This is a genomic window from Psychrobacter immobilis, assembly GCF_904846175.1.
Classification (GTDB): domain Bacteria; phylum Pseudomonadota; class Gammaproteobacteria; order Pseudomonadales; family Moraxellaceae; genus Psychrobacter; species Psychrobacter immobilis_E.
Genome location: NZ_CAJGZM010000005.1, coordinates 57,672 through 115,342, shown reverse-complemented (window position 1 = coordinate 115,342; position 57,671 = coordinate 57,672). Strand labels below are relative to the sequence as shown.

Sequence of the window (57,671 nt, the reverse complement as noted above, 5' to 3'; positions counted from 1 at the left end):
AAGTACAGCTCGATGATGATTTTTATTATGATGTGACGACCAATGCGGTCAAAATCAGTCCAGAAGAGCTGCGTCTCCTCTATGTGGCTTGTACGCGTGCGCAAAGTAATTTGGACATTCACAATATCAAAGATTTGATATCAGGATTGCAGACCGGTAAAAAGGTCGTTTTTGGTAATACTTAATAACCTTTCATCATCTTCTCAATACCCGACTATTCCACTTTATGTAATGAATAATTAGCCATGAATAACATCCAGCCGTCTAACACTTCATCTTTATCTCAAGCACTGCAAGAACGCCAAAACACCGTACAGCAATTATTTGCCAAGCCTGTTCGTCTTCTTGCGCCAATGGAAGGCTTAACCGATCCATTAATGCGCCAAATCCTAACCCAAATTGCGGCAGACTTGGGGCGTCCTTATGATTGGTCAGTGAGTGAATTTATTCGCGTGACTCAGCATGTGTTGCCAGCGCATGTGTTTTATAAATATGTGCCAGAACTGCATCACGATGCTAAGACGGCCTCTGGTACGCCGATTCACATTCAACTACTCGGTAGTGAAGCGCAATTAATGGCAGAAAATGCCGCCTATGCTTGTGAGCTTGGTGCACCTGCGATTGATATTAACTTTGGTTGCCCTGCCAAAACGGTCAATAGCCATCGCGGTGGTTCCGTATTGCTTGATGAGCCTGAAGTGATGTACGACATTATCAGTGCCGTACGCCAAGCCATGCCTGCTCATATACCTGTATCAGCGAAGATTCGCTTGGGCTATACCGATAGCAGTCGCATGGATGATATCAAAGCTGCGATTGCGGCGAGTGGCGCAGATTGGCTGACCATTCATGCACGCACCAAGACCCAAGGCTATAAACCGCCCGCTTATTGGGACAAAATTCAGAATTTTAATACGTTGCACATTCCAGTCATTGCCAATGGTGAGATTTGGAATAGTGAGCAGGCGCAAAACTGTATGGCGCAATCAGGTACGACGCATCTGATGCTAGGACGTGGTGCAGTCACTCGTCCCGATTTGATTGCTCAGGTTGACGCCAATAATAACGATACAGAAATGCTGAAAGCCTTAGCGTGGCAAGATTTAATTACCCATCAGATTAAATTTTTAGAAGGTGCGGCGAAAAGCGATGTGGTTTTAGTGGGTCGTTATAAGCAGTGGCTAGCGATGCTGACCAAAGGCTATAGCGAGGCGAAAATAGTATGGGACGATATCAAACGAGAAAAAAACAAAGCAGTGATTATCAAGGCGCTACAAGCAAGCGTTTATTAATGAATCACTACTTTATTGATGACACGCTCTATTGCAAAAACAGCTCGTTTTAAAATAGCCCTCTTAGGCTAATTGGCTTACATACTGACCCGAATCGCTAAATAAAATAACATCAATGAGCAAGCCATCGATAGCACCCAAAGAATAGAGCGAAAGGTTGCTAAATTAGTAATATAAGCCACGCAAAACCCAATACGAATCAGCACATAAAGCCAAGCGATGGTATTAATAATTAATTGCGGTACAAAAAACAGCATCGCAACCAACACTGCCGCCAAAAATATGGGCAAGGTCTCATAGCTGTTTTGCTGGGCTGCATTAGCACGTGCTGCTGCTCCCGTTGTCCCTTGTAAAAAATCACGCGGATGGGCATTGTCAGCTAAATTAAAGCCGCCAATTGCTTTTGCCGTTAGCGCCATCGCCAGTGGCAGCAAACTTGCCACCACCATTGCCCAAATACCTGACGCTGCGCTATCGGGAATCAACCCAAAGAATAGACTCATTAGTATAATCTTCCCTATCCTGCTATGACTTCAAAATCGTGAGTCACATTGACGCCGCCCTGTACTAGCATGCGACTTGCTGAGCAGTATTTTTCTGCAGACAGTTTGATTGCCTTTTCCACTTGGCTTTCTTTGACATCTTGTCCTGTCACCACAAAATGCATATGAATGTCAGTATAAACGGCTGGCACGGTTTCGGCGCGCTGAGCGGTCAGCTCACAGCGTACGTCTGTCACTTCTTGGCGCGACTTTTGTAAAATTGCTACCACGTCATAGCTTGCACACCCTCCAAGCCCCAATAGAATCAGCTCCATTGGGCTTGCGCCTCTTTCTTTATCGGCATCGATTTGGACATTATGTCCTGATGGTGACACACCCATAAAGGCTTTGTTTTCTTGCCACGTGACGCTTGCTTTTGACTCTGACATCTTAAATATTCCTTGTTTTAATTGGTACGATTTTGAATTCGCACGCTTCTTAATTCACATGATTTTTGATTTGTATACTGACGGTTTTTTATTTTTTGAAAAATAATATCTTTTAGAAAAATAACTTCTTTTGCTAGTGTAGCATAAGCCAAAACTAGATTTATAACGCCTTGCTGTTATTGAACTTTCATCAAACGCTTTAGCGTCTGTTTTTTATAAAACACTATTTCGCACCGAATCTGATTGTTAAGTATTTATCTTGATAGCATTATTCAAACTTATAATTTTTATAAAATCTAGCAAAAATGACTTACAAAAGTCTGCCTATAAACCACTGATTTTAAAGCATTAATCTTGTGAAACATTTTATAGCAAAATACTGTTACACATTTGGGTTGTTTCTTGGTTTAATAACGGTAATGAATCTTATTTTGTCATGGCACCGATAACAATCACCCTATAATAACTATGATTGCTGTCATTGTACCTTGTCGAAATAAGCTATTTTTAAACATTTTAAAAGGGTTTAGTCATGATAGATGCAGACGGCTTTCGCGCCAATGTCGGCATCATCTTGGCAAATACACAAGGGCAGGTTCTGTGGGCAAAACGTATTGGTCACAACGCTTGGCAGTTCCCTCAAGGCGGCATCGACCGCGGGGAGACGCCGATGGATGCGATGTATCGCGAGCTCTGGGAAGAGGTCGGTTTACATCCGCGTCATGTGGATCTACTGGCGGTCACGCAAGATTGGTTGCGCTACCGCCTGCCGAAACGCTATGTGCGTCATGGGCAGTATCCTTTGTGTATTGGGCAAAAACAAAAATGGTTTTTGCTGCGCTTAGATGAGCCGAATACTCAACATATCCGCTTTGATGAAGGTAAACCAGAATTTGACCATTGGCAATGGGTCAGCTATTGGTATCCACTCGGACAAGTGATTCACTTTAAGCGCGGGGTATACCGTCGCGCCTTGCAAGAATTAGTGCGCGAATTACCGCTTAAACAAGAACTGATTATTCCAGAACAAAACAACCACTTGTTGGTGGAATAAATAGTTAGAGTTATTTTCTAATAGCAAATATAAAAGAGCCTGTATCTAGTGATACAGGCTCTTTTATATTTATAAGCACTCAACTTATGGCTTGATAGCGATTTTTAAGACGCCATCACGCTGATGCATAAATAAATCATATGCTTCTACAATATCGTCTAGCGCATAAGTATGTGTCACCATCTCTGATAGATCCACACGACCTGACTCAATGACATTCATTAAACGGCGCATACGCTCTTTACCGCCCGGACATAGAGCCGTTCGAATAGTATGGTCACCAAGACCTGAGGCAAAGTGAGCCATCGGAATGGTTAAATCTTCAGAATAAACACCGAGGCTCGATAGTGTGCCGCCTGGTTTTAATACTTTCAGCGCCTGCTCAAAGGTAGTTTTTAAACCAAGTGCTTCGATACTGCTATCGACACCACGCCCACCAGTGATTTTCATGATTTCATCAACCACATCAACTTCTGTGAAATTAAGCGTAATGTCCGCTCCTAATTTCTTCGCCATCGCTAGACGCTGATTGTTACCATCAACAGCGATAATCAGTGATGCACCTTTGAGTCTTGCCCCAGCAGTAGCACATAAGCCAATAGGACCTTGTGCAAAGATAGCGACAACATCACCGATCTGAATATTAGCATTTTCTGCACCCTTGAAGCCTGTCGACATAATGTCAGGACACATCAGCACTTGCTCATCAGTCAGTCCATCTGGCACTGGACATAGATTGGCCTGTGCATCAGGCACTAGCACATATTCTGCTTGCGTACCATCAATGTGATTACCAAAGCGCCAGCCGCCGGTCGCTTTATAACCATGACAAGAGCATTTGCCATCAGCATCAAGATAGCCGCCATCTTGTGAGGGAAAGCCATCTTGGCTAGCAATAAGAGGTAAATGTTGGACAAATCGCGCCAGCGATGACTCGTTGTCCTTCTTTATAACCCATCACTGCACTACCTAGCTTCTCAATAATACCTACCGGTTCATGCCCAATCGTCAACCCTTTTGCAACAGCATACTCACCTTTAAAAATATGAATATCGGTACCACAAATCGTCGTGGTGGTAATTTTTAGTAAAGCATCGTTCGGGCCGACATCAGGAATTTTCTTATCAACAATTTCAATTTTACCTGGCTCAACGAATATTAATGATTTCATCATAGTCATATCGTACTCCTTGTTAAACTGACCTCTGATTAGAGGATAGTAGGCATTCTTAATGGCGCTTAAATGACCTATATATCCAGTGTATGTCATCAGAGTCACTATTAACAGTTAAATCCCTAACTATATTAGGGATTTAACTGTTAATAGTGACTCTGTAATGAGACTTAAATAATAACTAGAAAAGCCTAGCCATAAGTCAGAGTAAAACGACAATAGATAAATTACTGATATTCTCGACTCTGTAGTTGAGCACAGAAGATAGGGTCGTCATCGATAGGACTTGCAGATTGATTTAAAGTCAAAATGCTTTGGGTTCGAGTACCGTATGTCGGGACGGTAGCATCCATGCTAAACAAAGCAATAGGCTCAATATAAATAGAAGATAGTGCTCGCTCAATCTGCTTAGCGACACCCGTTTCGGGCAGTTTATTTTCTGGCGCTGGCGTTTTATCGGACAGCACGGCAAAGGCAGCTTCTTGCCAATATTCAGGAGCGCTATTTTCAGCAATCAACGGTATGACTTCTTGTCTTAAACGGCCACGTAACTTCTCAGTCTTAAACCACTCTTCCTCAGGCTGACCGTTCGAGAATACATGCAGCCCCAAGTGTAAAGCGGTTGGCGCATGACCACGGTTATTAACGATGACGGCCTGCGTTGCATCACCAATAATAAGATTAAAGCCTGCATAATCTTGTAAGCTGATTTGTCGCGCAAAGTCCATCGGGCTTAAACTACTGATCAAGAAATCCGTGACCAATTCACCACGCGAGCGTTCATCGTTACCTGCCTGCACGCCATCACGAAAGTTCAATACCGCCGCCCAACGTCCGTTCTGCTCGTAAAAATCGCCATGTTGCTCTTGATGTATGCCAAGCCACGTACCGCCACTTTGTTTATCGCGTCCTGCATAAATAGACTTATCCGCCCATTGATTTAGCGGCTCTGTCGGACGCTGCAAGAACTCATCTCTATTGGACAATAAAACCAAAGGCAGCTCATCAAATAACTGCCAAGCAATGGCGACGATACACATAGTTTTCCTTTTATATGATTATTATATAAGCACTTCAATATAAAATAGAGTCGTTCAAAATAGCGTTCTGCCAGGATATATTTTCCTCGCTTGCTGTGCGCTTCGCACTCGAGAGGCTTCACAAAATCTATCCTAGCAGCACTGTATTATTTTTAAGTTAAATGTATTCCATAGTTCTAATTTAGCATTAATTGGTGCTTAATTTTTTATCCGCAGGGTAGCTGATTTGATACGTCGATTGCACGACTTGCGCTTGTTTACTCGGCAAATCAAACTCCCAAGCGACCATACCTTTGTTATCATTCCAGTCTTTTTGGCTAATAGCTGGGGTGTGCGCCGCAGTGACTTTAATACTGTCATCACTGCTAACTGGCTCAGCGCTTAACACTTGCAAGCGCACGTTACGATTGTGCTGATTGGTAAATTGATAAGCTTGGGTGATGGTTTTGGTTTGTTGACGGTTAAATACGCCTTTATCACCTTTTTTATCTTCATCAGTCAGCTGTTTCACAAGTAGGCTCGGATCAACACCAAAACCCATGCCCTGCTCTTTTAGGCTCTGGTAATCATAGCGCGACTGCCCGACATAGTTATCATCACGATATAGCTGTAATGAGCCATCAGCCCAAGCAGGCGTCAAAAACGGCGCGGATGCATACCAATAAGCGGCGATCTCGGCACTTGGGGTGCTGCGTAGCCAAAGCTTACTGGTGCCAGACTGCTCATCGATAATAGTGCGTACGCGCCTGCCATCACTAGGAATACTGACACGCTGCGGCAGGCGGTACTCAGTAATACCATTTTTATTTTGACTGCTCACCGTAAAGCTCGGTAGCGGTGGCATACTTTCTCCCGATGCACCGCCGCCATAACTGTCTCTCGCAGAAACGACTATTGGAGCTGCCTCCATCATAGGCGATGCATAACGGCTTAACTTAGCTTGCTCCTCTTCATACAATGACAAACGCTCGACTCTGGGCAGCTGACTGGTGGTAGTTTGATTGGGATTAACGGTGCTTAAAATAACGGGTACATTGTTCCAATTCTCTCCCGTTTGTTGGGCGATGATGGCAGAGGCGGTGATATTAAGCTGCTTGCTGTCTGTATTTAAGCGCGCTTGATAAGTCGGCTCCCAACTGGCACCGCGCACCTGATAATGCAGTTTAACGGTGCTTGGTGTGCGACTGGCGGTGCGTACACTGACTTGGGTCACACTATTCTGTTTTGAGGTAGTACTGCCCGCTAGCAACTGATTCAGCGCATCTTTCGCTTGCGCCTCTCGCTGCTGTAGCTCGACAATCCTTTTATTAATACTGGCCGCTTGCGTTTCTAAATCACGGGCATTATTGGCAAGGGTGGCAGTCGTATTGATTTGCGTGACCTTGGTCAAATTTTGCAAATAAGCTTTGGTTAAACGTGCGGCTTCTAACTCAGCGCTTATGTCAGCTAAGTTACTCTGCTGGCTTTTTACTGTAGCGTCGCCTTGATATTGGCATTGTGCCGCTTGCTCAGCGCTTAACGTTTCGATACTGACTTCGCCAACATTCACGTTACCAACAGCTTGAACGCTGATACTATCTGGTTCGATGGTTGGCGATAAGCAAGAAAAAACCAGTGTCTGCTCACCGCTACCGCTGATTGGTAAGGTACGCGTTACGCTAGCTAAGCCTTGGTAAATGGTGATATTTTCAATATTACTCATCGCCGCTTGTGCGCCTATAGGAACCCACAGCGTTACGCCTGATGCCACTATGCCTAGCAAAGATAATGTCGATAAATATGGCTGCATGAGGCTTCCTTAGAGATTGAGTCGTTTTTTTCATCTTATCGGTTTTTTTAGCGCTTTGCTATCCATTCAATTAAGCATTCACTGATCATAGTATTCCCAAGGGATGAATTTTGCTATTATGAGCTACATTCCATTATCAATAATATGATGCTCTTATGATGATTCACCCTCAGTATAATCCTGTAGCGCTATCTTTGGGACCAGTAGAAGTGCACTGGTATGGCTTAATGTACCTACTGGCCTTTGCCGCCGCTTATGGTCTGGCTTGGTATCGCAGCACCAAACGTGACAATTGGACCACCGATATGGTCTCTGACTTGGTCTTTTATGGCGCACTTGGTGTCATTTTAGGCGGTCGTATCGGCTATGTGCTGTTTTATCAGTTCGGCGAACTAATGCAAAACCCCGCGTATTTGTTACGAGTTTGGGAAGGCGGCATGTCTTTCCACGGTGGTTTTATCGGCGTCATGTTAGGCATGTGGTTCTTTGCGCGTAAATATAAGAAGACCACTTTTCAAGTGTTCGATTTTATCGTGCCCTGCGTGCCAACTGGCTTATTATTCGGTCGTATCGGTAACTATATCAATGGTGAATTGTGGGGGCGCGTCTCAGATGGTGGCTATAACTGGTTGACCTATTTCCCGCAAGCCGCTGCCTTTGATACGCAACAACTGCAAACCAATCCTGAGCTACAAGAGTTAATACTTGAGGTAAATGGGCAGTATTTACTACCGCGCCACCCATCACAGCTATACGAAGCCTTTGCCGAAGGTCTGCTGCTATTTATCTTTTTATGGTGGTATTCATCAAAACCGCGCCCACGTATGGCAGCATCTGCGGTGTTCTTATTAGGCTACGGTATCAGCCGCTTTATCATCGAGTTCTTCCGTCAGCCAGATGCCGACCAAGGATTTATCTTATTAGGCTGGATGACTAAAGGGCAGCTCTTAAGCGCACCGATGATTATCGCTGGCTTAATCATGCTGATTTATGCTTATAAGCGCGGTATTTATGATTGGGGTAAGCAATCAGCTTATTAGCCCTTACTTAGCATCAATGTCTTTATTAACAGCGATATAAAGAATTATATTAAAGATACGTTTTAACAGCGTAAAAGAGCAATTTTATGAGCAGTAATTATTATACCAGTAAAAATGAGCAAGCCTATTTAGACTTGCTACAACACGTCCTTAGTCATGGCAGCGAAAAAGGCGATCGTACCGGAACCGGTACACTGAGCCACTTTGGCGCGCAGCTACGTTTTGACTTAGCAGATGGATTTCCATTATTAACCACCAAAAAAGTCCATTTTAAATCTATCGTCTATGAGCTATTTTGGTTTTTAAGTGGCAGCACTCACGTTGATTATCTGCAAGAAAATGGTGTGCGCATCTGGAACGAGTGGTCGACTGCTGAACAAACGGCGCGCTTTAATCGTCCTGCTGGTGATTTAGGGCCAGTTTATGGTCATCAATGGCGCAATTATGGCGCTACTAAAGATGAAAACGGTATCTACAATAACGATGGTATCGATCAAATTACCCAAGTTATTGAGCAAATTAAGACCAATCCTAATTCGCGTCGTTTAATCGTTTCTGGTTGGAATCCCGCTGAAGCGGAGCAAGTTGCTTTGCCACCTTGTCATACCTTATTTCAGTTTTTTGTGGCCGACAATAAACTGTCATGCCAGCTCTATCAGCGCTCAGCGGATTTATTCCTATTATCCCCCTATAATAGGAATTCACAGTATGGAGCAATGAAACATATATAATAGTATCCATACTTCAGCTTTTAGATCGATGTGGCAGATATTATGGATATTAAAGTTTGTACCGATATAGAACTAGATTTATCAGAGTCTTGTTTAATCAGTAAGACTCTAAACTTATCTTTGGATCAAATAGTTAAGGTTAATGGAGTCGGTGTATTTGATGACAATGGTAAGATCCTTCCTATTATCTCTGAGTACTTATCGTATCATTCTAATCATGAAAAAATATCCTATAAATCAGCCGCTACATACGGTAAAAACCTAACTTATTTCTTGAACTACATTCGTACTCGCCCAGAATACGATAATAATGAGTCTGATGAGGTGTTCATTACAGTTCCAGGATATGTGATTCAAGAGTACCTAACGTTCTTAATTAGTGAGGATAATAAAAGCTCATCTACTGTTAGGAACCGCGATGCTACGATACGTGCTTTCATTGAATACCTTTGTAGCCCTACAGAAGATCGTGAACCGCTTAGAGAAGACAACCCATATAGTAATGGGTATCTGTCAAAAGTACCGAAGAGAACACAAATTAACTCGTGTAGTCTTGATGACCTTTTCATTTTGATCGAATCTACTAATTCAGAACGAGAAAGAGTTTTACTGCAATTTCTATATGACTCTGGCTTACGTCGTTCAGAGCTACCTCGAGTTACTCTCCAGGACTTTCAAGATACTAGTAGATTTAATTCTGAAAGCTTTATTTCCTCCAATACCGATCAGCCTATTCATGCCAACTATGTACCTTTAAAAGTAAAAGGAAGTAAAGGTCGTGGTAATCAGATTAAACCACGCTGGACTCTAATTAGCTCAGCAACTATCAAACGTGTGCAAAAATATCACGCATCTCCCTTGTATAAAAAATATGCTCGTAAATATTTAAAACCATCTGAAACACCAGCGTTCTTTAATGCCAAAGGCACTCCCTATACTCCAAGCTCGATCAATAAGCTACTTGAACGTGTCAGTAAACGCGCAATCAAGCACGGTCGACTCAATCTAATGATCTCACCACATAAGCTACGGCATGGCTACGCTTATGCGATATTACAGTCAAATGATTTAGGAGCCGATTATTTAGATCGACTCGTTATTGTCCAAAAAAATCTAGGACACAACCAAATTAATACTACTCATATGTATACAGACATTCCTCATGACATCTATAACAGTATGTGTGACGAGAATGGTGACTTACTAACTAGAGCTGAGAAGATGAGGCGCTTATCTGAACAGACACAATTAAAAATTGGCATTAAGGACATCAAATGAAAAGGGATGGAAGAGCCACTGATCAATTGGTAAGTACATGGGTAGAAGGCTTATTAAAGAGTCCAAACCAACTCTTAGCCATACCACTTAACAGCCATTTAAACGCCCCTTGGGGCGTCAATATCACGTCTAAATTTTTAGCTGAAAAGACATCTATCACGATCAATGAAGCTACTGCACGAAAGCATCTCACTCTTCCATTGATAGAGAAAATGGCTGAGATGAAAGTTGTCATAAAAGGAGCCTCTAGTATAGAAAATATAACTCGACCGAAAATATTATATTGGTATAGCAACTTAAGTTTTGATGACAAGAAAAACCTTCCTCGTTTGACTAAATCTATAAACAATATCTGCTTCAAATCAATAGGACGCGAGCAGGGCTACTGGTATTATTTAGCAACTCAATATGAATTGATAGCAAAAACAATCGATGAGATTCATGAGAATCTCCTTAAACTGGGAATTATAAGTGCTGATTTTAATACAGGCGAGTCAAGAAAGCGTTCCATTAGAGACGACGAATCTGCTATCTTAGAGTGGGTATCGAAAATAGTTGGAGATACAGAAGCGCTGTGGGAAGTACCAATCAGTAAGTCTGATAGTACTTTAGGTTTCGGTGTATATGTTCAGTATATTCAAAAGGCTGTAGGTATCCCATACTCTATTGCACAGAAACACAGGGCTCTTACAAATCGTTTAATTGAGAAGATGATTGAAGAAGGGATTCTAGTGCTGCCAGATGAAAGCTATGAAGCTGCTGGCATCGAAAACAGGAGGAAACTATTAAACTGGTACAGACAGCTATCTGAAGAAGAAAAGCATACATTACCTATTTTTGGCAATAAGATTTCAATTGGGAAAATACCTTCAGGACAGTTCCCTATAAAAACCAGCTCCTTAAAATTTAATGTTGTTAAAGATGCTTTTGATTTAATCCATCAGGATCTAAAGGAACTTGGAGTAATAGATCCTAACTATAAGAGTGTTGCTGAACGAATATATATAAAAGACAATTGTAGAGAAGAAATTAATGAGAATCAGCAAGAACGTTTTAATAGACTAGCACTAGGAGAATTGAATACTAAAAGCGACTTTATTGACCCTTCAGAAGTAGAACCTTTTATTCAAGTTGAGCAACTATTTGCTTCGAGCAGTAAAACTGTACCTTCAGAATCAGGAAAGGAGAATTATAGAGTTGCGAGTAATTTATTTATAAAATTCTTATCTAAATTATACGGAAATGGACCTCTCAGTATCATAGAATATTTTGATGAGCATCTCCTATCTAGATATCGGAAATATTTAGAGCACAAGATAATAAATAAAGAAATATCAAGCCATCATGCAAATACAGTTTTGAGTTCAGTACGTAGAGCATTGGTTCGGCTAACTCAAATACGTGATATAGAATATAGTTTTTTCGATATAAATGGATTTTTTACAAGTAGAGAAACTGATGCTAACAAACCATTTACAATGAACGAACGCATCCAAATATTAGATGCTATTGAAAAAGAACTGAGTGAATCTAGAAAAACCCTTATACCCTATAATAAAATGGGTGTAGGCGAAAATCCTTTAAATAAAAAAGGTTTTATAATAAAAGGTCTCTCAACGCTCGAGAATGCACGATGGCTATTTGAAAACCCTTTGATGTGTAAGCCAGTCCATCATAATACAGCGAAATCACCTATCGAGAAAGCTTTCTTAAGAATTATAGCCAATTCAGACAATGGTCTGATTGAGATATATGACGAATGGGGTGTTACCCCAATGATAAACATAAATACACTAACGCCTTACGTTTTAAGGCTTGCTCAAATTACTGGTTTAAATGCAAATCCTTTACTTTCTCTTGATATAAACGATTACGTAGACTCCCACCCAGCAACATCACGGCCATGTCTTAGATATTGGAAAGAACGGTCTAATGGTCATAAAGAATACCACCTTGATCTTTTTAATGCAGAACTGACATGGCTTACATCATCTCAAGCTAAGTCAATAAAAGTTATTTTTGAAGAGTTAGTCCAATTGACGAGTGGTTTTCGACAAGACATTGAAGATGACGCTTTTAAAGATAGGTTGTTCATCTATCAGTCAGATAGTACAAAGAAGCACGGCAGAGTGTCTCCAATATTAGGAAATGAAGAAAGAAAGGCAAAAGCATTGGGAAATAGTTTGTCTAGGTTTGTTGAGAAATATAATTTAAAAAATGATGCAGGAGAGCCGCTAACTCTTAATATAAGTCGGTTTAGACCAACCTTTGTTAGTGAGATGTTAGACGGTGGAGTGACTTTACGCGAAATTCAGCTCATGTTAGGGCACTCCTCAATCCAAACGACTATTGGTTACCTCGACTCTTTTGACTTCAATACGGTAAGTAGAGTAAAGATAAACGATAAACTAAAAGAAATACATCAATCTACTTTGAATAAAAAAATCCAAGAAGTACCACAAGAAGTACAAATTAGAGATAATAACGAATTAGCAATAACCTTCCATACCCCTTTAGCAGAATGTAGAAATATTTTCGACCCTCCAGATTTTGTAAAAAACCTTTCGTCCTATATTCCTGGTACTCCATGCTCACAATACAATAAGTGTTTGGGTTGTGACAATGTCATTATTACAGCCAAAAACCTCCCTGAAATCTTTGCAATGAAGCGTGACTATACGCTTTTGACAGAGCACACTCGCGTTATGGACACCCCTTATGGGCATGTCATTTCAGAGAATATGGAAATAATAAAAGGCATTACAGACCCAGAACTTTCTGATTTTTCTTTAAAGGAGTTAGAAGATGGAAGACGTCTAGCAGAGTATATTGAAACAACAACACTAGTTGATGGGGTGATTTAATGGACTATGAAACAAAGTTAAATGTACTAACAGGTTTTGTAGAACATCGTTCCTATATTTTAGATGCTTTAGACCTTACGAAAGATCAAAATAAAGAGTATTTCCAGCATAAGCACGCAGATGATATAGAGTATATGACGTCTCTTATAGACAAACCTGTATCAAAATTATCAAAATTTTCTGACGGCATTTGGGATTTTAATAAAGATTATCCTAATGCTGCAAGAAATGTTCAGGGTCCAAAGCTCCGCATTATTTTTTCAAAATATACAGATATTCCGGTATTCGTTTTGATAGAAATGAAAATTATATTTGAGTTGGCTTTGCTCAACAATTCAATTTTTAAGCTTCAGAAAAAAGATGGTAAAAGTCGATCAAAAAAAACATTAAAAGCTAACTCCTTGATTCCGATTTTTGAAAGCGGTTTAACATTTATCAATGAAATATTCAGACAAGCGTCTTATGATCTAGGCTCCGCGTTCGTTCAGGAAAGGATCAGAACATTATCCGATATAACACCCGACCTATATTACAAAGCCGCTAAAAACTACGATCGCGTAAAAGGTGTAGAGCTAGATAGATTTTTCAAATATCTACGCAGTCCAGCTTCTGTTAAGTATGTATTTGAAAAGCCTATCGCTTATGTAGAGTTAAATAGCCTGAAATGGAAGAGACTTGCTAATATTAATACTTCGAAAAAAGAACAAGTACTGCCAGATCTAGTATTTGAAACTCTGTCAAAGATAGCTTCTTTTATTATAGTTGACTTTTTAAGTGCTATAGGGGCTGAAGAAAAAATATCTGATGTCAGCTCTTTAGAGCGTTTCAATACAAGCGACTATTTGTCATGGGCTGATCAAGAACAAGTCACTCATGAAATTCTAAATGGGTATATTGCTATTAGACTAGGAACTAAAGGTTATTCTGCGAGTTTCGTTACAAATATAGTGGAACCCTATAATTGGATGCTCAACAAACATTCTCATGTCATGGGTGGACGGACTTTGCGTGAGAAGTTATGGGAACGTGGTTATAAGCTAGATAATCTTAGAGAATACTTTAACCTCGTGGCGTATGCATGCATGTATTTAGTAGGTCAGTATACAGGTATGAGACCATCTGAACTATCAGAAGTAAAAGTTCAGGATTGTTCATGCTTAGTTCAAAGTGATGGCGTTTGGCTGATTGAAAGTACGGTCAAAAAACATAAGGATGAGAGTAGTACGGGTTTGTTTGACGACAGATGGGTAGCTATACCGATTGTTCAAGATGCAATATTAGCAGCTTCATATATTTCAAAAATTAAAGTTTCACCTTATTTAGTTTCTAATGTAGATACTGTTAAGCCAAATTGCCTTCCTCAGGCAATGGGTAGTACTGGCATTATTTATCAGATGAATAATTTTATTAGTAAGCTATTGGGTGAAAGCACTGCTGATGAAATAAAGTTCAACCCCTACATGCTAAGACACACGTTAACATATCAATTGTTTAAGGCTGAAGTGGGTCTACCTCTAATATCATTTCAACTGAAGCATTTTGTAGAGAGTATATCCAAATATACATCTACTGGCTCTACTTCAACAGTAACGCTGGGTTATGGTGATATAGGTGAATTGCTGTCAAAAGATGGGAATCGAAAAGGTGATAAAAAATCACTACGTCGAGCAGCTGAATTAGAGGCTATTAAAACTGCCCATAATCCAAATGGCATATATTATGGTGGTAAAGCGAATGAGCATAAAAAAGGTCTGATCAAGACGTTTAGTGGATATATAGCTGAAGGCTATACGGAAGAGGAAGTGTATGAGGCTATGGTAGATCAAGGGGTTGCCATGGTCTATATGGGACAAGGACTCTGCTATGGTGGTAGAGCGGAAGAATATGACTCAAGCCTACCATGTATTGGTTCACTACGTTGCAACCCAGCTCGATGCAAACAAGCCGTTGTAACTATTAAACATGCTCCTAAATGGCGTGAAGTTTATACGTTAAATAAGGTCAATCTCAACAAGCCAGAATATTCACACAATCGGGAGCAAATTCTAGCAGCAATGAACGAAGCCAGAATGGTATTGGAAAATCTTGGTGAGGAAGTTGAACTATGAATGCTTATGACCAAAAGAATAGCGATGATTATGAAGCAAACACATTGTCATTGAAAAAGGCGTTATCAGACATTGAAGGCAACAAGAAGTTGAAAGCCACTATAGCACAACTTTCAGAAATGACTGGTATTCATCGGAACACCATCTCAAACAGAGTTTGGCCTGTCCAAAAGCTAAAACAGATCAGAGAGGCCCGAAAGACTAAAGAGAAATCACATGAAAAACAAGTACATTTAAGCACTACCGATGTAAAAAATGCACTTGAAGCAAAGCTAAGTCGAGCACAAAATGAGACTGTTTACTGGTTTAATGAACATCAAAATATGAAACGTGTCGCTCAACATTCAGATAAACGGTTACAAAAAATGAGAGAGTCACGAGATTACTATAAGACACTATCTGACACAGATAAGAGGTCACTATCAGAAGCTAAACAAGAGATTAAAAAATTGAGAAAAATGTTAGCTTTAGAAGATGTAACATCGAACCAGCTGATGCACTAGTCTATCGAAAACTACCTGTGCTATAAAAAGTATAAATTTAATTGCCTTTTAATTAAAAGCCAGCGAGAGCTTAGCTAATAAACATATACCCTATAGCATAAATCACATATATTAATACTTTATGCTTAACAGAAATTTATAACCTTTCTCAACTTTTACCTTATATTTATATCAAACTGAGAATGGATACGCAATAGACTGATGATACTGGTATCCTTCAACCTCAAAGTCGTCCAATGTTACCCATGTTTCAATATCTTCGAGAGACTTAATTTCAGGGTTAATGTGAAGTTTAGGGGCTGGATACGGTTCGCGTTTTAATTGCACATCACGCATTAACTCTAATTGGTCTTCATATATATGTGCATTTACAATCTTGTGATAAGCTTTTCCAGCCTCATGCCCCGTAATTTGAGCCATTAAAGCCAATAAAGTAAAAACCTGGACTTGATTGAAATTTTGACCTAATGGCACATCACAGGAGCGCTGGGATGAAGTTAAATAAAGCTTTCCTCCTAACAATGAAAACGTATGGGTATGCATACAAGGACGCAAACATCCCATATGGAACTCACCTGGATTATAGAAAGTTAGGATTTCACCTCGATCATCAATACCGTTCCGCAAGTTATCATAAATCTTACGAAGCTGGTCAAACTCCTCTCCTACTGAGTTACGCCACCTCCGTCCCTGTACACCATATACTCGGCCCATATCATCCTCACCTTTACGATAAGGATTAGCTAACCAAGCTTCATTTTCATTGGCATTGGCACTCCATGTATTGCATCCAATAGCTCGAAACTGAGCTGCGCTATCATAACCACGTAGATACCCCAATAACTCTGCGATAGCCGTTTTCCAATAGCTCTTTCGAGTAGTCACTAAAGGAAACTCATTAGCGCCTACGTTGTATTCTAAATCAGCATTAATAACGGTTAAGCAGCGCTTTCCAGTCCGTTCATTTTCGACCCATACGCCTTCATCAACTATACGTTGACATAAATCTAGATATTGTCTCATTCAATAACCTTAATTGGACTGTATACTTTTCTCATGAGGTAATTTCTTATTGGCCCGTGATCACAACACATTTTACCTCATGATTTTATTGAGCATTATAAAGTTTAAAGGCATGAATGTACAAACCTGTTCGTAAAGACTCATTGGCTTAAAAGTCTATCAATAGACTATACCTAAAAAATAAAACCTCTAAACGATACTCTATCTATCATTAGACTTATTTCTATTATTAAATGATATTAATATCATGATATTATCAATGGACATTAATTTATAAGTCTAAATAATATAGGTGGCGTTATGACCGTTCGTATTTATGTGAGAGCCAGCACTAAGGATCAAGACGCTAAGAGAGCCTTGTCTGACTTGATTAGCTTTAGCCAAAGCTATAACGATAACCTTGTTGAGTACGTTGAGCATTTCAGTGGTACAAAGCTCGATAGGCCAGTATTAGCTAAGCTATTAAAGGACGCTGATCAAGGCGATATTCTGCTGGTTGAAAGCGTGGACAGATTAAGCAGGCTATCTCAAGATGATTTTGCAATTCTAAAGCAGCGCATCAAAGACAAGGGTTTGCGATTGGTGGTGGCTGATCTACCAACTACGCATACGGTAAGTAAAGGCATGACAGGTGAGATCCTAACAGTGATTAACCATATGCTGATCGACTTATTAGCAACGATGGCAAAGCTTGATAACGATAAGCGTAGAGAGCGTATTAAGCAGGGGTTGGCGAACAGTGGTTATAAGCCCACTGGTAAGAAGCCTAATACAACGAAACACAATCGTATTAAAGAATTAGCCAGTCAAAACAATATGACGAAAGAGGAGATTGCTAAGGCGGTTGGTGTTGGGGTGGCTACGGTCTATCGGGTGTTAAAGCAGGGCTAACAGCTGAATAGTTGAGGTATTTTAAATAACAGTTTGTCTTTTTTATAGACACGATACTATTAGATACATAAGAACCAACTTGGAAGTTTTTAATCATGCAACCGACTTATTATAGTGTCTAACAAGTAATCTACAGTTTCGTCAAGCATGAACCGATGTAAACGTTAAATAACATTTTAGTCTGATTCATAACTTTTATTATTTCTTATTATTTATGGCACATCAGCTTGATTAGGTTTTAAAAGCTATTATCCTACCCAGTTTTTTGTCTAAGCCTCATAGATTCGAGAGTAGCTAGCCATATCAAAGGTAGGATAATCAGCGCAGAACCTATTAACAAAGTCATATTTGGTACTTCGTTAAACCATATGATTCCAACCACCACCGCCCCTAGTAAACCTGAGTATTCCGCACTAGAGACTTTGTATGCTTCAATGTGTCGGTACACCTGTACGCATATACCCGCATAAATCAAAATAAATACATTTGAACTGGCGGCCGTAATCAATGAGCGCCAATCAAATGGCTGTCCTTCCCAAATAGCCAAACCAAGCGCAAATGGGATTCCTAATAAATTGGTCAAAAGTAGAGTTTGATAGACAGTATGATGTTGTGGAAGTTTACGAACTAACAGATTGTTTAGCGCCATGGTTACCGCCACTATAAGGGCAAACACCGCCCCTAAATTGATCTGTTTCGGTTGTACGATAACGAGGATACCAGCAAAACCTAATATAGAGGCTGCGATAGTCGGAAAGTTTAATCTGTCTTTATAAAATAAAAAACCCAGTGGTAATACAAATAAAGGGGCGGCATAAAAAATAGCATTCGCAGTCGCAAGAGGCAGTGCTTGAAGAGACAGTACCATGAATATCACACCCAATAACCACACGTGACTACGAACAAAGTGCCATTTTATATTACTGAATAACTTGTTCTTTTTATTAATTAAGCAAAACGGCAACAGCATTAAAACCGCTGTGCATTGACGAAACAGGATAAATTGATATACCGCCGTCTCAGAGGGCAAGGCCTTTATCAAGGCGTCTGAGAAGACCGCAATGATATTTCCTAGTACCAATAGCGTCATGGCAAATGCAACACTCATCTTTGGCATTCTTAGCCTCCTCGCCCTACTCTAAATTCAGAAACTGTTAAAACCCCAATGGGTTCATGCTGATTTAACGATCTGTCAGGCAGTATATGCAAGTAACGCTATGATGTATAATGATATAAACCATACTTAGTATTAGCTGAGGTAATAATGGATTTGCCCCCATTGCGTGCCATACAATGCTTCGAATCCGTTGCACGACTTAACAGCTTTTCAAAAGCAGCAGAAAGCCTCAATGTGACACAAAGTGCCGTGAGTCACCAAATACGCATCCTTGAAGAGTATCTTGGGGAAGCAATGTTTTACAGGCAAGGCCGGACCTTTTCGTTGACAGAGGTTGGTGAGCGTTATTTCACAGATGTGAGTGGCGCATTGGGTCTACTTTCAGATAGTAGTCAGATTATTAAACATGGAAAACCTGGGCATATACGCTTAGCTCTGTACAGTTCAGTCGCAGTGAATTGGTTGATTCCTCGACTAGAAGACTTCTATAGACAGTATCCAGAAATAGAACTTACTTTAGATATGGTTAATCATCCCTCTGATTATAATGAGCAAAGGGCCGATTGTTATATCACCGTCGATCCTCCTCCACATGCTTTCATCAGTAAGTTTTTATTTACTGAAACTTTATATCCTGTTTGTGGTCAAAAGCTTTGGGAGAAAATAAGAGATAAACCCCTTCCTGACGCATTGTGGCGGCATCCAATATTGTCTGTGAGATATGCAGATACAAGCGTGAATACAGCAGAGGATTGGCTGCGGTGGTGTAAGGCAGGCGGATTTGAATTGCCAAGCGATATAAAGATAAATCATTTTAGTCATGTGCTACTAGCGATAGAAGCCGCAAGGTACAATCTGGGCATTACTCTTACCAATAATTATATGATGCAGGATGACGCCTATAAACAAAATATCGTTAAAATCCCAATGCATGAACTACTAACAGGGGATAAATTTTACTTCGTTTACAAGGAATTAAAGAAAAATAAGGATGATATTATTAAACTATGTAAATGGTTAGAATCTCAGTGTGAGTAAAGAAATCCTCTATCTTATTTGTTGTTACAAGAAAAATAATGATTTGTTAAGGGGTTTAAAATGATGATTTAGAAAATCCCGATTCAATAACTCATAAACACTCGTATCCTCAAAAAATAGTCATTCATTTTATCTGATATTCAAATAATATAAGTTAATAGGTTGAAGTTTAAAAGAAATAAAGCTCATTACATTTAGTTAAAGTCGAATTAACTTTAGAATAAAAACGGAAATTTATACGTTTTTTTATTGTTTATCTGTTAGTGATAATGGCTGTTATCATATCTATTCTTAATATAGATTAGGGTCTCTATATATATTTGCTTAAACTTGCCCGAATAACATTACGCCATGTATTAATGAAGGACCTAAGAATACCATAAACAATCCCGCTAAAATCATTGTTAAACTTGCTATAACGCCCTCATCCTCATTGCGCTGACTTGCCCGGGCTGTACCAAAACCGTGTGATGCATTACCAAATGCGATTCCATTTGCAAGATGGGAGCGAATACGAAAAAAAGTCAAGATCATATCCCCTAAAATCATTCCCACCATCCCTGTAATCAAAGTAAACAATGAGACTAAAGAGGAAGATCCGTGAATTTTTTCAGATAAGTCTAACGCAAATGGTGTCGATATTGAACGGGCCATCAAGCTATAGGTCAAGGTCTTATCAAAATGAAACAAACCAGCGAATATATATATGCTTAAGACCCCCACCACCATCCCGACAGTTATGGAAGCGGTCAAAGCCAAAGCATGTTGACGTATTAAACGACGATACTCATAAATAGGTATAGCAAACGCAACCGTTGCGGGGGCAAGTAGCTGCACAATCCAAGCTGTATCCTTCCAATAAGTATCATAAGAGATATTAAAAATAATCATTAATGAAAGCGTTACTACTGGAACCGTGATAGCAGGGTTTAGCCAAGATTTTCGATAGCGCACATAGACTACTCTAGCCATATAATAGGCAGCTAATGTCCAAATGAGACAAAGGATTGACCAAGTATTCATCGCAAATCCTCACGCATTATTATCATTTTTTAGGTTTAATTGGGCTTTATGAATCTGATGACGATACAATCTACGTTGCAAACGGCGCCCCATGATAAAGGTTAATGCTGAGCTTAACATCACCATCGCGGTACTCAAGATAATTGTCAGCATTAATTGCCATCCTTTACTGACAAACAGCGCCTTATATTGAAGTATTGACATCATAAGCGGGATAAACATTAATACTAATTCACCCAAAACAAATTTTGCACCCAGTCTGACCCAGTTAACCTTAATAGCACCACTCATTAATAATATCAGCATTAAAAACATTCCTAAGACGCCTGAGGATACGGGTAAATGCAATAATTCAACCAATATCTCAGCACAATACCAGACAGCTGCGATAATAGCGCATTGCATAAGGACATGAAGCCATGATTGGCGATAGAACTTTTGAAGTGTAAGTTTTTTTTTATCTACAAAAGATAGGGATAAGCGAATATTAGGATTACGCATAATAATTGTTGTTTGTTGATTAGAGACTACTTATTATAAAAATACCATAGTCATAAATTATGAATTATATTTTTATTTTTATTCCCAATTTCTATAATAAATTTCATTATCCTTCCTAACCATGGTTTATTATTCATGATAACTTTGAAACAATTACGCTGCTTTGTGACAGTTGTAAAAACAGGTGGGTTTCTTCAAGCCAGTATTCAACTCAATTTAACCCAACCCACCGTTACCAAATCTATCAGTAATCTTGAAGAATATTTAGGCGTAGCTCTGTTTGATAAGCCTTTGACTCATAGAAAAAAGCGGCTAGTTAATTTAACGGAAATTGGCGAACACCTCTATATTCAAGCAGTTGATATCTTACAAAAGGCAGATAATCTTGAACAAACAGTAGTAGATTATCAGCAATTAATAGGTGGTAAATTGCGTTTGGGTATTTCACCGTTAGGCAGTGAAATACTAAGCAAAGCTATTTTTAACTTTTACCAAATGCATCCTAGTATAGAAACTTCACTTATCGAAGATGGTGCTGAGTCACTTAAGCAGGCCCTTCTAGAGGGGCAACTTGATGTGGCAACATTGATGAAGCCGATTGACGATGATTTTGACTACTTGTCGATATGTTGCTATCCAGTGGTGGTCGTAGCAAATAAAAACCGTATGGGTAAGCAAAAAACCAAGGTAACACTTAAGTCACTATCAAATGCCCCCCTAATTTTATTTACCTCCAATTCATCATTTACTCCGATGATTATAGAAAACTGTCAATCACTAGGTTTTGAACCTAATATTATTTGCCAAACCAATCAGTGGCACTTGCTTCTTGACATGGTAAAACAGGATATGGGCGTGACTCTTTTGCCTCAATATTATACTCAAAAGTTGGATTTAACAGGATTAGTCTGCTTGCCACTAACCCAACCTCAGTTAAAATGGGAGCTTGTCATGGCTTGGCGCCGTCATCGCTTGCTTACACCAAGTATGCAAGCTTGGCTTGATAACATAAGAAAAAATATATAACTAGGCCTTGATAATGCTTTGGCTGTAACAGGGCATAGGTTATACAAAACAGAGGTGATTGAATATTTGAAAGCAGATTTGCAAGGTTTAGCGAATGTACAACTTGCGACATTGAATTGGGTAGATCGGTTCAATAAAAAGCGTATACACAGTGCATTGGGCTATGTATCGCCTTTTGAGTTTGAGAGCCTTTCCTAAAAAGTGTGTAACTGCTTATAATCCACTAACAGGAGAATAAGCAATGACTACTCAATCTGACATTAAAAAACTGGCCGAGCAAATGGCTGGTAGCATGAACAGCTTCGATGACATCAAAGACTTTCAGAAGCAGCTCATGCAGTCGTTTATCGATACTGCCTTAGAGGCTGAGATGGAAGACCATCTCGGCTACCCCAAGCATGAGAAAGCAGACAAGCCTAACAAGCGCAATGGGCACACTAAAAAGACCGTCCGCAGTGACACAGGCGAGCTTGAGATATCCACCCCAAGAGACCGTGATGGTGACTTTGAACCTGCGTTAGTGCGTAAGCATCAAACCCGTATTAGTGGCCTTGATGATAAAATCATATTTCACTACAGGCATAGCCTTACGTCTTGCGCTTCGGGCAAGTGTCTCCCAGACACTTGCTGATCCTCGCTCATACGCCAAGGGTCAAACCACTACCGAGATTGTAGAGAGCATCAAAGAGCTCTATGACGTCGACATCTCAAGCTCTCTTGTCTCAAGAGTCACCGATAACATATTAGAGGACATCACCGTTTGGCAGAACCGGCCGCTGAGCAGTGTTTATCCTATCGTCTATTTGGACTGCATCGTCGTTAAGGTACGCCAAGACAAGCAGATCATCAACAAGGCGATCTATCTGGCGCTAGGCGTGGGACTTGATGGTAAAAAAGAGCTGCTTGGCATGTGGCTATCAGAGAATGAAGGCGCTAAGTTCTGGCTAGGTGTTCTCACTGAATTACAAAACCGCGGGGTACAAGATATCCTCATTGCTTGTGTTGACGGTCTAAAGGGCTTCCCTGATGCCATCAATACCGTTTATCCCAAAGCCAAGGTTCAGCTGTGTATCGTACACATGGTACGCTATTCAATGAAGTTTGTGCCGTGGACGGATAAAAAGGCAATAGCGGCTGATTTAAAAGCCATCTACGGCGCTGATACGCTTGAGATAGCAGAGGCCAATCTCGAGCACTTTGATGAGACTTGGGGCACAGAGTACCCGCACGTGGTCAAGTCTTGGCGTAATAACTGGGAGGGCTTAACGGTGTTCTTTGAGTATCCGAAAGACATCAGAAAAGTGATTTATACTACTAATGCGATAGAATCGCTAAACAGCGTCATTCGGACAGCGGTGAATAAACGTAAGGTGTTCCCGTCTGATCAGGCAGCATTCAAGGTAGTCTACCTAGCAACTCAGCAGGCGTCGTCAAGGTGGTCGATGCCAATCCGTAACTGGACGTCTGCTCTGAATCGTTTTATGATTATGTTTGATGACCGTATCAGTAAGCATTTAATCTAAAGGGCAGTTACACAGAATCTGGGATGGTCTCGATATATTTTAGAAAATACTACCCTTCGTGACCACTAATCCTTATTTAAAATGGACCCTTAGATATTTAGGCTAGTAGCACCAATGGTTTGAGTGGATAAGGTAGTTTTAATGTACTTAGCGAACATTCAACTTTCTAGTTAGGACTCGAATATTTGGCTGTAAGCTAAAGATGTTAATTGTTTAATTTTATGAAATATTACGCAATGTGCTTTGTAATGTACTTACTATGCATTTTCTATTCGTGTTTAGTACGCCACATAGGCATCGATACTCGTACTCAGCATTGTTCTCTTGATTAATTTTGATAACCGCATTAGATTAGGAATTGCTATCCTCAATAATTTTTATTACCTAGGATAGCTTCATCTATTTTCTCGTTATTCTTTAAACTGCCAATAGTAAATATCAACAGTATTTATTGCTACATCATCAATATGCATCTTTAAAAATTAATACGATATCTTCTTTTGTTCCCTTGCGTGGATTACTAAAGGCATTACCATCTTTTAATGCATTATCTGCCATGAGTTCAAAGTCTTGCTCTTTGACTCCTAATTCGCTGAGATGGCCAGGGATGGCGACATCGGCAGAAAGTCTAAACAAGGCATTAATGGCTTTTTCAGCCGCTTCTATCGCTGAACAATCTACTGTATTTTCTCCGAGAAATTCTGCGATATCAGCAAATTTTTGTACATTGGCGATCAAATTATAACGGCATACATGCGGTAATAATATTGCTGACCTATGCTGTCAATCCCGCAGACATTAACTTAAGAAGTTTTATTTACTCAGCCTGATGATAATGATCAAACTACATTTGTCTTGGCATTTTATAGACCAAACCTTTTTGAATCTTAATCTAGCTGTGTTCAAGCTCAATATATTTAGTAATATTGATAATGGCATGAAATTCTTTTATAGCCTTGCTATACGCTAAATCATTCTTCAACGTACCTAAAAGCTCTCTATAGGGATATTATCGAAACAGTTGTACCGCTTGAACATCGAACCTTTAAATTAATGCTTGGCAAACCAAATCTACTGCCGTGCGCTTACTACTACATATAATAATTACACAATAAAACAAAAAGATAATATAACTTAACATTTGATAATTGAACAGTTGGTTAATATAAGGATTAAGAAGCTTAACATAAATAAGGGAAGCCTGTGAAACGTGCAGAGCAAGAGCGCTCATTACAAACTAAAAATAAGATATTATTAGCAGCCCTTACCGAGTTTGCTTCAACAGGTTTTGATGGTGTTTCAACGCGCGCCATTGCTAAAAAAGCAGAGGTGAACCATACCTTGATTAGCCATCATTTTGGTTCCAAAGAAGCGTTGTGGAAAGCCACGGCAAAATTATGTTTTGAGATTTACAGTGAACACAATTTTGAGAAGCGCAGAAACATGCAAGATGCTGAAGCTCGTACTTTAGTGAAAGTGCTGTTAAAAGATTTTATAAAGTTTTGTGCCAACTACCCCGATATTCATCATTTTTTGATACAGGCTAATCAAGGAGATTCGGAAAGACTTGACTGGTTTGTCGAAAACTATTTACGCACTATTTATGATGAAGAGCTGGATATTATTCGAAGAGCACAAAAACTAGGATTGGCTCCTCAAGGAGACAGTATGCATATTCGCTACTTATTGCTGGGGGCAGCCACATCTATTTATACCTTTGCCCCTCAATTTGCAAGATTATCTGGGAAAGACCCTTTTTCCGATGAGTTTATTGAACAGCATGTAGACTATGTTTTAACGCTCTTCACGACCTGCGCCAAAAAGCTATGAGATAGATCACAACGATCTACCTCATAGCTTTTTTGCATTAAAGATACCCAATGTTATATCAAGCCGTTATTTTGCAACATACATAGATATCGAGATAAAAATGAGTTCAATCACTAGAAATATCTTCGGCACCATCAATAAAACCATTAATCATTGGTATATTTTACTTGTTGTGGGCATTATTTTTATTGCCACCGGGATATATACCTTTGTTTCACCGCTTGAGTCTTATGCTGCACTCGCTATTTTGTTCAGCATATCTTTCATTATTTCAGGCGTCTCTGAAATTGCATTTTCTTTATTAAATAAAAAGGTACTTAATAACTGGGGTTGGTTTTTAGTCCTTGGGATTTTAACGTTCATTGTTGGTGTTCTTTTGGTGGTTAACCCGGCAATATCGCAAGCCACTCTGCTTTTTTATGTGGGTTTTTTAGTATTGTTTCGTTCCATTAGTGCTGTCAGCCATTCATTCGAGTTAAAAGAATATGGCTTTTCTGACTGGGGGTATTTAGCAGCAATAGGGGTTATCGGTATTGTTTTCTCCTTTATCTTATTAGCTAACCCTGTACTTGGTGGCATGACAGTTGTTATATGGACTGGTTTAGCCCTGATCACCAGTGGTTGTTATAGTGCATACCTTGCTTTTAAATTAAAAAAACTAAAAGACTTACCAAATAAGATTTCTAATGAACTAAGAAGTAGATTCAATTTAGTCTCTCAAGAAGTTAATAACGTCTTAAACAGTAAACAATAACTATATTCTTATTTGGTCACTAACCTATAAATATTTAAATTAATAGCAGCTTCATTTTAAAACAACACTGAGTCCTAAGACTCTTTAACCCACTAAGGGGATAATAATGAAAAAGACTAATGAAAAACAAAAAACCATCAACAGCTTTCCACATCAACCAGATGCTAATAAAGCCTATCCACACCATTACCCACAAAACACCTTGCCGTTCGCTGACAAAATAGGCAACTATCAACGCAATATCGGTAGACCAACCGACGCTTATAAGGACAGTAAAGTCTATATCATCGGTAGTGGTATCGCGGGCTTATCCAGTGCTTACTACTTCATTCGTGATGGTAAAGTACCGGCAGAAAATATCACCTTTTTAGAGCAACTAGAGGTGTCAGGCGGCTCCATGGATGGCTCAGGTAATGCTAAGAATGGCTACATCATACGTGGTGGCCGTGAGATGGAATTTACCTACGAGAACTTTTGGGATGTCTTCCAAGATATTCCTGCAGTAGAGATGCCAGAGCCATACAGCGTACTAGATGAATATAGACTGATTAACGATGATGATCCTAACTATTCAATCGCTCGTTTGGTACATCAGCAAGGTAAAATCAAAGAAACGAATGGTGTTACTCTAAAAAAATCTGACCAATTAGCATTGATACGTCTACTACTAAAACGCAAAGAAGAATTAGATGATGTGCGAGTCAATGATTACTTTAGCGACAGCTTCTTTGAAAGTAACTTCTGGATACTTTGGAGCACCATGTTTGCCTTTGAAAAATGGCACAGCTTGCTTGAGTTAAAACTATATATGCACCGCTTTTTGCATGACTTAGATGGTCTGCATAATATGTCGATGCTAGTATTTCCAAAATACAATCAATATGATGGGTTTATCGTACCGCTACGTAACTATCTCATCGAAAAAGGGGTTAAATTCCAATACGATACTTCGGTGACGGATTTAGATATTGAGTTTAATCAAGCTGATGACCATGAATCTGTTAAGGGTTCAGCTAATGAGCCAACCAAAACGGTCAAAGCCATCATTGCAGAAGTAGGTGGTAAGCCTACCCGCATTACTGTTGCAGAGAATGATTATGTAGTAGCAACCACAGGCACAATGACTGACGACACACGATATGGTGATAACGATTCTGCGCCAAACCTAGATGCTATGTTAGACAATCAAGGGCAATCAAAAGGTTGGACGCTTTGGAACAATCTTGCTCATAAGTCCAGCGTCTTTGGTCATCCTGGAAAATTCAATGGTAATGTGAATGAGTCTGCATGGATGTCAGCCACACTGACTTGTAAGCCTTCTGCATTGGTAGATAAGGTTAAAGAGCTGTCTGTTAATGATCCATACTCAGGTAAAACAGCGACAGGTGGTATCGTCACCTTTACCGATTCTAACTGGGTAATGAGCTTTACTTGTAACCGTCAGCCGCATTTCCCTGATCAACCAAAGGACACCTTAGTACTTTGGGTGTATAGTTTGCTGATGGATAAAGATGGCAATTATATTAAGAAACCAATGCCAGAATGTACAGGTAATGAGATTTTAGCAGAGCTCTGCCACCACCTTGGTATTATCAATGAGTTAGACGGCGTGGTTGACAATACCATTGTTAGATCTACTTATATGCCATATATCACCTCACAGTTTATGGTACGTGCGCAGGGCGACCGCCCTGAAATTGTACCGCAAGGTTGTACTAATCTAGGCTTAGTAGGACAATTTGTCGAAACTAAAAATGATGTGGTATTCACCGTCGAAAGCTCTGTTCGTACGGCTAGAGTCGCGGTATATAGCCTACTGAATATCAAAAAACAGGTGCCTGATATAGATCCATCGCAATATGACATTCGTCACCTATTACGAGCGGCAAATACGCTAAATGATGGCAAAGGATTTATTGGAGAAGGCTTATTACGTAAGCTATTAAAAGATACCTATTATGAGCATATCTTGCCACCTACCCATCTAGATAGTCAGGAAGAAACGAAGCGTAATGACTCTATTTTCTCAGAGTATTGGGAGTCTATTAAAGGTATTTGGCATAAATAAGCTCCTTTAGACTGCAACGCTTGTGGTGGCTTAAACGCTCAGTCACCATAAGATAGTGAAGGTGGTAGATGAAACTCTAGTAGTGATCTGTAGCTTGTAGCTGGCTATTTTAAAAGCTAAGGCAGTTACAGTTACTATGATGATTTCTCTATCACCTTTTTTTGTGCTTTTGTAATACATGGATCATGTGAGCTACACAAGACAGTCCTGTAGAAACCAAAATGGGAGATCTTAATAAGAAAAATTAATGATAATAACCCCTGCTATTGATTTAGTCGCCATTAAATTCACACCTAATGCTAGGAGTTCGATGTCTGTATAACGCACTGAACATGTTCCAATAATGGTGTTAAATCACTACCTTTTCACCATCTAAAATGGGCAGTATAGAACTCTCCAAACCGACCATTGTTCCTAGAAGAATAATTATGGCAAATACTAGCAGCTCGATGTCTACTATATAGCGCACCGATCACAGATAGAATATATAGGGCAAGTACACAACGAAGTACACTCAGACTATTTTAGCGAGTTGAAACGTTGCTACCATTAGCCCACAACCAAAGCTTCGAATCCTCACTAGGGAACCGAACCAGTGAAAGCACTTGACTGGTTCGTTAGGGTATACTGCGTTTATTATAGATGTGTTTGTCCGTAGTATTGTTGGCTGGAAGGTGTCTAATCGTATGAACATCGATATGGTGATGGCAGCGTTAAATCAAGCCATTGCAGACAGAAACAACCCAAAAGACGTTATTCATCGTAGTGATAGAGGCGTTCAGTATTTATCTATTCGTTATACTGATCAGATGGCTGATTCTGGCGTTATTACCTTTGTTGGAACGCGGGTAATTCATGTGATAATGCATAGTACGATTGGTTATGTATCACCTTTTGAGTTTGAAAAGCAATATTATGATCGTCTTAATGAGTCAGGCAAAGTTGCCTGACTCAAATAAAACGCTCTCCGATATAGTCGGGGCGGTTCAGATAGCCAACTGGTTTAATATTATTCCGGTATATATGGGGTTAAAAAACGCACTAAGGCAGTGATTATTAAGAGTATTAGAAGAAGGTGTTGATATTTTATAAATCGTTCTGGGATAAATAAACACAGCACGGATACTATAAAAATTCCTATAATTTCAATCAAATTAGATAGACTTTGAGAGCCAAATCCTAGCCCAGTTAATACGACCCACAAAAATGATGGTAAGAATACTAGGCTAAATTTTTTCAATGGTTTATTCATAGGTTAGGCTTATCTTCTATGTGGGCGCAATTTCTATTGCACCGGCAACGGCACAACCCTGATATACTTCGCCTGCGTAAGTTAATATTGCAGTAAGTTCATTTTGATAGCCATTGTCATCGATACAAAGGTTATTTTTTATATTCACAACAATAGGCTGTCCATTGATAGTACTCGCGTATTCGACACCTTCAGTATTGACAGAACCAGAACCCACCACGATAACTGTTGCTGTCGTTGGCTTTAAGAAATTCGCCTCTATACTTAGCTCATTTCCTTCAATCACTATTCGCCAAATTTTTTCTTTAGCGGTGTTTCCAAAAGCAGTAAATGCCGCTGACGCTACCGGCACTTCTATTGTAGGCTGCTTACTCAGATCCGTGGTGTCGGCACGATGGTTATTACAAGCCACTAGAGCTAAGCTGCCCGTTAAGCATATTGTCGTTAGAAGCAAAGAACGCATAATTTTTCCTTTAAATATAATAAGAGAACACCACTATTTAGCAGTGTTCTCTTTGTTTACGTGATGAAATTCAGGTTTTTACTACCATAAGTAGGTTTACGGTAGAACTAGAAGTTAGGGTCGTTACAGGTGGCCTTATTCAGTAACTTACCAACGTACTCTCTATATTAGTAATACTAATATAACATATCTATAAAGGTTGACAGTGTGGAGTAAGATAAAATCGTTTTTTTACTGTTTGAGTGTTTAAAATATGAAAAACTTAACTGCTGCTATTCTAATTGCGCTTCCTGTTCTAATGGTAAGTCCTACAGTAATGGCCGCATCTTCAGATGCAGTGGCTAAAACTGTTGATGTTCAATTTAAAAAAGGCGCTAGTTCAGCTAACTATTATGGGAAATTAAAGGGTAGTAAGTACGATTCCTATACATTTTATGCCAAAAAGAACCAAAAGCTTTCTGTTAAAACAACGGGAGGGAATGTAGATTCTTATTTATTTAATAAGAATCTATTAGATTCTGTCAATGTAGGAGAATATTCCTCTGAACTAGATAACCAAGGTTATTACAAGCTTCCATATTCAGGTAAATATGAATTGCGTATTCTTCAGCCACGTTCTCAAGCTTCTAAAGGAAAAACACCTGCGTATTGGCTAGAAGTATCTATTTTATAGTTATATAAGCTTAATAATGGAGAGCATCCTATATTCTGTGTAACAGCTATGTGGCTTTCATCAATAATTACACAAAATGTAGGATGCTCTCAGCATCTATCATCTCACCCATCTTATATTTTTGACCTAAGAGTTTTAACTCTTTATTTTTAATATCAAAGTTTACATGATCTTCAGGAAAAACCGGTGTCATCCAATACGTTCCATCAAACGCTAGTAGACAACCGTTATCAAATTTAAATTCTACTACAATAGCCGTTGGAGTAATGATAAGAGGTTCTGCTAGAGTGCTTTTAGGCAAGGAATACGTGAAGAAAGGCTTACTATTTTTTTTCGCAAGAGCCTGTTCATTAATATTAGCATCTACCGTCTGACAACCATTTAATAGCAAAATTGCAGACAAAGTTATTACCGATCTTTTGATAGTTAATGCACCATGAAAAGCATCCATATTACGTAACCTTTGTTATTATTCTGGAGAAACTAGAGATTTTTCACAACCAGTATTGCCCGTAGTACACGAGCTAACAATGCATCAAGTATCTGACCATGTATCAGGAATTATCTAGAGTATTAAGGCTAGCGGTCTATTATAAGTGGTTCCATTATAGCAGTCTGTTTTAAGTAGTCTGTTAATAGGTTTTTGGGGTGAAATAGCTAGTTCCCTTGGGGTATACCCTACGATAACAGGAAATCCATCGCGGATGACAAAACCTATTTAGTTTTTAAACGATATGGATTGGTCGATAGCGTGTAAGATAAGTTGGAAAAACGAGTAGAGTATTGAATCATCCATACTGGGCTTAAAATGAATTTTTTTTGTGAGTAATTTCTGCTCGATGTTATTCATTTGTCGCCATCTGAGTCATGGCGACTTCTGATTCAATCAGAGAAAGCAATTTTGAGCAATAAGGCATGCTTGCAGCAGGGTTTGTTCTAGGCTTCTTTACTTACGCTTTTTTGTAGATTCTTTTTTAGTAAATGATCAAATATGAACGGGCCAAATGGTAAGAGTGATCCGAGTACGCCCGCAGGTATTGCCCAACGAGGAATTTTTACTTTGATAGCTGTGCCTACAAGTACTACGATATAGACAATGAATAGTACACCGTGCGCCATACCGATATATTTTACACCTTCTGGAATGTCCATCATATATTTTAGTGGCATGGCGATGAAGAGCAATAATAAGAAAGAGGTGCCTTCTAGGTAGCCTATAAGGGTAAGACTTTTTAACGCGGTCTCTTGTTTTTTTCTAAGGCTGTGAATTTTTTCAATAGTTGGCTGAGCCTGTGACACTATATTTTCCTTTTGTTATTATCAATAAAGAATTTATGGATTATTCAATGTCTCTATAATAATGGCTCTACGCAGAGCTTTTAAGTATTGGGTTTTAAGACCTAAAATGAGTGAGTACCTATACCAGTCATACATTACCTTCCAGTTCACATTTTATAAACATACTCAAGTATAAAAAGTATTTTTCCGTATAGAGTGACTACGACGCTAGTTCATTTTGTTTGTGATAATCGGCATCAATGTGCTTATTTATTACGCTTACTTTCTAAAAATATCATGTCAATTATAATCAATGCGACACCGACACAGACACCTATATCTGCAACATTGAAAATAGGATAATTCCAGACATCAGCATAATGCACATGGATAAAGTCAACCACTTTGCCAATTCTTAAACGATCGATTAAGTTGCCAATCGCACCGCCAAGCACTAAGGCCAACCCCATAGACAATAGCTTGGCTGTACGTGGCGCTTTGATTAAATAAATCGTTAAAAAGATAGCCATTACAAAAGCTAAGCCTGAGAAAAACCATTTCTGCCAACCGCCAGCGTCGGCTAAAAAGCTAAATGCTGCCCCATAGTTATAAGCGAGTGTCCAGTTGAGAAATGGTTCAATGACCGGTACGGGGTCATTGAACGCTAATTTGGTTTGGGCCAACCACTTAGTCCATTGATCAAGTATTAATACCATTATCGCCAACAAATACCAGATAAAAGCGCGACTGCCATTGGCAACCATTTTTGGCATTTTATCCAACTTACCTTTAGGTGTTATCGAGTTGCCTGAAGTCACGTACATAGCTTTAGGCGTATGATTCATGGTTTTAGAGTCAATCGATTGATGAGTACTACTCACAGCTATAGGTACTTTATTGTCAGCAATATTAGTACTAGCCGATTCAACGCTATTCAATTTAGTACTATCTAATCTGTCGGTAGATTCAGTCATAGTTGTTTTCTTTATCTGTGTTTATACAATGAACAATGTTAAACGTATATGTTTTTGGTATACGACTATTAATCGCGCCACTTTTATAAACGGCGCCACTTACCGCTCTGGTGTTATGAAACTTACGGTAATAATTTTTTATTAGGGAATCTGTTGATTGATTTCAACATTAACCTGAGTCTGTTCAGCGCTAATCACTATAGGATTACCCGATAAGTCGCCTGACTCTGCTATGGCATTACCGCTATGACTAATACGAGCAACGACTGCTAACTGAGTTTTGTCACTACGAGCTGAATTTAACGTGCGATCTGGCATCATCGCATCAAGATTGCTTAAGCGGATACTGGCCTCACCTTGCTTGATAATACTAATGGGTAAACGTTTGGCGGCAAACGGTGGACCTCCTTTAACTTCACGTATCGCAACAAACAACACATCATCAGCTTTCACTAACGGTAATAAATTAGCGTTAATTTTCACTGTCACGTCAATACCTTCTAGCGCTTGCTTTTCTTGCGTGCTAACGTAGTTGCTTAACTCATCTAAGCTTGCTAAAGCTTTAGTATGATCACCTGGTTTGGCCACAATGCTGCCTTGTAAGCGTTTAATCCAACCTTGCGCTTGGGCAAAGTTACTACTACGAGTCTCACCCATTGCCATGAGCATTTGAGCCCGTTCATGTTGCGGATTTTTAGCTAATATAGCTTGTAATACACGGCGAATATTAGCGTCTAACTGACCTTCATTAACAAAAAAACTAGTCTGAGCATAAGTAGTAGCAATCTCCTCGTTATCAGGTGCTAAACGATAGGCACGCGATAAGGCTTCTAACGCAGAGTCAGTCGCCTCCATAGATAAGAAAAGCTCGGATAGGCGCATCCAGCGATTAGGATCATCAGCATTACGATGAACATTGGTTTGCATGGCGCTAATCAGTTGACGACCATCTTCAAACGCCCATGATGGCGGCTTGTCAATTTTAGCTGTCAATAGGTCGTCAGCCACTTGTCCTACTTTGTCCTCGCTTGTCCACAAATCAAACACGGGCGTACGATTGCCTATTAGTAAATACGCCATTGCAGCCAATATTGGGATCCAAGCTGCGACAATTAAACGGCTTTTGACATCAGGGGTGACCATAGGTGTTATCTGACGCTGCGCATCTAATAGCTGACGCTCAAGCTCCAGCTTTTGATTTTGATAATGGCTATTATTAATAGTACCGCTGTCTTTATCTGTTTGTAGCTCAGCTAAACGTTCGCGAAATACTGCAACATTAATATCTAGCAGTTGATTGTCTATTGGTTTGGACTGCAAACGCGGTGCTCGTAGCCATGGCATAATAGCAATCAGCGCAAATATAAGAGCAATCAGCAAGCTTAGAGTTACAAATAAGCCAAAAGTAGAAAATAGGGTCATTTTTTGTCCTCTAGGCTAGTAATATCGTGGTCGACATTCTCAGCTTGCGATAATAGACGATCAAGCTCAGCCTTTTCCGCAGAGGTCAAGGCAGCAGTACTGTTCACTGTAACGCCGTTTTGGCCACGGGCGACAACTTGGCGACGCTTACTTTGCCAAAACCAGCCGATGATTAAGACGAGCAATAATAGTGGTGGAAAAAACCATAGGATCCATGTCGATGGTCGCATAGGCGGCTTGTAGCTAATAAAGTCACCGTAGCGCTCTTGCATATAGGCGCGTATTTCAGCATCACTACGTCTATCTTTAATTAAATCATAGACTTTTTGCTTTAGATCCTGTGCAATCGGTGCATCAGAGGCTGCAAGGTTTTGATTTTGGCATTTTGGGCAGCGAAACTCTTCTATTAATCCACGATACTGAGCTTCTTGCTGTGGTGAGTCAAAATCGTATACGTCAATAGCTGCGTTTGCCGTCATGTTAAGCAGACACGCTAGTATTAAGCTTGCTAGTTTTAAAACTATATTGGGTTTTAGTTGAGGAGCTCTTATTCGAGTAACGTTCATTTGCACATCTCCTCAACCTGAATGAGATCAGGACTATCGTTGTTCTTATTAGCCTCATTAAGTACGGTCAGGCACGGCTTAACACGCTGTTGCCAATTGGCTTCATTAATCTCACCAACAATATGCTGACGAATGATGCCATCTCCATCCACAACAAAGGTTTCGGGCGCACCAGTTATGCCTAAGTCTAGAGCAAACTGACCCAATGAATCCTGAATAGACATAGAAAATGGATCACCGCCTCGGTTTAAGTAACTGAGCGCATTACCAATCTCATCCTTATAATTCACACCAACGATATCAACGCCGCGCTCTTCTAGTTGCATTAAAAACGGATGCTCAATAACGCAAGTTGGGCACCATGAGCCCCAAACATTAAGTAAAAACGGCTTATCTGGCAAATTATCATTGGTGATAGTACGGGTAGTATCTGCTAATAACGGCAGCTCAAAGGCAGGAACCGGACGCTCAAGAGCGGTATTGGTCACAATATTTGTTGGTTTACCTAAGCGCATATACAATATCACTACTAATCCAAAAAAGAGGATAAGCGGAATTAAGAACCATAGCTTCGTCTGCTTTTTTTTCATTGTCTTTGGGTTACGCTGCTTACTGTTTTGGCTATCTTTTTGCTCAGGAGTATTATTCGACATAGTCATTTATTTCTCCTTTAGTGTCGACATCGTCGATGCTGAGATTGACTGCTCAATAGCTATCTCATTGACTCTATCAGTAGCCAGATTACCAGTAACTAGCAACGGAGCTTTAACTTTTTTGATGCGGTATCGTTTATCAAGCATGCTAATTAATCCACCTAGAGCCATGATAATTGCCCCTAACCAAATCCAGCGAATTAATGGTTTTACATAAATCCTTAATGCCCATTGGTTACTACCATCGGCAATAGGTTCGCCCAGTGCGACATAAACATCGCGCATTAGGCTAGCATCAATGGCCGCCTCAGTGGTCGGCATAGTGCTAATGATATAAGTACGCTTTTCTGGAGTCAGTTTCGCCACTTCACGACCGTTTTTGGATACCACGACTTGCGCCTGCGTTGCATCAAAGTTACTACCCTTTATTTCAAAAAATTCAGTTACTTCAAAATCGTAACCTTGAACATTGACTGTATCGCCAATACCCATTGCTACGTCTCGCTCAATACTCAAACTACTAGTAAAGGCTATGCCAATGACAGCAACCAGTACGCCAATATGAGCAGTCTGTTGACCCCAATAGCTCAGACGCAACTGCCGCAAACCGTTAAAAAGATTAGGCGCATTCTTAGTTTTATCTTTAAAATCAACTGCCATCCATAGCAGTACCCAAAAGCTAACGGCTAAAGTCACACCAATATTAAGCATAGACGATGGATTAACAAAGTAAGTAATAACGGCGGCTAATACTAAGCTACTAACGGCGATGACCATGCCTATACCCAGTAGTGGACGGGTGTCTTTTTTCCAGCGAATATTTGAGCCCATACCCATAGCTATTAATAACAGCCACGTTAAAGGTACAAATAATGCATTAAAATAAGGAGGGCCAACGGACACTTGTCCTAAACCAAAGGCATCAGCGATAATAGGATAGAGGGTGCCGAGCAGCACCACTAAGGTTGCAATCAAAATGATGGCGTTGTTGATCACTAAAAAGGACTCACGTGAAATCAGCTGATATTGGCTTTCAACGGTTAAACGCCAACCGCGAACGGCAAACATTAATAGACCACTACCGATGATAATGCCAAGAATAGCTAAGATGACCAAACCACGCGTCGGATCAGCGGCAAACGAATGCACTGAGGTAAGGACTCCAGAGCGTACCAGGAACGTGCCAAGCAAGCTTAAGGCAAAGGCGAAAATAGCCAGCATGATGGTCCATGCTTTAAACACCCCGCGCTTTTCAGTGACTGCTAATGAATGCAGCAATGCTAAGCCGACAAGCCAAGGCATAAACGAGGCGTTCTCTACCGGATCCCAAAACCACCAACCGCCCCAGCCAAGCTCGTAGTAGGCCCACCACGAGCCCAGTGCAATACCAATGGTCAAAAATCCCCAAGCCGCGAGCGCCCATGGACGTGACCAGCGTGTCCAAGCAGCATCTAAACGCCCTTCCCACAATGCCGCCATACAAAATGCAAAAGGCACTACCATACCCACATAGCCCATATATAACATGGGCGGATGAATAATCAGACCGAAATCTTGTAGGACAGGATTTAAATCAGCGCCATCGACCGCTAGATTGGGTAAGGTACGTTCAAATGGTGACGAGGTAAATATCAGCATTGTTAGCATCATTAACTGTACACCGGCCAAAATAACTAATACCCGCGCACGCATTGATAACGGCAAGCCGCGACTAAAGTATGATACCAGTGCACACCATGTGGCCATGATGGTCATCCATAGCAGCAAAGAGCCCTCGTGTCCGCCCCATGTCGCCGATAATTTATAGTACCAAGGCAACAGCGTATTGGAATGCTGCGCGACGTAACTGAGGCTAAAATCATTATAATAAAAACCTGCTATCAAAGCGCCAAATGACGTTATCATGGCGGCAAACTGTGCCCAAGCTAAGCTAGGGGCTAGTCGTTGCCAAGCAACTTGGTTACGAATAACACCAATAGTTGGCAGAATTACCTGCAATAACGCCAATACAAAAGCGGTAAGCAAGGCAAAATAGCCCAATTCTGTAATCAACATACGGTCTAACCTTATTTACTCTAATGCGGTTGCAGTTTACTGTGGCGGTGGAATTTTTATTATTAGAACCCACCCCCGAAATCTGCTGCTATCTCTAGTTTTTAATTGATTTCGAAGGGTTTTATTTAACTACTTTAGGCGCAGTTACCAATGGAGGCGCGCCTTTAAAGCGCAGTAAACGTAACGCATTGAGAGTAACGAGCACTGTTGCTCCAGCATCAGCTAGAACCGCAATCCATAGTCCAGTAATGCCGAATACGGTCGTGATCAAAAAGACGCCTTTGAGACCCAAGGCGAAAATGACGTTCTGATGAATATTGGTCATAGTGGCGCGCGACAGTGCGATGAGATGAGCCATGTCCGTAACACGACTTTTCAATAATGCAATGTCGGCCGTCTCAATGGCCACATCAGTACCGCCACCCATTGCGATGCCAACATCAGCGGTTGCTAGCGCTGGCGCATCGTTAATACCATCACCCACCATCGCTATTTTGCTGTTATTCTTCATCTCGTTAAGCAAGCGCAGTTTGTCCTCAGGCAACAGCTCAGCTTCCCATTCCACATCTAAATTACTGGCAAGTGCTTGAGCGGTTAAGCGGTTGTCGCCTGTGAGCATAACAGAGCGCACACCCATCGCTTTAAGCTGAGCCACACCTTCATGAGCGTCGTCTCGTAACTCATCTCTTAGTGCGACCAATCCAAGCACTTCTCGACTTTGCTCATCAAACAGCACTGAGACGGTCTTACCCTCATTTTGCAGCGCCTCGATTTGTGCCTGTTGCTCGGCTGAAATTGATGCCTCATCTGCGGCATAAACAGGCGAACCGATAGCTAGCGCGCGCCCAGCGATAGTTGCGTGTACCGCTTTACCCGCAGTAGCAGAAGCTTTAGAAGCCACAGGTATGACAATTTTGGCGGCTTCAGCATGACTGACAATGGCTTCAGCAAGCGGGTGACTAGAACCTGTCTCCACACTGGCAAAGAGCGCCAATACCTCATCTTGACCTTGAGAACCCTGATCCTGAGAATCCTGACTTTGAAGACCCTGATCCTGAGAACTTAGGTACTCTTGAGTGAAAGCAACAATGTCAGTAACGCGTGGCTTACCCTCAGTTAAAGTGCCTGTCTTGTCAAAAGCGACTGTCTTTACTTTGCCGATGGTTTCTAAAGCACTACCCCCTTTAATCAGCAAGCCGCGGCGCGCACCGACCGCCAGACCAGAAGCAATGGCAGCTGGTGTGGATAGCACAAGGGCACAGGGACAGGCAATTAGCAATAGTGCCAAACCGCGATACAACCAAGTTCCCCAATCTCCGCCCATCGCTAACGGCGGAACGATGATAATTAGGGCGGCAATAGCCATCACAGCCGGTGTATAGTAACGACTGAATTTCTCAATAAAACGGGCAGTGGGTGCTTTGGAGGCTTGGGCTTGCTCTACCAGCTCAATAATTTTTGCAATGGTGTTATCGGCGGCTGTTTTTTCTACGCGCACTTGTAGCACACCATCAATGTTAATTGACCCTGCGAATACATTGTCACCCATCGTCTTGGCAACGGGAACCGATTCCCCCGTCACGGGCGAATCATCAAGGCTAGACGCACCTTGAACAATGGATCCATCAGCAGATACTCTATCGCCAGGGCGCACCAGTACAAGGTCATTCACTTGTAGCGAGGCCGCTGGAACGTCGCGCTGCCCACCTTGAGTATCAAGTAAAATGGCGGTTTTTGGCACCAGCGACGCTAAAGCTCTAATGCCAGCACGAGCGCGATCAGCAGCGATACTCTCAAACAGCTCCCCGATTGAGAACAAGAAGACAACCGCTGCGGCCTCTTCAGCTTCACCAATGATAAGAGCGCCAAGCACGGCGACGGACATCAGCGTTTCAATTGAAAAGAATGAACCTGTTTTAGCCAGTGCTAAGGCTTTGCGCGCAAATGGAAAAACGCCTACAATCACGGCGATGGCAAACACCCATATCCCATAAGCGGGGAACAGTAGTGACAGTGCATAAGCGCTGCCCATCAAAATACCGAGACCAACAACCTGTTTGCCTTTTTGAGTTTGCCACCACCGCTTATCCTGCGGAGCCATCTGATTGTCGCTGTCAATATCAATAGCCGATACAGTTTGTTGACCAGTATTGGCAGAGATGCCGAACCCTAGGCTTTTGATTGTTTTTTCGATATCACTAGCCTGAGTCGGCGCACCAGGGGTCAAGCTTAGCTCTAGCGTTTCTGTAGCAAAATTTAGCTCAACATCAGAAACCCCAGGCATACGTTTCAAAGCTGTTTCAATCTTGCCGATGCAACTGGCGCAGTCCATACCTTCAATATGATATTTCATAATAATTTACCCTTTGAATAATGATATTATGAACCCTCTAGTGGCTTTAGAGTCAAGGTTATTTATCTACAGTTTCGTAATTTTAATTTCTCTAGCGCCAGTCTTTACAGCCACTTTAATCATTTAAATCATAGAGGTTGTTATGACAATCAAAATTGGTGAGCTCGCTAAACGCACAGGTGCCACAGTGGAAACCATTCGCTATTACGAAAAGGAGCACTTATTACCTGAGCCTTCTCGCAGCGCAGGGAATTATCGTTTATATAATGAAGAGCACATTGAGCGTCTACAATTTATCCTACACTGCCGTACGCTTGACATGGCTTTAGACGAAGTAAGAATCTTACTTGAATACTGGGAGGAACCTGATAAAGACTGTGGTGATGTGAACTTATTACTAGATAAGCAAATTTATGCTGTAGAAATACGAATGGAAAAACTGATGCACTTAAAGCAGCACTTGACTGTTTTGCGCCAGAAATGTGCAAGTAGTGCACCAGCCGTATCATGTGGGATATTAAAAGCTCTTGCCGATAATTCTTGTCATGAGTAATGATATCAGTAGTGTCTATTTCTGAATGATCAAATCATGAAAGGTTAAATACGCCCTGATGTTAAGCACAAAAAAACCCAGCAATGATAGTAATACCACTACTGGGTTGGAGGAAACAATAACTATGTTGTGCTGACTTATCAGGTCTTATTTATCATTCATAGCAAGGTAGATATTTCGATCTGATGCGGATGCGTCATCCACGTATTTTGAATCGCGCCATGTGGTATAAGCATAGACACCACTGTATGGACTGATACTGTTCTGACGGAAATCAGAAATCCAATCTTTGCCATCAAAGATTTGAATATGGCCATGTGGACGCTTTGATGAGCGATCATAGACAATAACATCACCTACTTGGGTTGGCATATCATTGCTAATTTTGCTAAAACCTGCTTTATCAAGCGTGCCACGAGTGGCGTACTGATAGGCTGAAGGATTCGGGGTAAACTCATAACCTGCTGATTGTAGTGCTTTACGTACGTAACGGGCACAATATCCAGAGCTACCAGATAGAGCCACTCGTGAAGCACGAGCAGCAGCGATAGCGGGGGCTGAATTGCTATCAGGAACTGTATTGACTTGCTGCTGTTGTTTTTCAGCGTATAAGCGGCTGTTCAGCGATGAAAGCTGATTCTCTTTTTGCTTGGCCTGCGCACTTAGGTTGCTAATTGCTTGACTGATTTCATCATTATTAGAAACATAAGCACCACTGCTAGTGCTATAGATGTTTTTTGATGAACCGTAGTTTGATGCCACAGAAGTATTGGTGATGGTATTATTTGTTTGAGAGATTGTGATAGCAGCACCACTCGTTTGTGCTATGCCCATACCCAGTACTGACAAAATCAATAAAGCCTGTTTCATAAATCTAATACCTACGGTTAATTCAAAATGGTCTGTTATCAACAACAGCGCAGTCAATTAAATTTCAACAACTCAAGTATATATACGTCATAGTGACTGATACTTCTGCTGCATATTATTCATATAAAAAATGATTATTGGCGATCACAGCATCATTGAAGTCTTACGAAGCCGTTGCAAATCAAGCTGCTGACCAAAACACAAAGCCGACTTTAGCATAGGCTGTTTAGCCTGTCATCACCCTTAAAAACCCCAAAAATACTTTTTTGATGTTGAAAAAATTACTAATAATGTACATTTTACAATGTAAGTTTGTGTAACATGCACAGGATATAGCTGACTACATTGACAATAATTTTTACTGTTTTATGAGAAAAAAAACGTCTAAGCGTTAAATCCATAATTGTAGATTTAACATTTAGACGTTTTTAAATTGGACCGAGGCAATTATGCTACATAGGGTTTAACTCATTATTAAGATAATATAATAATCTATAGTGTCAATATAGACTTTAATTCCCTACTGGATTATGTAATCTTACGTAATTGTTTCGATACACTCTGTATATTCTTGTATTAGTCCTTAGTTATCTATCCATTTTAAGGGTAAATAATCGATAAATTAGCTTACATTGTCATCAAAAGTTACAAATTCAAAGTTATTTTAGCTATTAAAGTCTCAATAGCTAATGAGATTTTTGATGAAGAATCAATTTATAAGTAATAGAACAGTCTTATACCTTTCTCATTTACTTTTAACGCTAACACTATAATCAAAGTATTCTTAACTGCTAACACATTATAATTGCTGCTCTACCGATTCGATATCAGCATAAACTTGGGTCGTCCCGTCTTTATTGAGCTGCATAACCTGATAGGGCATGAATTTATTTTGATACTCCATACCTGGGCTACCAACAGGCATACCCGGTACAGCAAGTCCGAGCGCTTGTACTGGCGGATTCTCTAAAAATTGCGCCATATACTTAGCAGGTACATGGCCTTCAAAGACGTAATCATCAGTAGTGACTACAGTATGGCAAGAACGCATCTCAGTTGGAACGCTGTAGCGCTCTTTAAATACGGCTAAGTCCGCAACATCTTGCGCGGTTGCACTTAGACCATTATCTTCTGCATGACTTATCCATTCTTTACAGCAGCCGCAATTAGCATCTTTATATACCGTGGCTGAGACGTTTTTTAGTAGGTCTGGTTTACTTACTGATGTCATCATAGGGGCACTTATAACGTTTGGTTCAGCTGTCTTTGGAACAGTCACTACATCTTCAGTTGATGCCGATGTTGTGCTTGCATCAGATACGCCACTACTCGGTTGGCTACAAGCAAATAGTGATGAGGCGGCAAGTAATACTAACGTACTACGCAACCCCTTAGACAGATGACGATTGAATATAAGACTGGATTTTATTTTTAAGGTGGTCATAGTACTCTCTCATGTACTGTAAATATTGTGAGCTATAGAAGGCCACGTAACACTTCATATCGTTTGGTAATGTAGCATAATAACCCATCAAACGGGGTACGTAAATTTATCCATTGAGCAGTGCGGACTGGTATCATAAGCAGTTTTTATTTTGAAATGCTGCCTGTAGTATTAACGGGTCTATCTGAGTTTTGGATTTTGATCAAAAATTCAAGGCACATAATTTTGGATAATTTGCGATGAGCCTGTCTACTATTAATCTACAAAAGCGTTTGAGTACTCACTCAAATCAATTACCGCTATGGTTTACGCTAGTAGCAGCATGGCTTGCAGGAGCTATTTTTTTATTTGCGCTAGCGCCTTATGGGTTCTGGCCGCTAGCAATAGTGTCACCAGCGATTTTATATGCGCTGTTGGTACCAAATATGAGTGGTCGTCGCGCTTTTATTATTGGTGAAGCTTACGGTATGGGGTTATGGTGCGTCGGCGGCTTTTGGCTCTATACTGCCATCCATGATTATAGCGATACTCCAACGTGGCTCGCATTGATTATGATTGCATTGATGGGTCTCGGTATGGGACTGTTTCATGGATTTTTAGCACTAGTCTTTAACCGTATGGTAGGCAAACAACCCTTTTCATTTGCTGCTCTTTGGGTGCTACAAGAATGGTTAAAAACTTGGTTATTCACAGGCTTTCCATGGCTGTTTGTTGGTTATGCGTTTACTGAAGAGTATTGGCTATCGTCCTTAGCACCCGTTGCTGGTGTTTTTGCCGTCTCTTTTGTTGCCATACTATTGGCTGCAAGTTTAGTAGAGCTACTGCTTCGGCGCAGTAGTTATGCCGCCGTTTCTTTACTGTTATTAGCCATTAGCACATCATTATGGCTGGTCAATCCGCAATGGACAAAACCTAAGGGCACACCTGATCTGTCAGTGTCATTGATTCAAGGTAATATTTCACAAGATATAAAGTGGCTGACTCAATATCAAGTAGAAACGCTAAAGATTTATGCGAAGTTAACGCGCACTGAGTGGGGACGTGATGTTGTGGTGTGGCCTGAATCATCTATTCCGATGTTTCAGGATGAGGCTGCGGGCTTTATTAGTGAAATGATAGAAATGGCCAATGCGACCAATACTACATGGATAACTGGTATCCCTTATAAGGATAAAGCGGCATTCAATGCCAGTACGGATAAGTATCCCCCATTTTACAATAGCGTGATTGCTCGAGGTGTAGAAGCGGAAGGCCTATACAAGAAGCAGCGTCTGGTGCCTTTTGGAGAGTATATTCCATTTGAAGGCGTACTCGATATTTTCCCAAATTTGGCCGGTAGTCAGGATATTAAGAGCTATAGTCGTGGTAGTGATCAGCAGTCACCGCTACAAGTGCGTGGACACAATATAGGGACGGCTATCTGTTATGAGGTAGCTTATCCAGATACTACGCGTAAAAATGCCATCGATACTGACTTTTTGTTGACCGTCTCTAACGATGCCTGGTTTGGCACTTCAGCAGGACCATTGCAACATTTGCAAATGGTACAAATGCGCGCTCTTGAGAACGGGCGCTGGTTTATTCGAGCGACCAATACTGGTGTTACCGCTATCATTAACCATAAAGGTCGTATTGTAAAACGCGCACCGCAGTTTGAGCGTACTGTACTACGTGGTGAGATACAGGCACGGGTTGGTAACACTCCCTTTATGCTTATGGGAAATTATCCTATCTTGATAATAATAGCGCTGCTATTACTACTGAGCTATTTTGGCAAAGGTCTAACCACACTTAGAAGACGAGGGTAATAGTAAACTTAATCATAATAATTTAATCAGCATAAATTTTATTGTAGGATTCATGTTTCAGCTGCTTTAGACTCTAAGTCTTGATCAAGCGATTCTACGAAACTTTCAGATATTATCATGCTGTAGATACCTCTAACCAAATGACCATATTCGTGACATGCATCGAATCTACTTTTCTCCATAGTTTTTTTGTTATTCAAAAAGATAAAAGGCATTCACGCCTCAGTTGGTTGATTAGATTTAGGGAGAATATCACATTGCTGGGATAATTTTTTTCCGCTTGCTGCGCGCAAGCCAAACAGATGCTTCGAAATATTTATTCCAGCACCACGTTATGATCGTTGACACTCTTTTGTTTTGAACAGACGGTCGTGTTCGCAAGGGTCAAATTTTGCTATTATGACCAACATTTTATTATCAATAATTATGATACCTTTATGATGATTCATCCTCAGTATGATCCCGTTGCGCTGTCTTTGGGTCCAGTAGAAGTGAACTGGTATGGTTTAATGTACCTGCTGGCATTTGCCGCCGCTTATGGTCTGGCTTGGTATCGTAGTACCAAACGCGACAATTGGACCACCGATATGGTGTCTGATTTGGTCTTTTATGGGGCGCTTGGCGTTATTTTAGGCGGTCGGATTGGCTATGTGCTGTTTTATCAATTCGGCGAGCTACTACAAAACCCCGCATACCTATTAAAGGTTTGGGAAGGCGGTATGTCTTTCCACGGCGGCTTTATTGGCGTCATGATAGGTATGTGGTTCTTTGCGCGTAAATACAAAAAAACCACCTTTCAAGTATTCGATTTTATCGTTCCTTGCGTGCCAACTGGCTTACTGTTTGGTCGTATCGGTAATTATATCAATGGTGAACTATGGGGGCGCGTATCAGACGGTGGCTATAATTGGCTGACCTACTTTCCGCAAGCCGCTGCCTTTGATATGGAGCAATTACAGAGCAATCCACAATTGCAAGAATTAATGATTGAGGTTAATGGTCAGTACATACTGCCTCGTCATCCATCGCAACTATATGAAGCCTTCGCCGAAGGTCTGCTGCTATTTATCTTTTTATGGTGGTACTCATCAAAGCCGCGTCCACGTATGGCCGCTTCTGCCGTGTTCTTACTGGGCTACGGTATCAGCCGCTTTATCATTGAATTCTTCCGTCAGCCAGATGCTGATCAAGGATTTATCCTTTTAGGTTGGATGACCAAAGGACAAATATTAAGCGCACCGATGATTATCGCTGGCTTAATTATGCTGATTTACGCTTATAAACGTGGTATCTATGATTGGGGTAAGCAGTCTGCTTATTAGGTATGAGAGACAATCATGTATGAACTAATAAAAATGAACGCTGTGCTAACAAGATACATTCCTTTGTGAAACTGATATCTATGTTAGAGTAAGATTTTTTTATTCCTAAAGCCAATCTGTTTAGTGACAACTGGGAGGTAAGCCTTCATTAAAGGCGATCTTATATTTAATAGGTACAGCGACTAATTAAAAAGATGGATATGCCGCCATTTCATCTTGAAAGGTACACTGCTATGTACACTGAGCTGCTATGAGTATTTTGACTACTGACATCAATAGCTTGCAGCTTGATATTCAAGTCCTCACTAGGGAACCGTATCCATAGGTATATTGGTTTAATAAAACCCGCTAATTGTTAGCGGGTTTTTTATTGTGTAAGACTAATGAAGTTGTACTATCAGTATATGTAATAATCAAAGCATATTATTAGGGGGCTTTCATGCAAGAATTACTACAATTGCCAATTCAAATACAGGCCACATTGGTTGCGGGTTACTTGGGCTATGCTTTATTAAAACGAGACTACCGTAAGACCGAAAAAATAACGGATATGTGGCTACTTATATTACTATTAGGTTTACCAACAGCGGTTACTTTGCAACTGTGTGACTCAAGTTGGGCTTACCTATCAGTATTTTTTGGCTTACCACTTGCATACGGCTGGTTAAAGTTTGCTGAAGCAAAATGGACAAATTTATTATATCGTAAAAAAATTAGCCATACTCTAAATTCAGGAGACACTTGGAAAACCTTATCTGCTCATAAAGATGTAGCAGCAACCCAAATAAAATTAGTCCATAAGAATGGTAATCAATATTTATGTAATAGTACGATGGAGTTTTTTGGAGAAGCATTTGCCCCATTTATTATGGACGAAGATGGTATTGCCTTTTATGTTACGGATACTAAAGGTAAAGACGGTGTGGAATGGATAGAGGTAGCACAGGTTAAGTTAGAGCCAGAGTTTGGTAGTATGATTACTTATTTCCCTCGTGCCGATATAGAGTTTTTGGAAATGAGATATACAACACAAGTAGAGCAAGGTTAGTAAAAAAACTATTTATGCGGGTTATGTGGTGGTTTAGGCGGGGGTCTACTGGATACTGGCCGCTGCCCGTTATCACTTAATGGCCAACTACCTCGGTCTGATTTTTTTTCACCGTTGGAACTTGAATTCCCGTTGTTTGGATTACCCATAGTTACATCCTAATATTTTAAAGAAGTTTATTTATGTGGGTTGTGTGGTGGTTTCGGTGGTTTGCTAGTTGATTCTGGGTTTTGTCCAATTGCAGTGTCACCCATAGGTCTACGAATTGAGGCACCTTGGTCTGATTCGTTAATAGGTTTCCCTCTATCTTTTGAATTTGTACCACCATTTTTTGGATCGCTCATTCTTACTTCCTTATAATATAGTCTGATGAGTAAAATGCACATAAATGAAGTTTACAAGCTATTTTTAATTTATGTTATAAAGAAGTGAATGTAAAGAGTTAACTTATACCTATCGTCCAAACACAAAAAACCTGCTGTTAGAGCTACTGATAGCAGGTTTTTTGTGTTTGGAATCAATGTTTAAATGCATTGATATTCTGTGGTGGTCATCAACTACGCGGCGTCATCACGGCACTGAGCTATATTGAAAAAACTATAGAAGCTAACATGGAATATTTTAATCAGACAGCTCGATCATAATGACCCATGCTATCGATTTTATAGTCAGTTCATATCTAACACTAGCAGTTTTATGCCTGTATAGCGCATCGAACGTGTTCCCATAAGAGTCATGATGGCAAATAAAATAATCGGCTGAATATACTGCTGGAGATAGTACACAGCTAAAGGTGAATATATCAAATAGTTAGGTTTTCTGCATAATACTAAACGCAGCTGGATTCAATTCGCTCTATTTATCTTATTGACGTTTAGCTATTTACTTGCATTCTATTTCCTATTATCATACATCAACTTGATGTCAATATATCGGAAATATTATGTTTTCACTACAACCGTCGTTTGATGCTACTTCAGATAAATTTATTGATGAAACTTCTGAGGTCGTTAGTGCTCTTGCTGCCATTCACCCCAGTCTTACAACTCAACTAGTTTACGAGGTGATTCTGGCTGCTAATGAAAAAACCCAGCATGTTGGAACATCCTTTCCAACAAATGCTTTATTAGCGATGTGGCAGTTTCATATTTCAGGCTTTCTTAGAGAGAAATTATGTTCTTTTGGTTGGACCAAAGTTGATGGCAAGGGAGGAGTCGCATATGTAATATCGCCGTGTAAGGAGCATGCAATCCGTGTCTTTGCAGGTAATAAGTATGTAGGCTTAAGAGATGGAAGCGTAAGCAATAAATCGATTAAAGGTAGTACTCTTAAAGATGATATTTATCCTTTATTAAATTCTGATAAGGGAACTACCATTTGGACTTTACTTCATTACCGATTTGGTGAGTTAATGAGATTAGAGCTTTCACAGCCAAAATCATTTGCAAAAGGTAGGATTGATGACTGGAGTACGCGTATTAAACTTCCTGATATCAAATTCAACATTCCTACAACACCACGTATGAAAGATAAAGTAGAAGTAGGTGTAGTTCCTATCAAGCGTAAGAAAAAAGCTTAATTACCTTAAGGCTAATATATGTTTAATCCAAATCGATTACAGTTTGCAATCGATAGGCGGGCTGTGAGCAAAGCCGAATTAGCAGAAAAGCTAAATATTACTCCTAGAACATTAACAAATTACCTAAATGGAAATACTGAGCCTAATTTGGTTGATCTTTCAAGGGTGCTAAGCTTGCCTATCGATTTTTTTAAAGGCAGTGATTTACCAATCATTGATGAACATAGCGTTAGTTTCAGATCTCGTTCTAGAATGACCAAAAAAGTTAAAGCTGAAGCTTTAACTTATGGCATAACCGGTTTTATGCTTAATGATTGGTTTGAAGAAGAGTTTGAGCTCGTTCAGTCAGAACTTCCTGATTTATCCCATTTATCTCCTGAAGAAGCGGCTAATACGCTCCGTTATGACTGGGGTTTAGGCGATAAACCTATTGGAAGCTTAATTGCTCTGTTAGAGTCAAAAGGTATACGTATTTTTTCGATTTTTGTAAAATCGGAATATATTGATGCTTTTAGCGTTTGGTATGATGACCAGCCTTTTATCTTTCTTAATAACCAAAAAACTATGGAGAGAAGTAGATTTGATGCATGTCACGAATTAGGTCATTTGGTTAGAGATATTTACAGCATGAAAATGTCTGAAAGTTTCGGCAAATCGCTTGAGCAAGACTTAGATTCTAAAGCAGTTGAAAGAGGTGCAGATAAGTTTGCGTCTGCGTTCTTAATGCCCGAAGTTGCATTAATGGAATATAGACATGTAAACCCTACTTTAAACAACCTTATTGAGCTGAAAAAAGTGTTCGGTGTATCTTTAGTAGCACTGGCATATAGAATGCATAAATTAGGGTTAATAAGCGAATGGATTTATACAAGAGTGCTTTGTCCAGCAATTGCAAAGTATAACTATCGAAAGTCAGAGCCTCATCCTATGGATAGAGAGACCTCTCAAGTACTCAATACGATAACCAGTGAACTAAATTCAGAAGGAATGAGTCTAGATGATATTGCTAAAAAAATTAATCTTAGAAAAGCTGATATAACTCCATTACTGTTTCAACTTGCTGATAGCACAAAGCCTTTTCATTTGTTCCAAGTTTTAAAATGAAGTGAGATTGTCAGTCAAGATTGATAGCTGCTTTCACTTTGGTTACTCTTAATTCAACGACTCATGCATACATATGGGCGATCACTAAATCAAAAAATGAATGCCCATGAGTATCAATAGCTTCATTATCTATGATAAGCACCCACCTATTTGATGCTGCACCTAAGCTTTTAAAGCATCATCATTAGAAAATTGGATTACCACACAACAGTCTTGAGTTTTTTGTTATATTAGATATTATTTTTGTATAGAATTACTCATTTACTCATATGAGTAAATGAGTAATATATTTTATGAAAATAATCTCAATACTGAACACAAAGAGTGACAGCAATTTATCAGATATGAATTTCATAGCTGCAAGACATATATGTTGCTCGTCAACAATGACCATTACCACGGCATCATAGCCACCACACGCTGGCCATTTATGTAATAGCACATAAGTAGCAATATAATTTCAGGTGGAAGAGTTAGCTCTTTGGTTGTCCCATTAAGATGTTCCGTTCGCGTAATACCGTCAGCATAAGCCTTACTTTTTTTGTCGTAAAATCCAAAATAATCACCAACTAAGCGAATATCGTTTAATAGTTTTCCATGCTTTTTATCCACTGCTTTACTTATGGCAAGTGTACCCTGTGGCTCATCAATCAAGATCATCATTGCAACAAATTGCATCACACGATCATGCAGCTTGACGGACTCCATCATCTCATTATAAAAAGCATATGCCTCAGCGCCGGTACAAAGTTTTTCAAACATAGTAAGCGCATGAGCTACCATTTCTGCAATCACAGAGTCGTTTTCTGCAAACTTTATAGCAATAGTATTTCTAGCAATCGGTAGCATTACAGATAGATAACCATCACTGTCTACCACCACCCCACTATTCATGTAGGGCCCTACATCGTCTTGAATATTCAATAATGCAGATTTATGATTCTCAATAAACATTTAGTGTTACTCAGTAATCGTCCCAGTAATACTAAAAACCTCGTGTTTTTAGCTAATAAGTACAGCCTGATTGTTACTTCGGTTTTCTAAGAGTGGCAAGGTTTTTCACTTATTCAGAGTTTTATAATCAGGTACTAACTATCTAGAATAAACTGTCGTAGTAAACTATCAACTCTTATGTTCACTTTAAACGCGGGTATAGTCGCGTTTTCGATAGATTCAAAGTACGCTTTTGCTTTGGTCTTATTGACGGTCTCTTTTAGTTCGTCATAAAGACCAAATTCATTGATTGTGGCGTCTGTAACCTGTCTACTCATAAGCTCACGCAGTTTTGCCTCATTAAGTCCTAAATCATCTGAGAGCTGTTGTATTTCATCACTCTCAGCTTGAGCTTGATACTTGGTGATATAGTCTTTAAAAGTGGTGTTGGCATCGACTTTAACTTTGCCACGCTGTACATCATTTAAAAATATATTGGCATGCTTTTGCTCTGCTTGACTAAGCGATGGAAAGGCCTGATGCAGCTCATTTAGGGCCTGCTCAGCACCTTCTAGGTCAATCAGCTCAAGGTATTTATCAAAACGCGCATTCAGATAGTCGGTATCAATTCTATCGGTATTAATTTCCGTTAAGTAACCTGAAATATCAAATGGGACGTCACCACCATCACCACCTGACCCTCCGCCTGAAAACAGCTCTTTATAGCGCATTGCGAGCACCAAGTAAGTCTGTTCATCAAAGTCTAAGCTGACACTGCTATCATCAAATTCGTAAGTTAGTTTATCCCACACAAAGCCCTGTATTTCTGCAGCTTCTAGATATTCATTAAATAGCTTAAACAGCTTGGCAAACTTAGCCTGACTCGCCTCTTCAGTGGGCAGCGCTTCAAAGTTTTGTATACTAGCAATGGCAAATACTTCTACTGTCTCCGCAAACACTCTATTCATCTCATTTAGATTTTTCTCAAGCTTATCTACAAAAAGTCCAAGAGGCTTATCGCCAGAGTACAGTTTTATGGCTGCCGCAATATTACGCTCCATACTATGGGGCTTACGGTAATAGCGTATCGTACCGAAGGGTTTATCAGGGCCAAATAATCGATTGGTACGAGAGAACGCCTGAATAATACTTTCATAGCGAATGAGTTTATCTAGATATAAGGTATTTACCCACTTAGAATCAAATCCTGTTAGCAGCTGCTCAACCACAATGAGAATGTTCAATTGATCCGCTGGAGTACGCTCAATTAACTTGTATTCAACTTTATGAGATAAGCGATTGGCAATGTCTTTTTTAAATTTGCTATGACTAGAAATCGTAAATTTTTGCTCAAACTGCGCGTTATAGTCCTCTATGATTTCAGCCAGACCCTGCTCTTTAAAAATCGAGGTGGTCTCATTGCCCTCATTAGGGTCGAATAAAGCACTTATTTTTAAATCCAGATTATCCTCGGCTATTTTTTGTTTAAGCAACCTATAGTAGGTAATGGCCTCAGTAATGCTGCTGGTAGCGAATAGTGCATGAAATTTATTACCACGGCTCAATGTCGGATAATTATCCAAGATATCTGCCACCACTTGCTCTTGGTGTTCTGGCGTCAGATATTGCACGTTCGGTAAATAGTCCTCAATACCCTTATTATATGTACCGTCAGCAGAGTTATCACCCGCCATAGGCACATCATTCATAAATTTATAATACTTTTTTTTCTTAACATCATCCTCTAAAGCGTCAGATTCGCTATCTGCTTTTGCTTGATGTAGAGCGACGACCTGACGTACTTCTTTATCTTTAAAGGTCGCCACACGGTACAAGTCAAAGCCTAAGACATTACGGTCACGAATGCCGTCAGCAATGCTATAACGGTGCAATTCATTACCAAAGATGGTCGCGGTGGTACTCATCTTACGCTGGTTCTCATCGTGTATCGGCGTACCTGTAAAGCCAAAGAGCATAGCATTAGGAAAGGTCTGCTTGATGGTTTGCAGCATCTCACCAAAGGTAGAGCGGTGTGCCTCATCAACGATAAATACCAAGCGCTTATCTTGCATAACAGCCAAATCATGTGCGTTCATCGCATTATTATCGGCCTTAATATTGCTCATCTTTTGAATAGAGGTGACAATCAAGACGTCAGCAGGATCATCACTCTTAAGCTTGCTTATTAGCGCATTAGTATCTTCAGTAGCTTGTACACTTTGGCTTTCTTCAGCGAAGCTCTTATAAGCATCAAGTGACTGCGTACCTAGCTCAATTCTATCCATTAAAAAAACGACTTTATCAGCGTCTTTTGAGCTGGCAATCAGCTGTGCTGACTTAAAGCTAGTCATGGTCTTACCGGAGCCTGTGGTATGCCAAACATAGCCGCCTAATTGGCTATTCTTGCTTTGCCACTGCGTGGTAGATACCTTGTCTGATATGGCGTTGGCAGCATAATACTGATAACTACGCATGACCTTTAGCACCCCATCGGCATTATCTGCCACGGTATAAAAGCCAATGAGCTGATGGGCCATAGGAATCGACAGTAATGAGGCTGCGATGTCCTTGTAACTCGTGTATGGCTCGTTATAGACGTTGGCCCACTGAAAGTAATACTCAGGCTTAAAATTACCATCTGGATTGGCAAAATAAACCGTTTCATCCGGTGTCATCGCGACGAATATCTGTACTAAGGCAAACAGTCCGCTAAAGATACCGGCTTCGGCATATTTTTCAATTTGAATGCATGCTTGACTGACGGCGATACCGCTTTTTTTAAGCTCAAGGTGAAATACAGGCATACCGTTGATGAGTAGCATCAAGTCGCCACGGCGATTTTTTAGAATGGGCGATTTGGTAGGAAATAGCGGCTGCTTTACGATTTGATAACGACTCTGTCCGGCCGCAATTTCATGACGGTTATAAATACTAAGGCTGATCTCTTTGCCGTAGTGCAAGGCGTCATCTGGGTTGTCACGAGTGATGGCGACACTGTTGCCATTGATAAAACCGTTTAGCTGGAGCGGTGTTTTTAAGGTATTGATTTGCTCAATAAGCTGCTGCATCTCGCTATCAGTCAGCGGGATATTATTAAGTCGGTCCGGATTGCGATTGTTCTGAAATAAAATATTGGCCCAGTTGTCTATTAAATCCTGTTCTGTCGGACGGTTGATAACGGTGTCTTCCCATCCCTTTTGAATTAGGATTTTGATAAGGGCGTTTTCAAACTCGTCTTCTGATTTAAAGGTCATGGGCTTGCCTTAGGGCGTTAGATTACTTTACGTTAAATGTGAAATCGATGCGTTGTTATACAAACATCTTTGCTAACAGAGCTTTTTTAAGATTTTCAAGGGCTTTGAGCTGCTTAGCTTGCAAGGCAAGAGTGTCATCCAGTTGCTTAAAGAACTGACCGATAGCAATTTGTTCTTTCATTGTCGGTAAAGGAACTTCAATTTCCATCATCGCTTTTTTAGAAATATTAAATCTAGAGATACCTTGTGCCAATAATATAATTTTTGATCGGACCTTATCAGAACGCAACATAAAGGCTATATAGTTTAAGTCTACTTCTTGTGTCAAACGAAAACCGAAACAAAAGCTATTTAAATATATAGGGTAATAATTGTGTTGCCAAACAGACGACATACCAACCTCTTCAGGAGTTTCTGAAGAAGTAGTAAATAAAACATCTCCTTTTTCCACTAAGTTTTGTCTGCTGTCTACTTCCACATTATCCAACATGGTGACTGATGAGAGCGTATTAGAATAAACATTCATATATGTGACATATTTTGCTGAGCCATGTCCAAAGTCATGCTTGGTTTTACCACTCAATCCTGTATAGGTATAACCTATATCTCCTAGTTTCTTATCAGTCCATTCTTCATTGAAGTTTTTTAAACGAATTTTAGGCTGATCCTCTTCTGCTTGAGGAAACATTCTACTAAGGAAATTATTTTTCAAAATCTTTGTTTTTTCATGCTTAGAGCGATAAATGGTAATAGTTTTATCAATATGTTGAAAGTATTCACCAATAGCAATCTGCTCAGGTTTTTTTGGAAAACTGATAGGTATCGAGTGTATCGTTGAGCTAGTTAGGCTTGGCACTCCTGTTGAAGTATTTAATTTTCGCCATTGAATTTTTTGAAATAACGTGAATATAAAAAGGCCTGAAGCCTCTTTAGAAAGCTCGCTATAAAATAAAGTATCTACAGTCCAAAACGGAGAATTCATGTAATAAGGCTTGTCAATTGTTCCCTTTCTACCAATTAACACGCTTTCTTTATCATACAAAGGAATGTTAGTTCTTCCTATCTCACCACCTGTTGCTAAAATTGGATAAATACCACCAGTCACTTCAATGTTTTTTTGTGACATACCACTCTTTATTTTCAAAACATCTCTTACTTTACCTTCAATCCAGTCATCAATGAACCCATTAAAACGAATATCAGGCGTGTTGTTATTTATATTCATATTACGCTCTATTTATTAAAAGTTGCAGTAGCGAGATATTGATATAGTAGGAGCTGCGTCCGATTTTCTCTTTTTGTAGCAGTCCAATATCGGTCAGCTCATCTAAGTATTTAGTAGCCGTGATACGCGACACATCTAAATCATCCATTACAAACTCTATCTTGGTGTAGGGATGGTTAAATAAGTTATTTAACAGCTCTTGGCGATAGATTTTGGGCTTCTCCTCGCGTATTTTGAGCTTGTACGTTTGTATCAATGCCTTGATATCTTTGATTAATATGATGGTAGATTTAGACGTTTCTTCTACACTATCAAGCATAAATAACAGCCAGCCTTCCCAGTCACCAGTATCTCGAACGTGCTGTAGATAGTGATAGTAATCAGCCTTATGGCGAATCAGGTAGTGACTCAGGTATAAAACGGGCAAATCTAGTAAGCCTTGCGCCACCAAATAGAGAATATTTAAAATCCGTCCTGTACGTCCATTACCATCATAGAACGGATGGATACTCTCAAACTGATGATGAATGACCGCCATTTTTACCAGTGGGTCCAGATCGCAGATCGCATCATCATTTATGAAGGTGGCGAGATTATCCATCAATACTTTGATATCGTCGCCGTGTTGGGGCGGCGTATAGACTATGTCGCCTTGGCTGTTTTTGAGAGTAGTACCTGGCAGCTTACGAAAGCCTGCGACGTTTTTCTCTAACTCTTCTTGAATGGCCAAAATATCACTTAAACGAATAATGCCACTTTTTCGTACTGTGTCGAAACTTGATTTTAGCGCTTGCGTATAGTTCTGTACCTCTTTGGTTGCAAGACTTTGGTTGACGATATCAAGCTCAGCTTTAAACAGCTCATCATTGGTAGTGACAATATTCTCTATCTCAGAGCTGTGCTTCGCTTCTTGTAGAGCCAAGGTATTGATCAAGATCGCTTCATTAGGGATGGATGAGACCACACCTTTGAGTTCAGCTAAATAGCGATTGGCTGAAGACAGTTTTTTTAGGACGGCTCTGGTTTCTAGCGCCTCCATATCAGGGAGCGGTAAAGGGATAATCTGATACTCGTCCATGGACACCTCTTGGGATATGTATAATATTTCAGCTTTTTTATACATGTTATGCAAATATGCATAAAAAAGCCGCTTTTCTATACATGTTTATTTGATATCAGCATTTAACATAGCTAGCTTTTTAAAATAGCCTGTAGCGCTTGCAGTCCTGCACTATCGAACTCATCAGCAACTAAGTCATCTATCATATCGGCAAGCTGGCACTCTGCTGCTGTAAGCTCATTAGTCGTTGCGGTATAAGTGTCTGCATACTTGTCCGCTAGCGCCCTTACTTGTCGTGTAAGGTCACTAATGACATCATCGGCCAACTGCGCCATAACCTGTACCAACGGCTGTATCCATTTAAGATGAAGTAGCTCATTAACGGTGTCATCATCCAACCATTCGATAACGAGCTTGGTGAGTTGATGGAGGGCTTCACTATCGTCTCTAATTTCAATCTTTAGCATTTTTTCTTGTATTAATAGCCCATCTGCCTGCACGAGCCTTGCTTCTTCAGTGTCAGCAGCAAATTGATGCATCGCTTGTAGAGTTTTTAGATAGCTATTGATAGCAGACTTGCCGTAAGTACCATCTTTGTTTGCCTCTATGGCATCCCAGTTGACTGCTGATTCTTGAGCAATAAAATCAAGTTTTTCAGGTTTTTTAGGTTTACGGTCTAAAAATACTAGATATCGGTTTAAGCCTAAGATTTCAGGAGTTTCGATATCTTTATAAGCAGCTTTCAGGGCCTTGTTGATTTCACTAGAGGCAAAGCTAGTGTTACTATCGTTTAGTAACTTCTCTTTTTCCTCTTCACTTAGCTCATCAATTAAGCTTTCTAATTCGCCAGTGACAGCCGTTAGCTGATGCTCTTTATCCTGTAGACTTTGCAGTCTGTCTGCTAATAGATGCTGCTGTACCAAGTTAAAGGGCAGTATGTGACCGGCCCAACCTTCTTGAACTTCCTCGTCTTTGCCGTTTACTTTTTTAAGTACCATATTGGGATTAACGATAGTGGTGGCAGCAAAACCTTCTGTTTTGATAATTTCTAAATCTACTGTTATGAGCTGCCACTGATCATCGAGCGCTTGATAAGCGGTGTATTTATTAATCAATAAAAAATCTTGCAGACGAGTAAAAATATCATTTGCTAAGATATCTTCTTGCCTTGATATCTTAAGGTT

At 40.1% G+C, this 57,671-nt stretch carries 49 protein-coding genes and 5 pseudogenes (2 of these 54 cut by a window edge); 25 read left to right on the top strand and 29 right to left on the bottom strand.

Annotated elements, in window-relative coordinates; translation table 11 throughout:
- On the top strand, positions 1-185 hold the 3' end of the coding sequence (locus tag JMW39_RS08805; RefSeq protein ID WP_201546037.1) for a UvrD-helicase domain-containing protein. It extends 1,315 nt beyond the left edge of the window; the window shows 185 of its 1,500 coding nt (coding positions 1,316-1,500); its start codon lies off the left edge, out of view; it ends in the stop codon at positions 183-185.
- 60 nt (positions 186-245) lie between these two features.
- Positions 246-1,292 (top strand): tRNA dihydrouridine synthase, encoded by a 1,047-nt coding sequence (locus tag JMW39_RS08800; protein WP_201546035.1) that lies wholly within the window; start codon positions 246-248, stop codon positions 1,290-1,292.
- Positions 1,293-1,369: 77 nt separating this feature from the next.
- Here JMW39_RS08800 and JMW39_RS08795 read toward each other — a convergent pair whose 3' ends face one another.
- Both JMW39_RS08795 and JMW39_RS08790 read right to left on the bottom strand, forming a co-directional pair.
- The gene (locus JMW39_RS08795) at positions 1,370-1,795 is read right to left on the bottom strand and encodes an MAPEG family protein (protein WP_201546033.1); all 426 of its coding nucleotides are present in this window, start codon (positions 1,793-1,795) and stop codon (positions 1,370-1,372) included.
- A 14-nt stretch (positions 1,796-1,809) separates the two neighbouring features.
- Positions 1,810-2,223, bottom strand: a complete 414-nt coding sequence (locus tag JMW39_RS08790; RefSeq protein ID WP_201546031.1) for an OsmC family protein — start codon at positions 2,221-2,223, stop codon at positions 1,810-1,812.
- Between the two features lie 532 nt (positions 2,224-2,755).
- Here JMW39_RS08790 and JMW39_RS08785 point away from each other — a divergent pair.
- A complete protein-coding gene (locus JMW39_RS08785; protein WP_068403735.1) occupies positions 2,756-3,277 on the top strand; it encodes an RNA pyrophosphohydrolase in 522 nt (173 codons plus the stop codon).
- Positions 3,278-3,361: 84 nt separating this feature from the next.
- Here the strand turns inward: JMW39_RS08785 and JMW39_RS13325 are convergent, their stop codons facing one another.
- From JMW39_RS13325 to JMW39_RS08770, 4 genes are all read right to left on the bottom strand, one after another.
- Positions 3,362-4,039, bottom strand: coding sequence for a zinc-binding dehydrogenase (locus JMW39_RS13325; protein ID WP_265088451.1), 678 nt, complete (start codon positions 4,037-4,039; stop codon positions 3,362-3,364).
- Between the two features lie 127 nt (positions 4,040-4,166).
- A complete protein-coding gene (locus tag JMW39_RS13320) occupies positions 4,167-4,457 on the bottom strand; it encodes an alcohol dehydrogenase catalytic domain-containing protein (protein ID WP_265088450.1) in 291 nt (96 codons plus the stop codon).
- Positions 4,458-4,678: 221 nt separating this feature from the next.
- Positions 4,679-5,491 (bottom strand): NRDE family protein, encoded by an 813-nt coding sequence (locus JMW39_RS08775; RefSeq protein ID WP_201546029.1) that lies wholly within the window; start codon positions 5,489-5,491, stop codon positions 4,679-4,681.
- 187 nt (positions 5,492-5,678) lie between these two features.
- Positions 5,679-7,280 carry a DUF4139 domain-containing protein gene (locus tag JMW39_RS08770; RefSeq protein ID WP_201546027.1) on the bottom strand — a complete coding sequence of 534 codons (1,602 nt, stop codon included), beginning with the start codon at positions 7,278-7,280 and terminating at the stop codon, positions 5,679-5,681.
- Between the two features lie 155 nt (positions 7,281-7,435).
- On the opposite strand from JMW39_RS08770, the gene lgt (JMW39_RS08765) reads away from it, so the two are divergent.
- The 6 genes and pseudogenes from lgt (JMW39_RS08765) to JMW39_RS08740 all read left to right on the top strand — a co-directional run bounded on the left by lgt (JMW39_RS08765) (position 7,436) and on the right by JMW39_RS08740 (position 15,804).
- Positions 7,436-8,320 carry a prolipoprotein diacylglyceryl transferase gene (lgt, locus tag JMW39_RS08765; RefSeq protein ID WP_201546025.1) on the top strand — a complete coding sequence of 295 codons (885 nt, stop codon included), beginning with the start codon at positions 7,436-7,438 and terminating at the stop codon, positions 8,318-8,320.
- 86 nt (positions 8,321-8,406) lie between these two features.
- Positions 8,407-9,048, top strand: a pseudogene (thyA, locus tag JMW39_RS08760) (thymidylate synthase); the annotation flags it as partial.
- A 45-nt stretch (positions 9,049-9,093) separates the two neighbouring features.
- Positions 9,094-10,329, top strand: coding sequence for a tyrosine-type recombinase/integrase (locus JMW39_RS08755; protein ID WP_201546023.1), 1,236 nt, complete (start codon positions 9,094-9,096; stop codon positions 10,327-10,329).
- Positions 10,326-13,193 carry a site-specific integrase gene (locus JMW39_RS08750; RefSeq protein ID WP_201546013.1) on the top strand — a complete coding sequence of 956 codons (2,868 nt, stop codon included), beginning with the start codon at positions 10,326-10,328 and terminating at the stop codon, positions 13,191-13,193. The genes JMW39_RS08755 and JMW39_RS08750 overlap by 4 nt, the downstream gene beginning before the upstream one ends.
- Positions 13,193-15,301 (top strand): site-specific integrase, encoded by a 2,109-nt coding sequence (locus JMW39_RS08745; protein ID WP_201546010.1) that lies wholly within the window; start codon positions 13,193-13,195, stop codon positions 15,299-15,301. The genes JMW39_RS08750 and JMW39_RS08745 overlap by 1 nt, the downstream gene beginning before the upstream one ends.
- Entirely contained in the window at positions 15,298-15,804 is a 507-nt protein-coding gene (locus JMW39_RS08740) for a hypothetical protein (RefSeq protein WP_201546008.1), read from the top strand. Before JMW39_RS08745 ends, JMW39_RS08740 begins: the two co-directional genes overlap by 4 nt.
- 171 nt (positions 15,805-15,975) lie before the next feature.
- Here JMW39_RS08740 and JMW39_RS08735 read toward each other — a convergent pair whose 3' ends face one another.
- Positions 15,976-16,827 (bottom strand): thymidylate synthase, encoded by an 852-nt coding sequence (locus tag JMW39_RS08735; RefSeq protein ID WP_201546006.1) that lies wholly within the window; start codon positions 16,825-16,827, stop codon positions 15,976-15,978.
- A 300-nt stretch (positions 16,828-17,127) separates the two neighbouring features.
- Here JMW39_RS08735 and JMW39_RS08730 point away from each other — a divergent pair, with 300 nt between their 5' ends.
- The gene (locus JMW39_RS08730) at positions 17,128-17,718 is read left to right on the top strand and encodes a recombinase family protein (RefSeq protein WP_068406590.1); all 591 of its coding nucleotides are present in this window, start codon (positions 17,128-17,130) and stop codon (positions 17,716-17,718) included.
- Between the two features lie 253 nt (positions 17,719-17,971).
- Here the strand turns inward: JMW39_RS08730 and JMW39_RS08725 are convergent, their stop codons facing one another.
- The gene (locus JMW39_RS08725; protein WP_095568368.1) at positions 17,972-18,835 is read right to left on the bottom strand and encodes a DMT family transporter; all 864 of its coding nucleotides are present in this window, start codon (positions 18,833-18,835) and stop codon (positions 17,972-17,974) included.
- A gap of 147 nt (positions 18,836-18,982) precedes the next feature.
- On the opposite strand from JMW39_RS08725, the gene JMW39_RS08720 reads away from it, so the two are divergent.
- Entirely contained in the window at positions 18,983-19,873 is an 891-nt protein-coding gene (locus JMW39_RS08720; protein WP_201546004.1) for a LysR substrate-binding domain-containing protein, read from the top strand.
- 324 nt (positions 19,874-20,197) lie between these two features.
- Here the strand turns inward: JMW39_RS08720 and JMW39_RS08715 are convergent, their stop codons facing one another.
- Positions 20,198-20,896 carry an LrgB family protein gene (locus JMW39_RS08715; protein ID WP_068406601.1) on the bottom strand — a complete coding sequence of 233 codons (699 nt, stop codon included), beginning with the start codon at positions 20,894-20,896 and terminating at the stop codon, positions 20,198-20,200.
- 9 nt (positions 20,897-20,905) lie between these two features.
- Complete coding sequence (locus tag JMW39_RS08710; protein WP_227679471.1) at positions 20,906-21,301, bottom strand: CidA/LrgA family protein; 396 nt, start codon at positions 21,299-21,301, stop codon at positions 20,906-20,908.
- A gap of 231 nt (positions 21,302-21,532) precedes the next feature.
- On the opposite strand from JMW39_RS08710, the gene JMW39_RS08705 reads away from it, so the two are divergent.
- The 3 genes and pseudogenes from JMW39_RS08705 (at position 21,533) to JMW39_RS08695 (ending at position 23,946) form a co-directional block, all read left to right on the top strand.
- Entirely contained in the window at positions 21,533-22,423 is an 891-nt protein-coding gene (locus tag JMW39_RS08705) for a LysR family transcriptional regulator (RefSeq protein WP_068406606.1), read from the top strand.
- A 9-nt stretch (positions 22,424-22,432) separates the two neighbouring features.
- A pseudogene (locus JMW39_RS08700) lies at positions 22,433-22,621 on the top strand (integrase core domain-containing protein); the annotation flags it as partial.
- Positions 22,622-22,664: 43 nt separating this feature from the next.
- Positions 22,665-23,946 (top strand): annotated as a pseudogene (locus JMW39_RS08695) (IS256 family transposase).
- Between the two features lie 462 nt (positions 23,947-24,408).
- Here JMW39_RS08695 and JMW39_RS08690 read toward each other — a convergent pair.
- A pseudogene (locus tag JMW39_RS08690) lies at positions 24,409-24,720 on the bottom strand (iron-containing alcohol dehydrogenase); the annotation flags it as partial.
- Between the two features lie 429 nt (positions 24,721-25,149).
- On the opposite strand from JMW39_RS08690, the gene JMW39_RS08685 reads away from it, so the two are divergent.
- The 4 genes and pseudogenes from JMW39_RS08685 to JMW39_RS13410 all read left to right on the top strand — a co-directional run.
- Positions 25,150-25,776, top strand: coding sequence for a TetR/AcrR family transcriptional regulator (locus JMW39_RS08685; protein ID WP_058023641.1), 627 nt, complete (start codon positions 25,150-25,152; stop codon positions 25,774-25,776).
- 100 nt (positions 25,777-25,876) lie between these two features.
- Positions 25,877-26,530: an HdeD family acid-resistance protein gene (locus JMW39_RS08680; RefSeq protein ID WP_193031783.1), complete on the top strand. Its 654-nt coding sequence runs from the start codon at positions 25,877-25,879 to the stop codon at positions 26,528-26,530.
- A 106-nt stretch (positions 26,531-26,636) separates the two neighbouring features.
- Complete coding sequence (locus JMW39_RS08675) at positions 26,637-28,598, top strand: oleate hydratase (protein WP_201546000.1); 1,962 nt, start codon at positions 26,637-26,639, stop codon at positions 28,596-28,598.
- A gap of 623 nt (positions 28,599-29,221) precedes the next feature.
- A pseudogene (locus tag JMW39_RS13410) lies at positions 29,222-29,405 on the top strand (DDE-type integrase/transposase/recombinase); the annotation flags it as partial.
- A 461-nt stretch (positions 29,406-29,866) separates the two neighbouring features.
- Here the strand turns inward: JMW39_RS13410 and JMW39_RS08665 are convergent.
- Positions 29,867-30,313: a hypothetical protein gene (locus tag JMW39_RS08665; protein WP_201545974.1), complete on the bottom strand. Its 447-nt coding sequence runs from the start codon at positions 30,311-30,313 to the stop codon at positions 29,867-29,869.
- A 253-nt stretch (positions 30,314-30,566) separates the two neighbouring features.
- Here JMW39_RS08665 and JMW39_RS08660 point away from each other — a divergent pair, with 253 nt between their 5' ends.
- A complete protein-coding gene (locus JMW39_RS08660) occupies positions 30,567-30,986 on the top strand; it encodes a PPC domain-containing protein (RefSeq protein WP_201545972.1) in 420 nt (139 codons plus the stop codon).
- Between the two features lie 67 nt (positions 30,987-31,053).
- Here JMW39_RS08660 and JMW39_RS08655 read toward each other — a convergent pair whose 3' ends face one another.
- The 8 genes from JMW39_RS08655 to JMW39_RS08620 form a co-directional block, all read right to left on the bottom strand.
- Complete coding sequence (locus JMW39_RS08655) at positions 31,054-31,437, bottom strand: hypothetical protein (protein WP_201545970.1); 384 nt, start codon at positions 31,435-31,437, stop codon at positions 31,054-31,056.
- 485 nt (positions 31,438-31,922) lie between these two features.
- Entirely contained in the window at positions 31,923-32,255 is a 333-nt protein-coding gene (locus tag JMW39_RS08650; RefSeq protein ID WP_041753506.1) for a DUF3817 domain-containing protein, read from the bottom strand.
- 275 nt (positions 32,256-32,530) lie between these two features.
- Positions 32,531-33,238, bottom strand: coding sequence for a signal peptidase II (gene lspA / locus JMW39_RS08645; RefSeq protein ID WP_045455808.1), 708 nt, complete (start codon positions 33,236-33,238; stop codon positions 32,531-32,533).
- 141 nt (positions 33,239-33,379) lie between these two features.
- Positions 33,380-34,660: a c-type cytochrome biogenesis protein CcmI gene (gene ccmI, locus JMW39_RS08640; protein ID WP_045455805.1), complete on the bottom strand. Its 1,281-nt coding sequence runs from the start codon at positions 34,658-34,660 to the stop codon at positions 33,380-33,382.
- Positions 34,657-35,139, bottom strand: coding sequence for a cytochrome c-type biogenesis protein (locus JMW39_RS08635; protein WP_413191406.1), 483 nt, complete (start codon positions 35,137-35,139; stop codon positions 34,657-34,659). Before JMW39_RS08635 ends, ccmI begins: the two co-directional genes overlap by 4 nt.
- A gap of 83 nt (positions 35,140-35,222) precedes the next feature.
- Positions 35,223-35,885 (bottom strand): DsbE family thiol:disulfide interchange protein, encoded by a 663-nt coding sequence (locus tag JMW39_RS08630; protein ID WP_082785775.1) that lies wholly within the window; start codon positions 35,883-35,885, stop codon positions 35,223-35,225.
- The gene (locus JMW39_RS08625) at positions 35,886-37,934 is read right to left on the bottom strand and encodes a heme lyase CcmF/NrfE family subunit (protein ID WP_068330380.1); all 2,049 of its coding nucleotides are present in this window, start codon (positions 37,932-37,934) and stop codon (positions 35,886-35,888) included.
- A gap of 121 nt (positions 37,935-38,055) precedes the next feature.
- A complete protein-coding gene (locus JMW39_RS08620; RefSeq protein ID WP_201545968.1) occupies positions 38,056-40,287 on the bottom strand; it encodes a heavy metal translocating P-type ATPase in 2,232 nt (743 codons plus the stop codon).
- A 142-nt stretch (positions 40,288-40,429) separates the two neighbouring features.
- On the opposite strand from JMW39_RS08620, the gene cadR reads away from it, so the two are divergent.
- On the top strand, positions 40,430-40,840 hold the full coding sequence (gene cadR, locus JMW39_RS08615; RefSeq protein ID WP_045455795.1) for a Cd(II)/Pb(II)-responsive transcriptional regulator: 411 nt from the start codon (positions 40,430-40,432) through the stop codon (positions 40,838-40,840).
- Between the two features lie 147 nt (positions 40,841-40,987).
- On the opposite strand, the gene JMW39_RS08610 is transcribed toward cadR, so the two are convergent.
- Positions 40,988-41,710: a CHAP domain-containing protein gene (locus JMW39_RS08610; protein WP_045455791.1), complete on the bottom strand. Its 723-nt coding sequence runs from the start codon at positions 41,708-41,710 to the stop codon at positions 40,988-40,990.
- 799 nt (positions 41,711-42,509) lie between these two features.
- Complete coding sequence (locus JMW39_RS08605) at positions 42,510-43,154, bottom strand: DUF411 domain-containing protein (protein ID WP_045455788.1); 645 nt, start codon at positions 43,152-43,154, stop codon at positions 42,510-42,512.
- Positions 43,155-43,393: 239 nt separating this feature from the next.
- On the opposite strand from JMW39_RS08605, the gene lnt reads away from it, so the two are divergent.
- A complete protein-coding gene (gene lnt, locus JMW39_RS08600; protein ID WP_194621230.1) occupies positions 43,394-44,962 on the top strand; it encodes an apolipoprotein N-acyltransferase in 1,569 nt (522 codons plus the stop codon).
- Between the two features lie 50 nt (positions 44,963-45,012).
- Here lnt and JMW39_RS13405 read toward each other — a convergent pair whose 3' ends face one another.
- Positions 45,013-45,177 (bottom strand): ImmA/IrrE family metallo-endopeptidase, encoded by a 165-nt coding sequence (locus JMW39_RS13405; protein WP_353511630.1) that lies wholly within the window; start codon positions 45,175-45,177, stop codon positions 45,013-45,015.
- Positions 45,178-45,399: 222 nt separating this feature from the next.
- Here JMW39_RS13405 and lgt (JMW39_RS08595) point away from each other — a divergent pair, with 222 nt between their 5' ends.
- Positions 45,400-46,284 (top strand): prolipoprotein diacylglyceryl transferase, encoded by an 885-nt coding sequence (lgt, locus tag JMW39_RS08595; RefSeq protein ID WP_045455784.1) that lies wholly within the window; start codon positions 45,400-45,402, stop codon positions 46,282-46,284.
- Positions 46,285-46,723: 439 nt separating this feature from the next.
- Positions 46,724-47,332 (top strand): hypothetical protein, encoded by a 609-nt coding sequence (locus JMW39_RS08590; RefSeq protein WP_194621231.1) that lies wholly within the window; start codon positions 46,724-46,726, stop codon positions 47,330-47,332.
- A gap of 176 nt (positions 47,333-47,508) precedes the next feature.
- Here the strand turns inward: JMW39_RS08590 and JMW39_RS08585 are convergent, their stop codons facing one another.
- Positions 47,509-47,676: a hypothetical protein gene (locus JMW39_RS08585; protein WP_194621232.1), complete on the bottom strand. Its 168-nt coding sequence runs from the start codon at positions 47,674-47,676 to the stop codon at positions 47,509-47,511.
- Positions 47,677-48,275: 599 nt separating this feature from the next.
- Here JMW39_RS08585 and JMW39_RS08580 point away from each other — a divergent pair.
- Positions 48,276-48,911 carry a hypothetical protein gene (locus JMW39_RS08580; RefSeq protein WP_194621233.1) on the top strand — a complete coding sequence of 212 codons (636 nt, stop codon included), beginning with the start codon at positions 48,276-48,278 and terminating at the stop codon, positions 48,909-48,911.
- Between the two features lie 18 nt (positions 48,912-48,929).
- Positions 48,930-50,015 (top strand): ImmA/IrrE family metallo-endopeptidase, encoded by a 1,086-nt coding sequence (locus JMW39_RS08575; protein WP_194621234.1) that lies wholly within the window; start codon positions 48,930-48,932, stop codon positions 50,013-50,015.
- Positions 50,016-50,408: 393 nt separating this feature from the next.
- On the opposite strand, the gene JMW39_RS08570 is transcribed toward JMW39_RS08575, so the two are convergent.
- From JMW39_RS08570 to JMW39_RS08550, 5 genes are all read right to left on the bottom strand, one after another.
- The gene (locus tag JMW39_RS08570; protein WP_194621235.1) at positions 50,409-50,969 is read right to left on the bottom strand and encodes a hypothetical protein; all 561 of its coding nucleotides are present in this window, start codon (positions 50,967-50,969) and stop codon (positions 50,409-50,411) included.
- A gap of 134 nt (positions 50,970-51,103) precedes the next feature.
- Positions 51,104-54,202, bottom strand: coding sequence for a type I restriction endonuclease subunit R (locus JMW39_RS08565; RefSeq protein ID WP_194621236.1), 3,099 nt, complete (start codon positions 54,200-54,202; stop codon positions 51,104-51,106).
- 55 nt (positions 54,203-54,257) lie between these two features.
- Complete coding sequence (locus tag JMW39_RS08560) at positions 54,258-55,427, bottom strand: restriction endonuclease subunit S (RefSeq protein ID WP_194621237.1); 1,170 nt, start codon at positions 55,425-55,427, stop codon at positions 54,258-54,260.
- A 1-nt stretch (position 55,428) separates the two neighbouring features.
- Positions 55,429-56,505, bottom strand: a complete 1,077-nt coding sequence (locus JMW39_RS08555) for a Fic family protein (RefSeq protein WP_194621238.1) — start codon at positions 56,503-56,505, stop codon at positions 55,429-55,431.
- Positions 56,506-56,618: 113 nt separating this feature from the next.
- Positions 56,619-57,671, bottom strand: partial view of a type I restriction-modification system subunit M gene (locus JMW39_RS08550; protein ID WP_194621239.1) — the end only. The gene runs 1,698 nt beyond the window's last position; only the last 1,053 of its 2,751 coding nucleotides appear in the window; the start codon falls outside the window, past its right edge; the stop codon is at positions 56,619-56,621.

Coding starts and splice junctions, on each gene's coding strand:
- JMW39_RS08630 (WP_082785775.1), bottom strand. CDS start 35,885: ATGACTATGTCGAATAATACTCCTGAGCAAAAAGATAGCCAAAACAGT.
- lspA (WP_045455808.1), bottom strand. CDS start 33,238: ATGACTGAATCTACCGACAGATTAGATAGTACTAAATTGAATAGCGTT.
- JMW39_RS08575 (WP_194621234.1), top strand. CDS start 48,930: ATGTTTAATCCAAATCGATTACAGTTTGCAATCGATAGGCGGGCTGTG.
- JMW39_RS08555 (WP_194621238.1), bottom strand. CDS start 56,505: ATGGACGAGTATCAGATTATCCCTTTACCGCTCCCTGATATGGAGGCG.
- JMW39_RS08775 (WP_201546029.1), bottom strand. CDS start 5,491: ATGTGTATCGTCGCCATTGCTTGGCAGTTATTTGATGAGCTGCCTTTG.
- JMW39_RS08795 (WP_201546033.1), bottom strand. CDS start 1,795: ATGAGTCTATTCTTTGGGTTGATTCCCGATAGCGCAGCGTCAGGTATT.
- JMW39_RS08570 (WP_194621235.1), bottom strand. CDS start 50,969: ATGTTTATTGAGAATCATAAATCTGCATTATTGAATATTCAAGACGAT.
- JMW39_RS08705 (WP_068406606.1), top strand. CDS start 21,533: ATGATAACTTTGAAACAATTACGCTGCTTTGTGACAGTTGTAAAAACA.
- JMW39_RS08800 (WP_201546035.1), top strand. CDS start 246: ATGAATAACATCCAGCCGTCTAACACTTCATCTTTATCTCAAGCACTG.
- JMW39_RS08750 (WP_201546013.1), top strand. CDS start 10,326: ATGAAAAGGGATGGAAGAGCCACTGATCAATTGGTAAGTACATGGGTA.
- ccmI (WP_045455805.1), bottom strand. CDS start 34,660: ATGACCCTATTTTCTACTTTTGGCTTATTTGTAACTCTAAGCTTGCTG.
- JMW39_RS08735 (WP_201546006.1), bottom strand. CDS start 16,827: ATGAGACAATATCTAGATTTATGTCAACGTATAGTTGATGAAGGCGTA.
- lgt (WP_045455784.1), top strand. CDS start 45,400: ATGATGATTCATCCTCAGTATGATCCCGTTGCGCTGTCTTTGGGTCCA.
- JMW39_RS08730 (WP_068406590.1), top strand. CDS start 17,128: ATGACCGTTCGTATTTATGTGAGAGCCAGCACTAAGGATCAAGACGCT.
- JMW39_RS08605 (WP_045455788.1), bottom strand. CDS start 43,154: ATGACCACCTTAAAAATAAAATCCAGTCTTATATTCAATCGTCATCTG.
- JMW39_RS08755 (WP_201546023.1), top strand. CDS start 9,094: ATGGATATTAAAGTTTGTACCGATATAGAACTAGATTTATCAGAGTCT.
- JMW39_RS08725 (WP_095568368.1), bottom strand. CDS start 18,835: ATGCCAAAGATGAGTGTTGCATTTGCCATGACGCTATTGGTACTAGGA.
- JMW39_RS08770 (WP_201546027.1), bottom strand. CDS start 7,280: ATGCAGCCATATTTATCGACATTATCTTTGCTAGGCATAGTGGCATCA.
- JMW39_RS08660 (WP_201545972.1), top strand. CDS start 30,567: ATGAAAAACTTAACTGCTGCTATTCTAATTGCGCTTCCTGTTCTAATG.
- JMW39_RS13320 (WP_265088450.1), bottom strand. CDS start 4,457: ATGACTATGATGAAATCATTAATATTCGTTGAGCCAGGTAAAATTGAA.
- JMW39_RS08790 (WP_201546031.1), bottom strand. CDS start 2,223: ATGTCAGAGTCAAAAGCAAGCGTCACGTGGCAAGAAAACAAAGCCTTT.
- JMW39_RS08715 (WP_068406601.1), bottom strand. CDS start 20,896: ATGAATACTTGGTCAATCCTTTGTCTCATTTGGACATTAGCTGCCTAT.
- JMW39_RS08635 (WP_413191406.1), bottom strand. CDS start 35,139: ATGACGGCAAACGCAGCTATTGACGTATACGATTTTGACTCACCACAG.
- JMW39_RS08675 (WP_201546000.1), top strand. CDS start 26,637: ATGAAAAAGACTAATGAAAAACAAAAAACCATCAACAGCTTTCCACAT.
- JMW39_RS08710 (WP_227679471.1), bottom strand. CDS start 21,301: ATGCAATGCGCTATTATCGCAGCTGTCTGGTATTGTGCTGAGATATTG.
- JMW39_RS13405 (WP_353511630.1), bottom strand. CDS start 45,177: ATGCCTTTTATCTTTTTGAATAACAAAAAAACTATGGAGAAAAGTAGA.
- cadR (WP_045455795.1), top strand. CDS start 40,430: ATGACAATCAAAATTGGTGAGCTCGCTAAACGCACAGGTGCCACAGTG.
- JMW39_RS08565 (WP_194621236.1), bottom strand. CDS start 54,202: ATGACCTTTAAATCAGAAGACGAGTTTGAAAACGCCCTTATCAAAATC.
- lgt (WP_201546025.1), top strand. CDS start 7,436: ATGATGATTCACCCTCAGTATAATCCTGTAGCGCTATCTTTGGGACCA.
- JMW39_RS08785 (WP_068403735.1), top strand. CDS start 2,756: ATGATAGATGCAGACGGCTTTCGCGCCAATGTCGGCATCATCTTGGCA.
- JMW39_RS08610 (WP_045455791.1), bottom strand. CDS start 41,710: ATGAAACAGGCTTTATTGATTTTGTCAGTACTGGGTATGGGCATAGCA.
- JMW39_RS08620 (WP_201545968.1), bottom strand. CDS start 40,287: ATGAAATATCATATTGAAGGTATGGACTGCGCCAGTTGCATCGGCAAG.
- JMW39_RS08680 (WP_193031783.1), top strand. CDS start 25,877: ATGAGTTCAATCACTAGAAATATCTTCGGCACCATCAATAAAACCATT.
- JMW39_RS08585 (WP_194621232.1), bottom strand. CDS start 47,676: ATGAGCGATCCAAAAAATGGTGGTACAAATTCAAAAGATAGAGGGAAA.
- JMW39_RS08665 (WP_201545974.1), bottom strand. CDS start 30,313: ATGCGTTCTTTGCTTCTAACGACAATATGCTTAACGGGCAGCTTAGCT.
- JMW39_RS08560 (WP_194621237.1), bottom strand. CDS start 55,427: ATGAATATAAATAACAACACGCCTGATATTCGTTTTAATGGGTTCATT.
- JMW39_RS08745 (WP_201546010.1), top strand. CDS start 13,193: ATGGACTATGAAACAAAGTTAAATGTACTAACAGGTTTTGTAGAACAT.
- JMW39_RS08590 (WP_194621231.1), top strand. CDS start 46,724: ATGCAAGAATTACTACAATTGCCAATTCAAATACAGGCCACATTGGTT.
- lnt (WP_194621230.1), top strand. CDS start 43,394: ATGAGCCTGTCTACTATTAATCTACAAAAGCGTTTGAGTACTCACTCA.
- JMW39_RS08720 (WP_201546004.1), top strand. CDS start 18,983: ATGGATTTGCCCCCATTGCGTGCCATACAATGCTTCGAATCCGTTGCA.
- JMW39_RS08580 (WP_194621233.1), top strand. CDS start 48,276: ATGTTTTCACTACAACCGTCGTTTGATGCTACTTCAGATAAATTTATT.
- JMW39_RS08625 (WP_068330380.1), bottom strand. CDS start 37,934: ATGTTGATTACAGAATTGGGCTATTTTGCCTTGCTTACCGCTTTTGTA.
- JMW39_RS08655 (WP_201545970.1), bottom strand. CDS start 31,437: ATGGATGCTTTTCATGGTGCATTAACTATCAAAAGATCGGTAATAACT.
- JMW39_RS08740 (WP_201546008.1), top strand. CDS start 15,298: ATGAATGCTTATGACCAAAAGAATAGCGATGATTATGAAGCAAACACA.